We start from the raw sequence: 56860 nt of genomic DNA, 5'->3' as shown, positions 1-56860 counted from the left end.
CACCAGCAGCCACGCCTCGTCATCGGACGGCCCCTCGGCCAGCGCCACCCGCAGCAGCGGACCGGCCGCCAGGTCGAACGGCTCGTGCGCCAGCTCCCGGGCGAGCGCGTACGCCGCCTTCGCGTCCGCGCACGAGGTGCGCAGCAACCGGGGCGGCAACTCCTCGTGCACCACCGGCCGGACAGCGTCGTCGGTCTCCTCGAAGGTGGTGCGCAGCGCCTCGTGGCGCCGGACGAACCCCTCGATCCGCTCCGCCGTCAGATCCGGATCGACCCGCGCCCCGGTCAGCCGGACGGCCTGGCACACCACGTCCACCGGGCGGCCGCCGGTGGCCCGGTGGGCCTCCCACAGCCTGCGCTGGCCAGGTGTCAGGGCCCGCTGCCGGGGGCGTCGTTCACGGCGCACCCGGTCCCGCAGCCGGGCACGCTGCTCCGGGGTGAGGGCCGCCAGCCGGGCGGCCAGATCCGCCGGTACGGACGGGCCTGTCATGCGTACCGCCTCCTCAGTTCGTCCAGCTGGCTGAGGCTGCGGACCACCAGCTCCTCGTCGACGCCGAAGTCGATGAGACAGGCGATCTCGGTGACCCCCATGCCCTTGAACCGGTCGACCACGGCCACACACGAGTCCGGGGTGCCCAGCAGCGCGCCCTTCTCGAAGTACTTGTCGAAGGCGAACTTGATCAGCTGATCGGTGTCCCCCTCGGACATGTCGCGCACCCCCGCGCCCGGCGCGAGGTTCTTCTTCTGCGAGTCGATGACGGTGAGGAAGGACCGCAGATACTCGGTGAACGGCGGCCACACCGTCTCCCGCACCTCCTCCAGATCGGTGCCGATGAAGGTGTGCAGCATCAGCGTGACCGTGACGTCCTCGCGATCGTGACCGTGCTCGTCCAGCGCCTTGAAGTAGATCTCGAGCTTCTCCTCGAGCTCCTCGTTGGTCATGTCGATCAGCGCGGTCAGGACGTTGCAGCCCAGCCGCCCGGCCGTCTCGAAGGTCTCCGGGCTCTTGGTGCAGGTGAGCCAGATCGGCAGCTCGGGCTGGACGGGCTGTGGGTGCAGCTCCACTTCGACGTGGTTGCCGAGGCCGTCCCGCACGAACACCGGTGCGCCCTCCCACAGTTCGCGGATCTGGGTCACCGCGTCGAAGGTGCGCGCACGGCGGTCCTCCCAGCCGGAGGGCATGATGGCGAAGTCCACCGGGCTGAATCCGGTGGCCAGCGCGATCCCGGCGCGGCCCTGGGAGAGGTTGTCCACCACCGCCCACTCCTCGGCCACCCGGATCGGGCTGTGCAGCGGCAGGATGACGCTGCCCGCGCGGATCTGGAGCCGCTGGGTGGCGTTCGCCAGCGCGGCGCCGAGGACCGACGGGTTGGGGTAGAGCCCGCCGAAGCGGTGGAAGTGGCGCTCCGGGGTCCAGATGGCGGTGAAGCCGTTCTCGTCGGCGAACCGGGCGGCGTCGAAGACGAAGCGGTACTTGTTCTTCTCGTCGCCGGAGAAGAAGATCAGGCTGAAGTCCACAGGTCAGCTCTCCTTGGGCTGTTCTTCCAGGGCCGCCTCGGACAGCAGCCGTTCGGTGACGTCGGGGTCGAGCGCGGCCAACTCGGCGGCGAGTGCGCCGAGTTCATCGCTCTCGCCGCCCCCGCCGGACCGTTCGTCCTCGTCACGGGCGTCCAGCCGCCGCTGGATGAGCGCCGCCAGCGCGGCCGGGGTCGGTTCGGCGAGCACATCGGCCAGCGGCACCTCGACGGAGAAGAACTCCCGCACGTCCGACAGCAGCCGGACGATCAGCAGCGAGTCCCCGCCGAACTCGAAGATGTCCCCGTCCACGGGCATGTCCTCAGCTCCCAGCGCGTCCCGCACCAGCCGGGCCACCTGCTCGGTGAGCCCACCGGACTCCGGGTCCACCGCCTCCTCGCCGAGCGCCGCGGCCCCCGCGCTCGGGCGGACGATCCGCTCGTCGCGCACCCACTGGTCAAGACGGTGGGCGATGTCCCAGGTGGAGACCGCCACATGGGAGACATCGCGCAGCGACAGCAGTCTGCGGATGGCCTCCAAGCCCTCCTCGGGCTGGATCGCCTTGTCGTCCATGCTGCGGCCGATCGCCGAGATGGCTCGCTTCTCGTCCTGGTGGTGCTGCCACACGTCCCAGGCCGCGCTGATCCACACGGTGCGGTCCAGGCCCCGGTTGGCCCGTTCGGCGGCGGCGTCCATGAAGTGGTTGGCCGCGCCGTACGCCAGCAGCCGCAAGCCCCCCAGCACCCCGGCCAGCGAGGAGAGCATCAGACAGAAGTCCACCGGGTGGTCGGCGAGCACCTCCTCCAGCGCGATCTGGCCATGGGCCTTGGGCACGTAGTGCCACTGGCACTGCTCCACACTGGCGCTGGTCAGCGCGCGGTCCCACTGCTCGCTGGGCAGACCCGCGGCATGGACCACGCCGTGCAGCGCACCGTAGTGCTCCGCGACCCGCTCCACCGCCGCCCGCAGCCCGGCCGCGTCGGCCACATCGGTGTGCACCAGGAGGGTTTCGGCGCCCGCCGCCTCCAGCTCCCGCAACCTCGTGATGCGCAGCGAGGTCTCGTCGTCGTCCTCGTGGCTCTCCAGCCAGGCGTCCCACTCCTCGCGACCGGGCAGCGCCTCACGGGTCAGCAGCGCCAGCCGGGCCCGGGTCTGGCCGTGCAGCCAGCGCGCGATCAGCGAACCGATCTCGCCGAGGCCACCGGTGATGAGGTAGACGCCCTCCTCGCGCAGCCGGGAGCGGGCCTCGGCGGTCCAGTCGGCGCGTACCGGCTCCAGGTCGGCGACCCACCGGCCGCCGCCGCGCAGGGTGACGGCCAGCTCCGGCGGCCGGGCGGAGGTCAGTTCGGCCGCCAGGGTGCGCAGCGAGCGCTCGTCCACGGCCGCGGGCAGATCGATGTGGCGGGCGCCGATGTTGCCGTGCTCCTGGCCGATGACGCGCGCGGCCACCGCCAACGTCACCAGTTCGGCGGCCGGTTCGGGTTCGGCCGGGCTGATGGCGTACGCCCCGGCGCTGATCAGGTCCAGCTGGAGCGATCGGGTCACATCGTGTTTGCTCAACGCCTTGACCAGGGCGATCAGACTGTAGACACCGCGGCGCTGGGCCACTTCGAAGCGTTCGGTGCCACGCTCGGCAGGAAGCGGATCGGTGGACCAGGCGTGCAGTATCCGGCCCGGCAGCCGGTTCTCCGCGAGCAGTTCGCCGATCAGCCGGCTGTGGTCCTCCTCGGAGTCGGGACGCAGGGTGAAGGTGTCCCCCTCCCGTCCGTACGCCTCGCCCGCGACCACGGTCAGCACCTCGCCGGCGACGGTGTGTCCGGCGATCCGGGCGGCGGTGCCCCCGGCGTCGGCGAACAGCAGCACCGGTTCGGCGATCCGGGTCACCTCGGTGTCGAGCGTGCCCACCGCGGGCCGCCACGCCGGTACCGAGAACCACGCGTCCAGCGGCAGTTTGCCCACCCCGCCGGAGCCGGTACCGCCGCCCGCCCCGGTCAGCGTCCCCGATCCGGGCTCGACCCAGTAGCGGGTGGCCTCGAAGGGATAGGTGGGCAGCGGTGCCTTGCGGCGTCCGCGGCCCGCGTAGTAGCCCGCCCAGTCGGGGGTGAGCCCCATCGCCCACAGCCGGCCGAGCGCGGCGGTCAGCGCGGTGAGGTCGGCAGCCGGGTCCTTGGTGCGCGCGGTGGAGGTGACCACCGGGACACCGGTCTGCCGGTCCTGGTGGCGCCGGGTGAAGGTGGCCAGCGTGTGGCCGGGGCCGACCTCGATGAACACCTGGTCGCCCTGGGCCAGCGCGGTGGCCACGTCGTCGGCGAACCGCACGGTGTCCCGCAGATGGGCGCCCCAGTACGCGGGGTCGACGGCCTCCTCGTCGCGGATCCAGGTGCCGGTGCGGTTGGACAGGAACGGGATCCGCGGACGGCTCAGTTCGACCCCGCGCACCACCTCGGTCAGCGGCTCCACGGCCGGGTCCATCATCGCCGAGTGGAAGGCGTGCGAGGTGGACACCTTGCGATGCGGCACACCGTCGGCGGTCAGCCGGTCCGTCAGCTTCCGGACGGCCTCGCGCGGGCCGGCGACGGTGCACACCGCGGGCTCGTTCACCGCGGCCAGCTCCACGCCCTCGCCCAGATACGGCGCCAGCTCCTCGGGGGTGGTCATCACGGACCGCATCACCCCGGCGGGCAGCCCGTCCACCAGCCGTCCGCGCTCGGCGATCACCCGGAGCGCGTCGGGCAGCCGGAACACCCCGGCCAAGGTTGCCGCCACGTACTCGCCGACGCTGTGGCCGATGAGCGCGGCCGGGTGGATGCCCCAGGCCATCCACTGCTGTGCGAGCGCGAACTCCACCGTGAACAGGGCGGGCTGGGTGAGCCGGGTACGGCCCAGGTCATGACGTTCGCCTTGGTAGCCGCGGAGCGCGGGGTAGAGGGCGTCCCGCAGATCGAGGCCGAGATGGGGTTCGAGCAGTGCGGCGCACTCGTCCACCGTGTCGCGGAAGACCGGCAGATGTGCGTACCAGTCCTGGCCCATGGCGGGGTACTGGGCGCCCTGGCCGGGGAGGAGGAAGGTGACCGGGCGGTCGGCGGGGTGGCCGGAATCCTGGAAGACGAACCGCGGATCGGCGGTGCGCAGCGCCTGGACGGCACTCGCCCGGTCCGGCGCGGTGACGACGGCCCGGTAGTCGAAGGTGTGGCGGGTGGTGGCCTGGGTGTAGGCAACGTCGTCCAGCCGGAGGTCGCCGAGTGCGTGACCGGTGTCCTCGGGGGCGGTCTCCTCCAGGGCATCGGCGAGTGCCAGTCGCGCGGTCTCCAGCGCCGCTGGCGACTTGGCGGACACCGGGAGCAGCACCACCGGCGGTGCGGGAGCGGCCCCGTCCGTCGACGCGGCCGCTTCCGGCGCCTCCTCCAGGACGACATGGGCGGTGGTGCCGCCCATCCCGGTGGAGGTGACGGCGCACCGCAACGGACCGTCCCCGCGCCGCCACGGCTCCACCGCCGTGCCCATCCGGAAACGGGTCTCCTCGACCCGGCACTCCGGGTTCCACTCGGTGAAGTGCGGGGTCGGCACCAGCGTCCGGTGGTGCAGCATCAGCACACACTTGATCAGCCCGGCGACACCGGCGGCCGTGCTCAGATGCCCGATGTTGGCCTTGACCGAGCCCAGGGTGAGCGGGGGAGCGCCGTCCACTTGGTAGACCTGCGCGGCGGCGGCGAGTTCGATCGGGTCGCCGATCCGGGTCCCGGTGCCATGCGCCTCCAGATAGCTGACCGAGGCCGGGTCCACCCCGGCCACCCCGAGCGCCTCGCCGAGCACGGCGGCCTGGCCGGAGACACCGGGCGCGGTGAACCCGGCGCGGTCGTTGCCGTCGTTGCCGACCGCCGAACCGCGCAGCACCGCCCAGACGGTGTCCCCGTCGGCGAGCGCGTCCTCCAGCCGCTTGAGCACCACCACCCCGACGCCGTTGCCGAACACGGTGCCGTCCGCGCCCGCGTCGAACGGCCGGACGGTGCCCTGCGCCGAGGCGATGCCGTCGGTCTCGTGGACGTACCCGGCCTCCTGCGGGAAGCGCAGCGCCACCCCGCCGGCCAGCGCCACATCGCACTCCTCCGCCAGCAGGCTCTGTGCCGCCACATGCACCGCCACCAGCGAGGTGGAACAGGCCGTCTGCACCGAGAAGCTGGGGCCGGTGACCTTCAGGTGGTACGAGGCACGGGTGGTGAGGTAGTTGGGGTCGTTGCCCATCAGCGTGGCCATGTCCTGCTGCAACCGGGGCAGCGAACCATTGAAGCCGCGCTCCCCGGTCAGGACGTTGTTCAGCAGGTAGGTGCTGGTCAGCGAACCGGCGAAGATACCGATCCGCCCCGGGTAGACCTCCGAGTCATGGCCGCTGTGCTCCAGCGCCGCCCAGGAAGTCTGGAGGAACAGCCGCAGCTGCGGGTCCATCCGCTCGGCCTCGCGGGAGCTGAGGAAGAAGAAGGACGCGTCGAAGGTGTCCGCGTCCTCCACCAGCGCGGCCCGGCGCACATAGCGGTCACCGGTGAACGTCTGCTCCGCTACCCCGGCGCGGCGCAGTTGCTCCTCGTCGAGGTCGGTGAGGTGGTCGGTGCCCGCGAGGAGGTTGCGCCAGTACTCGGTGTGGTTGCGGGCGCCGGGGAACCGGCAGTCCATGCCGACGACGGCGATCCGCCCGGACAGGGGGGAATCCTCCAGTTGCTCAGTCACGTATGCCTCCTGGGGCAGGGTCGCGGGTCTCACCGAGGTCGCGGGTCCCGCCGTACGGCGGGTGGGGGGAGGGCGGGGCGATCCGGGCACGGACCTCCGAACGGCGGGCGGAGCGTGCGCCGCGGCGGCGCTCACCGCGGTCCCGCCCCGGCGCGGCAGCGCCGGTCGGGGGCGCCGGGGCCGTCCCCGGGCGGGCCGTGGCCCGGTCGATCAGCCGGGCCAGGGCCCGGACGGTCGGCGCCCGGTACAGATCGGTCATGCGCAGCGCGGGAGCCACGGTGCGGGTCAGCCGCTCGTGCACGGCGGCCATCCGCAGCGAGGTGCCGCCCAGATCGAAGAAGTTGTCGTCCGGGCCGGGCCGGGCCACCCCCAGCACCTCCCGCCACGCTGCGCGCACCGCCCGTTCGGCGGGGCTGCCGACGGGCGGTTCGCCGGCTCCGGTGTCCGCCGAGGCGGGCGGGAGCGGAGGGGGGAGCGCCGCCCGGTCGATCTTGTGATTGGCGGTCAGCGGCAGCTCGTCCAAGGGGACGTAGACGGTGGGCACCGCATGGTCGGGCAGAGTGGTCCGCAGGGCCGCGCGCAACGCGGCGGGCTCGGCCCGTGCCCCGTCGGCCGCCACCACGTACGCGGCGAGCTGCCGTTCGCCCAGACCGTCGGTGAAGGGCATCACCACCGCCTCGCGGATCTGCGGCAGTTGCTTGAGCGCGCTCTCCACCTCACCGGTCTCCACCCGGATGCCCGAGATCTTGACCTGGAAGTCACGGCGCCCGATGAGCAGCAGGGTGCCGTCGTCCAGCCGCCGGGCGAGATCGCCGGTGCGGAAGGTCCGCCCGTCCGGCGCCGAACCCGGTGCGAGATACCGGCTGACCACCACGATCTCGCCCTCGCCCGGCCCCTCGACGGTACGGCCCTGGGCGTCCTCCAGCCGCACCTCGGTCTCCGGCACCGGGTCGCCCAGCGGGAACACCCCGGTCGGAGGCCGGTATCCGGGCCCCGCGACCCGCAGCAGCGCACAGGAGCACTCGGTGGACCCGTACGCCCCGGCCACCTGGCACCGCGGCTCGAAGTGGCGCCGGGCGGCGTCCAGATCGGCCAGATGCAGGGTGTCCCCGCCCAGCGCCAGCATCCGCATCGCGGGCAGCCGCACACCACGTCCCGCCATCGCCCGGACCAGCGCCCGGAACACCGGCAGCGTGGAGTGGTAGACCGTCAGCTCCTCGGCGGCCATCCACTCCAGCAGCCCGGTCACCCCGAGCGCCTTGAGGTCCACCGGATACAGGGCCGCGCCGGTCAGCAGGGCGGAGAAGGTGTCCTGGACGGCCGAGTCCCAGCTGTACGCGGACTGGAGCGTCAGCCGGTCCCGGGGGCCGATGGCCAGCCCGTCGGCCCAGGCGCGGGTGTGGTGCAGCACATTGCGGTGCACCTGTGACACCGGCTTGGGGCGCCCGGTGGAGCCGGAGGTGTAGAGGACGTACGCCTCCGCGTCCGGCGCCGCGTGGACCTCCGCCCCCGCCGCCGCGTCACCGCGTGCCACGTCCTCGTACGCCAGTACCGGGTACGCCCCGCTCACCAGCCGTTCCGCGAGCGCGGTGTGCGCGGCGCCGGTGACCAGAGCGCGGACCCCCGCGTCGGACGCCATGAAGCCGAGCCGCTCCCGCGGATACGCGCCGTCCAGCGGGACGTACGACAGCCCGGCGCGCAGGGCGCCCAGCAGCGCCGCGATCATCTCCGCGCCGTGCGAGAACAGCAGGCCGACGCGGTCCCCGGGGCGCAGCCCGGCGGCGCGGAGCGCTCCGCACACCCGGGCGGACCGCTCCTCCGTCTGCCGGTAGGTCCAGCGGACCTCGGGGGTGACCACGGCCGCGCGGCCGGGGTGGGTTCGGGCGACCTCCAGGAAGCGGTGGATCAGGGTCCCGGCGGCCTCGGCGGTGGGGAAGGGGCGGTGGCCGGTGTCCGCGCGGGGCGCGGCGGACGGGCTCGTCATACCGGGCTCCCCTCGTCTGTGCCGTCGTCTCCGTAGGTGAAGATCACGGCGGGGTGGGCGGGGCGCCCGTGCAGATCGGCGTAGACCTCCGCGGCCCGCTCCAGCGGCACCCGGGGCAGTCCCATCCGGGCCGGGCGGATGGCGCCGTCCTCGATCAGGTCCAGGGCGCGCTGGAGGTTCTCGGTGACGGTGCCCTCGCCTTCCGGCGCACCGGCCTCGGTCAGCCCGCGGGCGTAGGAAGGATCGCGGTAACCGGCGCCGCAGCGGGCGGCGTAGCGGATGTCCAGGTTGCCCAGCTCCACACTGAAGTCGATCCGCGCCGAGAAGCGGCCCACCCCCACCAGGCGGGGTCGGCCCGGTGCCCGGCCCGCCCAGCGGGCCGCGGCGGCGAGGGTTTCGCCGGCCTCCCCGGTGCCGCACAGGAACACGCAGCGGCCGCCCTCGGGCAGCTCCCCGGCCTGCTCGTCGCCGTCGAAGAAGTCGCGGCGGGAGTGGGCGGGGAGTCCCAACCCGGCCGCCGCGCGCGCCCGTTCCGGACGCAGGTCCAGCACGGTGGTGCGATGGCCCTGGGCGGCGGCGATCTGGGCCACCAGCAGTCCCACCATCCCCGCGCCGACCACCGCGGTCTCGTCGCCGGGGCGCAGCCCCGCCCGGTCCATGGCGTGCACGGCGGTGGCGGCCAGATTGGCCACCACCGCGTCGGCCAGGTCCATTCCGTCCGCGACCCGGCGGCACAGCCGGTAGGGCACCGTGACCACATCGCCGTGCACGGCCTCGCCCCAGCCCATCGCGGTCACCCGGTCCCCGACGGAGAACCCCGGCGCCCCCGGCCCGACGGCGTCCACCACACCGGCCGAGCAGTAGCCGAGCGGCAGCCCCTCTCCGGTGCCCGACCAGCGCTCCAGATAGTGCAGTTCGGTACCGGGGCTGACCAGGCTGTACCTGGCCCGGATGCGCAGCTCGCCGCGGCCGGGCGGACCGCTGCGCACCGTGACGGTGTCCGGCAGCGCCCGCTCTCCGGCCACCAGCCGCCGGGAGGTCAGCACCGGTACCGCGGTCGTGGGCGTCATCGGCCCTCACCCCGCTCCGCGGTGTCCCGCGCGGGCTGGTCCGGGGCGGCGATCCACCGCTCGTCGGGGATGATCTCCAGCTCCTCCCGGTGGTGCGGAATGGGCCCGGCCGGTATGGGCGCGCCGGAACGCTCGTACGACGCCCGCCGATTGCGCTTGCGCTCCAGCCCGAGGTTGAGCCCGCGCAGCTCCACCGGCCGGAACGAGAGCAACCCGTGGGAGTCGGCCGCGGCCACCGCCCTCGCGCCGCTCGTGGTGCGGACGAACACCCGCCCGTGTTTGGGCTGTTGGACGCCGTTGACACTGGCGGCGAAGATATTGGGGTCGCCGTCGCTGACACTCACATCCGCCAGCCCCGACATCCAGTCGCCGCAGGCCAGACAGCGGTGTGTCTTGTTGCCCGCGAAGTCGCGCACCGCCTGCCAGAACGGCACCTGGTGCGTCTCGCCGTCATCGGTGCGGATGGCGATCTCGCCGGGGTAGTCGCCCTCGCGGTAGCGCAGCCGGACCACCGAATCCACCGGAACGTGGGCGCGTTGCTCGATCACCGAGGCGGTGCCCTCGGGGCGGGTGTTGGAGGAGCAGGCGGGCTCCATCATCAGCACCACGTGGTCGCGGGCCCAGCGCCCCGCCGCGGTGTCCATCGCCTGGAGCTTGCGCATCGCCTGGATGTGACAGGCCACTCCGGTGAGCGCCACCATGGCGTCCGGCTCGGACTCCATGACCGTACGTAACGCCCCTAAATACGGCGCCAGTTGATAGGTCGACTGGGCGGTCTCGGTCAGCTCGGCGGGGTCCCGGACCAGCCGGGGGGCGGCCCGCCACGGCTGCTCCGGGTCACGTCCCATCGACAGCGCCACATCCGCGCCCAGCGCCACCAGCGCCGTCTGGAGCAGTGCGCTCAGGCTGCCGCCGCTCGCGGACGCCTCATACAGATCGGCGGAGAGCGCGTGTCCGGCCAGCACCTCCGAGAAGACGCCGGTCCAGCGCTCCTCGGGGGTACGGGTCCGGCCGAACAGCCGCTCCTCGGAAGGCGGGGTGGCCGGGTCGGCCCCGGGGCATACGGTGAGGCAGTCGTTGCAGGTGCCGCAGTCGGACGCGGTCCAGGCCGGTTCGGTGAGCACCGGCTCGAGACCGTCGAAGCCGATCACCCCAGGCGGACAGGCGAGTTGGCACGCCCCGCAGACGGTGCACAGGTCGGACTCGAGAACGTCCTTCGACAGCTGCGCGAAGGTCATGGCCGGTCCCCCTCCCCCTCGTCGGCCGCGGCGACCGCCGCCGCCAGCCCCTCGGCCAGGAACCGGTACTCGTGTTCCGCCAGCAGCACCGGGGGGACGATCTTGATGGTGGCGCCTTCGGGGCCACCGCCGAACAGCAGCAGCCGCCCGCGCAGCGCCGCGTCTCTGACGGCCTGCGCGAGCGCCGGATCAGGGCGGCCGTCCGGCACACAGTCGAAGGCCGCGAGTGCCCCGGCCGTGCGCACCGCGGCCATCCAGGGGAAGCGCACGGCCAGCTTCGCCAGGTCGGTGGCGAGCCGGTCACCCAACTCCCGTGCCCGGCTGGGTACGTCCTCCGTGATCACGGTCTCCAGCACCGCTTCGGCCGCGGCACAGCTGAGCGGTGAGCCGGAGAACGTGGAGGTCTGCACCCCGGCCGGAAGCGCGTCCAGCACCGCGCGCTCACCCACCACGGCGCCGATGGGGAACCCGTTGCCCAGCGTCTTGCCCACGAGGGTCAGATCGGGGGTCTCGGCCATCAGCTCGGCGGTGAACATCCGCCCCGCCCGGCCGAGTCCGGTGTAGATCTCGTCCAGCACCAGCAGAGCGCCCCGGGAGTGCGCGGCTCGGGCGATCTCGTCCAGCAGCGCCGGCGGAACGCTCAGCAGCCCCTCGGTGACCTGGATCGGCTCCAGGACCACGGCGGCGGTGCCGCCGAGGCGGTCCGTGGTGTCCAGCGCCTCGTCCAGGCTCGTCCGCAGGGCGGCCACCGCCTCGGGGCCGTCGGGCCGGGGGGCGCGCATATCGGGCAGGGTGGCGGTGACCACCGTGTTCGACGGCAGTGCGCTGTACTCCTTGAACTCCGCGCGCCAGGTGAGCCCGAGGGCCCCGGCGGTCTTGCCGTGGTAGCCGTGGGTGAAGCCGACCACCGCGCGATGGCCGGTGGCCGCGCGGGCGATCTTCAGGGCGCTCTCGACCGCCTCCGCTCCGGTCACCGTGGGCAGGACGGCCGGGGCCCGGTACGGGCTGAGCCCGCCCAGCCGCCGTACCATCCGGGTGCGTACGTCCGAGCCCAGCTTGCAGCCGGTGTGCACCAGCCGGTTCAGCTGGGCGGTGGTGGCCGCGACCACCGCGGGGTGCTGATGGCCGAGGGTGGCCGCGCCGCTTCCCGATGTGGCGTCGAACCACCGGGTGCTGTCCTCGGCGGTCAGCCAGGGTCCCTGGCCGGAGTGGAAGGCCGGGCCCAGGGTGGTGCCGGTCGACCGGGCCTCTTCCGCCGGTGTGTGCTGCGAGCTGTTCATACCGTGGCGACCTCGGTGATATCCGCGCCGACGGCGCGTTGCACCGCGGCGAAGTCGGGGAAGGACGTGCGGTGGCAGCCACCGCCGAGCACGGTGGTGCGCCCGGGGAGGCTCATGGCCAGGGTGGCGGCAGCCATGGCGATGCGGTGGTCCTCGAAGCCGGGGACCGCTCCCGCGCTCAGTGGCGCGCCGCCGGTCACCCGCAGTCCGTCGTCCGCCACCTCCACGCGGGCGTCGAACGCGGAGGCCATCCGCGCGGTGGTGGCCAGCCGGTCGGTCTCCTTGAACCGCAGTTCCTCGGCGCAGCCGATCCAGGAGGTGCCGGGCAGCCGGGCGGCCACCACGGCGAGCAGCGGGACCTCGTCGATCAGCGCGTGCAGGGTGGCGGGGTCCTCGACCCGTACCGCGGTGACCCCGTCGAGACCGCCGCGGGCCACGATGGTGCCGACCGTCTCCCCGCTGGAGCCGGGGCGGGTGTCCTCATAGGCGAGGTCCGCGCCCGCGCGGCGCAGCACCTCGAAGAAGCCGAGACGGGTGGGGTTGAGACAGACGCCCGGTATCCGCAGCTCACCGCCGCCGTGGCCGAGCAGGTGCGCGGCCACCGGATAGGCGGCCAGGGAGGGATCGGCGGGGATGTCCAGGACCGGCGGCACGGTGTACCCGTCGCCGTCGTAGCGCACCGCTCCGGGGGCTTCCGTCAGCCGGGCGCCGAAGGCGGTGAGCATCCGCTCGGTGTGGTCCCGGGAGCGCACCGGATGGCGGATCTCCACCGCGAGCCGCGCCGCCACCGCGGCCAGCAGAACACCGGAGCGGGCCTGTGCGCTGCCCACCGCGAGGTCCACCGCACCCGGACGCCGGACCGGTGCGCGGACGAGCACCGGAAGCTGCCCGGTCGCCGCCAAGTACCGTATGTCCGCGCCCAGTTGCACCAGGGGGGTGACCAGCCAGTCCATCGGCCGGTGGCGCAGCGTCCCGTCCCCGTCCACCACGGCGGTCCGCCCCGTTCCGGCGAGCAGTCCGATGAGCAGCCGGGCCGCCGCGCTGGAACCCCCGGTCTCCAGATACGGCACCTCCCGCGGCCAGATGGCCACCTCGGGGTGGGGGCGGACCGGCTGCGGCACGGGGGAGGCGCCGTGTTCCACGGTGAGGGTGTCGCCGTCGGTGTGTGTCCGCAGCCCCAGGGCCCGCAGCGCGGGGAGCAGGGCGCGGACGGCACCGCCGAGGTTGGCCCCGCGCAGGGCGAGCCGGGACGGGGCTCCGGGGAGCAGCGCGGCCAGCAGGGCGCGATGGCTCACCGACTTGTCGCCCGGCACTTCGACGGTGAGCGCGGCCGGGTGGGGGGAGGTCCGCGTCCCGTCCACGACGAGGTCCGCCGACAACGTTGTGGGCTGGTCGAAATCCTGCACCTCAGGCACCAAAGGACTCCAGCTCGCAGGGGGAAAGAGGGAAGCACTCTCGAAGGCTTGCGGAGTTACCCGCGCACAGCGGCACCAAACCGGTGGGCGGGACAGGTGAATTGGGGGGTATGTAGCCGGACGGTGAACCGGCTCTTGACGCACGACCTGCGTGCCAAAAATTTCTCTCATACGTTCTTGCGCCCGTCAACATCATTGGCCGGAAGCGCCCCGTTGTGTGGCAGGCTCACGCTATGCATGCAAAAGGGCGAGGTCAGGGCGCGAAAGACGGCTCCGGTGCGGCAACTCGGCGCTCTGGGTGCAGCGATCAAGGGTATGGCCATGTACCTCGTCCAGCGGGCCTGACTGGCCGAAATGCATAACCGTCGTGGCCCGTGGCAATAGCGGAATCCCTCATTACAGAAAACCGGAACTCTGGTGTGCATGCACCACGAACTGATCGCCAACCGGCCGGGTCACCAGACAGAATGAGCCATACATGTGAAGCGCCCAGAGACTCTTTCGCCGCTTCCGCTATGGAGCGGGTACTGTCGCCCCCATGGCTGATCCGGTCTCTGGCCCCATCCATGCCCTCTGCGACCGCTATGTCGACGACTACGCCGCGCTCGACCCCAATGCCGCGACCCACCTGGGCGTCCCCGGTCATGACGACCGGCTCACCGACTACTCACCCGAAGGCCACCGGGCGCGTGCCGAGCTCCATGCCGCGACCCTCCGCGCCATCCGGGCCGCCACGCCGCGGGACGACTCCGACGGCCGGGCCGTGGCGGGCAGGGCGCACGCGCCCGCGGCGATCCGAGTGGCCGAGCCGACCCGGGTGACGAGATAGCCGGCCCGCCCGGTCTCCACCGTTCCGGTATGACCTCATCGACGGACCCGCAGACCCCCGACACCGGCACCGCCGCCGTCGCCCGGCCGCGGCTGGTGACCCGGGCGCTGCTGCTGCGCTTTGTGACGGTGATCGGCGCCTCGGCGAGCTTCTTCCTGCTGCTGTCGGTCGTCCCGCTGTACGCCAAGGAGTCGTCCGGCGGCGGCAGCAACGCAGCGGGCCTGGCCACCGGCGCGCTGATGCTGGCCACGGTGGCCGGGGAGCTGATCACCCCGCGGTTCGTCACCCGCTACGGCTATCGCGTCTCGCTGGCGGTGGGTCTGGTGCTGCTCGGCGCGCCCGCGCTGGTGCTGACCGCGTTCGACAGCATCGGGTGGATCGTGGCGGTCTGTCTGCTGCGCGGATTCGGTTTCGCCCTGACGGTGGTGGCCGGCGGCGCGCTGACGGTGTCTCTGATCCCGCCCGAGCGGCGCGGCGAGGGGATGGCGCTGGCCGGCCTCGTGGCGGGGGTGCCCTCGCTGGTGGGGCTGCCCGCGGGGGTGTGGCTGGCCACTCACGTCGGCTACACCACGGTGGCCGTGACGGGGGCGGTGGTGGCGCTGGCCGCGATCGTCGTGGTGCCGGGGCTGCCCGCCCGGGAGCCGACGCCGGACCGTCCGCTGGGCATCGTCGCAGGGTTCCGTACGCCCGGACTGCTGCGGCCCACCCTGGTGTTCGCGACCACCGCGCTGGGCGCCGGGATCGTGGTCACCTTCCTGCCGCTGGCCGTTCCGTCGACGTACACCGGGCTGGTCGCGGTGGCGCTGTTCGTCCAGCCCGCGGCGTCGACCGCCGCCCGCTGGGCCGCGGGGCGCCACGGCGACCGGCACGGGCCCGCTGGACTGGTGGTGCCCGGTCTGCTCGCGTCGGCCGCCGGAATCCTCGTCACCGCGCTCACCGGCAACCCGGTGGCCGTGGTGGCCGGGGTGGCGCTGTTCGGCATCGGCTTCGGAGTCGCCCAGAACGCCACCATCACCCTGATGTACGCCCGGGTCACGGCCTCCGGGTACGGCACGGTCAGCGCCCTGTGGAACTTCGCCTACGACGCGGGGATGGGCGTGGGCGCCGTGGGCTTCGGGGCGCTGGCCGCTCCGGTCGGCTATCCGCGGGCCTTCGCCCTGACCGCGCTGCTGATGCTCATCGCCTTCCTGCCCGCGTGGCGGGACCGGGCGGTCGACCGCGCGGCCGGATGAGACCGCCCAACAGGGGTGATACGGCCCCGCCGCGGTGCGGCGGCCCGGTCCCGCCCCGGCCTCAGTCGAAGAGATCGGGCTCGCTTCTGACGATCTGGTCGCGCAGTGGCTGGAAGTTGGTCCACGCCATGTCGTCGGTGCCGATGTCCTTCTGGGTCATCAGGGCGGTGTCGTGGTCGATGTGCACGACCTCGCCCGCCGCCTTGGCGAGCAACTGCGCCTGACAGGACCGCTCCATGGTGATGAACCACCAGGCGGCGGCCTCCACATACCGCCCGACGGTGAGCAGTCCGTGGTTGCGCAGGATCACCGCCTTGTGCGGACCGAGGGCACGGGCGATGCGCCGCCCCTCCTCGAGGTCGTCCACCACGCCGTTGTACTCCTCGTAGAGCGCGTGGTCCTCGTAGAAGGCGCAGACGTCCTGGGTGATGGGCTCCAGACGCGCGCCGAGGGCGGAGAACGCCTTGCCGTGGAGGGAGTGGCTGTGGGCAGCGGCCACGACGTCGGGGCGGGCCGCGTGGATCCGGGAATGAATCGCGAACGCCGCCTCGTTGATGTCGTAGCGGCCGTGAACCACCTCGCCGCGGTGGTTCACCAGGCACAGATCGCTGACCCGGATGTGCTTGAAGGACATGCCGTACGGATTGACCCAGAAGTGGTCGGTGTGCTCCGGGTCGCGCGCTGTGATGTGACCGGCGATTCCCTCTTCGAAGCCGAACCGGCCGAACAAGCGGAATGCGATTACCAGGCTCTCCTGGCGGTGGCGCCGCTCTTCCTCGATGTCATCGAATACCTGCGGCAGCCGTAAGCTGAGCCGGTCCCTCGGTATGGGTTTGAGATCGGAAAGACTCACGCAATACTCCACTTCGAATCAAGCTGACGAGTGATGGAGACTCACGATTTTCTCGCACCCGCCGCCGTTCATGTCAAGCAACCCCCGTGACCAGCGGATATCACAGCGCGCCACCAGGACTGATCCCCCGTCGGGAGACCCGGGAGGGTATTGACTTCGATCAGTTCTGAGTTAGGATTCCTGTGACATTCCGTAACTTGGCGTGGAATTGATCCAACGGCACCTCTGAGAAGAGAGTGCCGCCTTGTGCGTGCACGTGTCCAAAAAATGAGGGGATAGTGCGTGTTACCGTCGTCCAAACCGCACCTCGTTCTGGTGGATGCGCCTCCCGGGCCCGGATTGCCGGATATCGTGTCCTCCTTGCGTGGTATGGCCACGTACACCGTTGTCACCCTGCGCTGGGGATCGGCGGCGGAGCAGGCGTTCCGTAATGAACGGCTCGGCGAGCTGGGCCCGGTGGAGACTGTCGACCGCCCCGACCAAGTGATCGACGAGGTGCTTCGGACGGCCGCCGGCGGGACACCGGTGGACGGTGTGCTGGCGCTCAGCGAGATGGTGAGTTATCACGCCTCGGTCGCCGCCGCCGCGCTCGGACTGCCGGGCAACTCCCCGCAGGCCGCGATCCGGCTGCGGCGCAAGGACCTCCAGCGGTCGGCCCTGAGCGCCGCGGGCGTCGGCTGCCCCGCGTTCGCCGTGGTGTCCGACGAGAGCGAGCTGAGGCGGGCCGCCGAGGAGCTGACGTTCCCGCTGATGCTCAAACCGGCCGTGGGCATGGGCAGTCTGTGTGTCACCCGCACCGAGAGCCCGGACGCCCTGGCGGCCGCGTACACGGGTGCCCTGGAGCGTTACGCCACCGATCGACGAGTGGTCGGATCCCGGCCGGTCTTCGTGGTCGAAGAGGTCATCGCCGGTCAGAACTGGCATGACGACGAGCGCATGGGCACTCGGGTCAGCGTCGAGTCCCTCGTGGCCGACGGTGTGATCCACCATCTCGCGGTCACCGACAAGCTGCCGCTGGCTCCCCCGTTCCGCGAGGTGGGGGATGTGATGCCGTCCGGGCTGCCGCAGCGGCGCGTGGACCGGATCCGCGAGGTCACCACGGACGCTCTGCGCGCGCTCGGCGTCACCTGGGGAGCGACCCACACCGAGCTGATGCTCACCCCTTCCGGCCCAGTGGTGATCGAGGTCAACGGCCGGATCGGCGGCGGAGTCGCCGAACTGCTGCGGGCGGCGGCCGGTTACGACGTGCTCCGGCAGCTGGGGCACGCGGCGCTCGGTCGGCGGATCGAGGAGTTCCCGGAGTTCACCGGCCACGCCTTCTACTACACCCCGCAGGCCCCGGAGGGCGAGTTCGAGATCACCAACATCGGGGGTGAGGAGGAACTCGCCGCGCTCCCGGGGGTGCTGGAGGTGGTCCGGGCCAAGTCGCGCGGCGACCGGATGGCGGCGGACGACGGAACGATCGCCCATCCGTTCCGGGTACTGGCCACCAGCCGGGACTTCGCCGATTTCTTCGCCCAGCTCAAGGCGATCGAGGACACCATCACCCTGGAGCTCGCCCCGGTTTCCCCCCACCGGGCCGCGTAGCCGGCGGAGTTCGCGGTGAGGCAGTATGCGGAACTCTTCCGCGTTCCCGGGGCGAAACCGGCCGAACTCTTCGCGCTGATCGGACGGTTCGGCTATGTCGCATGCGGGCTGAGCGTGCTCTTTCTGGGCACCGCGCGGCTGGGCATCGGCGTCGGCGGACTGGGCGCCAGCGGGCTCACCATCGGGGTGGCGCTGGGCAGCCCCGTCGCCGGGCGGCTCAGCTCGCGGTTCGGCACCTCCCTGGTGTACGCGGTGGGGGCGACCACCGGGGTGGCCGGCGCGGCGCTGGCGCTGTCCGGCGCCGAGGCCCGCTCCGTACCGGGGTTCCTCACCGGCGCGTGCGTCCTCGGCTTCACCACACCTCCGATCGGCGCGGCCATGCGGGCGCTGTGGCCGAGGACGGAGCTGCCGGAGCGGCTCCACGTCCCGGCCAACTCCTTCGAGTCCGTGGTCACCGAGCTGCTCTTCATCGCCGCACCGCCCGTGACCGGCGCCCTGGCCGCGCTCGACCCGCGGCTGGGCCTGGTGGTCGCGGACGGCTGTGTGGTGGTGGGCGGGGTGGGGTTCGCCTCGACCCGGCTCGTCCGCCGTCATCTGGGCGCGTCCGGCACGGCCGTACGCAGACGGGCGGCGCGCACGCTGTCACCGCCGGTGGTCTGGCTGCTGTGCGTGGCCGCGACCACCGCCGCGGTGGCGGGCGCGATGGATGTGGCCGTGGTGTCGGTGCTCGACGAGTCGGGCGCCGCGGAGTCCGCGGGCTACGTCCTGCTGGCGCCCGCCCTGGGGAGTGTGCTGGGTGGCGCCGTGTACGGACTGCTGCCCGCGGAGCGGATTCCCGGGCGCCGCTTCGGGCTGCTGCTGGCCGCCTGGCTGGTCCTGTTCACCCTGGTGTCCACCCAGTCCGGGCCCTGGGCGCTGGCGGGAGCGCTGTTCTTCGCGGGCATTCCCATGGCGGCCATCGGTATCGAGGAATTCACCTTGCTCGGCCGGGTGTGTGACGGGGAGGACCGGCTCCAGGAAGTGTTCACCTGGGCCGGTTCCAGCGCCAATGTCGGAGTGGCCGCCGGCAGCGCCGTGTGCGGATATGTGGCGGAGCATCAGGGCGGTTCTTCGGGCGGATGGATGCCCACGGCAGCGGTCGCCGTGGCAGGCGTCCTGTATTTCACCGGTTTCTCGCGCTTCAGACCCGCATCGGCTCCCGGGATCACCGGCCGGGCCGAAGCCCATCGTTGATGACTGTCTTTGGGGTAGACATGGCAATGCCGCACATCCTTGTCCTCGGCGGAATTCCCCGCATTCTCCAGAAGGCGTCCGCCCTGGGGCTGAGGATCACCAACTACGAGAAGCCCGGGGTTTTCGACCCGGCCATCATGGAGTACTGCGAGCGGGTCCATCTCTTCGACTACCAGGACATCGGACTGGTGACGGAGCTCACTCGGACCCTCCACGCCCATGACCCGTTCTCCCGGATCATCACCCAGAGTGAGATCGGCCAGGTGATCGCCGGGCATCTGAACACCGCCCTCGGTCTCCCCGGAAACAGCGCCGAGGTCACGGCCACCCTCCACGACAAGATGGCGCTGCGGGAACTGCTCAACGCCAAGGGCATCGGTCCTGTCCCGGCCGCCCGCAAAACCACCCACCAGGAGTTGCGCACCTTCGCCGCCGAACACGGCGGCGCGGTGGTGAAACCCGTCATGGGCTCCGGGAGTCTGGGCGTCCGCACCGTGCGTTCTCCCGAGGAGGTGGACGGGGCGTGGGAGTGGATCGACACCTATGGCGACGGTGACTTCATGGTCGAGGCGCTGCTCGAGGGCGAGGAGATCAGCGTCGAGACCTTCACCCTCGACGGTCGGCACACCGTGCTCGCGATCACCGGCAAGGAGACCGACGGCGGGGTGATCGAGCGCGGCCATGTCATACCGGCGGCGCTGTCCGCGCCGGACGCCGAGGCGGTCGCCGCGTTCACCCGGGAGGTGCTGGACGCGGTGGGCCTGGTGGACGGGGTGGCCCACACCGAGATCATGCTGACGGCCGCCGGGCCGCGGGTGGTGGAGTCCCACAGCCGCTGCGGCGGTGACCGGATCAGCAAACTGGTCGAGCTGGCCACCGGTGTCGATCTGGAGGACCTGCCCTTCCAACGCGAGGCTCGCGAGGACTTCACCGTGCCGCCCCCCGAGTCGCGGGGCGCGGCCGCGATCCGCTTCCTGAGGGTGGCGCCGGGGCGGGTCACCGAGGTGAGCGGGGTCGAGGAGGCGCGGGCCGCCGTGGGCGTGGCCGAGCTGAAGGTGTACGTGGACGTCGGGGACACGGTGCGGCCGGAGCAGTGGTCGGACGACCGGCGCGGCTATGTGCTGGTCCACGCGGCCACCCGGGAAGAGGCCGTGCGCCGGAGCCGGGAGCTGGCCGAGTCGATCGTCATCCGGACCGAGCCCGTCGAGGAGGCGCCCGCGGTGTCGATGCGGGATGTGCTCGCCCAGGCCCATGAAGTACTGGACCCGTTCGCATGAACTCCACCGACACCTCCGTGCTGGAGGAACAGCAGGCCATCGTCGACGAACTGGACCGCGCCATCGCCGCGCTGGTCCGGCAGCGCAGCGCGGCGGCGCGGCAGCTCGGCACGTTGCGCGGCGCCATGGGCGTACCCCGGTCCGAACTGGCCCGGGAGAACGGGCTCCTGCGCCACTACCACACCGAACTGGGGCCGCTGGGAAACCGGTTGGGGCTGCTGCTCCTGGAGATGGCACGGGACGTCTCGCGTGAGTGAGGCGCTGCCACCCGTCCGGCGTGACCGTCGCCGGGCGGCCCCGGTCACCTGCGAACCTCTCGTACGAAAAGTGTCAAACTACGATGGATCTCGTACGATGGGGCTGAACAGCCCAGGTGACGAGGAGCAGCAGTCGTGCAGACGCAGACCACGCCCCAGGCCCAGGTGACCGGCCGCTCGCTGGAGCACCCGCGGCGTGCGGAGATCCGTCTCGAGGACGTGCTGCACGCGCTGGCCGACCCGATGCGGATGCGGGTGGTGCGGACGCTGGCGGAGGAACCGGGCGAGGTGTCGTGCTCGGTCCTCGACCTGCCCGTCAGCAAGTCCACCACCACCCACCACTGCCGGGTGCTCCGCGAGGCCGGGGTGATCCACCAGATCTACCGGGGCACCGCCAAGATGAACGCCCTGCGCCGCGAGGACCTAGACGCGCTGTTCCCCGGCCTGCTCGACAGTGTGCTGGGCGCCGCCGCCCTTCAGGACGGACGCGTCGGCGGCGACCGGGGCTGAGTCGACGACCGGGGCTGAGCCGGAGGCCGGGGCTGAGTCGGCGGCCGGAGCCGGGCCCGTGGCCGCGGTCCGTCCGCCCGGCAGGTGGTTGAAGAGCATATTGAGCACGATGGCCGTCACACAGCCCGCGCTGATCCCGCTGTCCATCACCGTCTGGAACCAGTCGGGGAACTCCCGGTAGATCCCCGGCACTCCGACCGGCAGCAGCCCGATCCCGACCGACACCGCCACCACCGTGAGGTTGTGGTTGTCCCGGAAGTCGACGCCCGCCAGCGTCCGCAGCCCGCTCGCGGCGACCGTACCGAACATCACCAGCCCCGCCCCGCCCAGCACCGGGGCGGGGATCGCCGCCACGATCGCGCCCAGCTTCGGCACGAGCCCGAGCAGCACCAGAATTCCGCCCGCGGCGGCCACCACCCACCGGCTGCGTACCCGGGTCATCCCCACCAGGCCCACGTTCTGCGCGAAGGCGGTGTACGGGAAGGTGTTGAAGACACCGCCGAGCATCGTCGCCACGCCGTCCGCGCGGAGTCCGTCCGCCAGCCGCCGCCCGTCCACGGGGCGGTCGGTCATCTCGCCCACCGCGATGAAGTCACCCGTGGTCTCGGTCATCGTCACCACGGCGACGATCAGCATGGACACCACGGCCGCCGCCTCGAAGGTCGGCGTACCGAAGTGGAACGGGGTGGAGATGCCCACCCAGTGGGCGTCGCCCGCCCCGGAGAAGTCGGTGAACCCCAGTGGTACGGCGGCCGCGGTCCCGGCCACGATGCCGATCAGGACCGCGACCCGGCTGAGGAAACCGGGCCCGAAGCGCTGGATGGCGATCACGAGCACCAGTACCGCGGCGGCCAGCCCGATGTTCTTCGGCGCCCCGAAGTCCGGCGCGCCCTGGCCGCCCGCCGCCCAGTTGCCCGCGACCGGCAGCAGCGACAGCCCGATGACCAGGATCACCGTGCCGGTCACCAGCGGTGGGAAGAACCTCAGCAACCGTCCGAAGACCGGTGCCAGCAGCATCATCGCCAGTCCGGACACGATCACCGAACCGTAGATCGCGGGCAGCCCGCCGCCCTCGGTGCCGATGAGCACCATCGGGGTGACCGCGGCGAAGGTACAGCCCTGCATGATCGGCAGCCGGACACCGAACCGCCACAGCCCCACGCACTGGAGCACGGTCGCGATACCGCACAGCAGCAGATCGGCGTTGATGAGATAGGCCAGATCGGTGGGGGAGAGCTTCATCGCGCCACCGACGATCAGGGGCACGGCCACCGCCCCCGCGTACATGGCCAGCACATGCTGGAGGCCCAGGGCCGCGAGCCGGCCGGCCGGCGGTATCTCGTCCACGGGATGGCGTGCGGGGCGTTCGGCTGTCATGGCTGCTCCTTGCGCGGTACGGCGGGGGAGAGGGGGCCGGAAATCCCGGTCGCTGGGGTGGGGAGTGGCGGACTCGACGCAAAAGGATTCAACAATCTGTTGATTTCAGGGCCGTTGGCGACCGGTGTCAACCCCTGGGACCGGATCCGTGGCAGTGAACGCGGGATCCGCGACAGCCGGAAGTGGGGTTTGGGAGCGGTGAGTGCGCCGGGTCCGTGGCGGTGGGTGCGCTTGATTCATGGCAGGCGGAAGCCGGGTTTCGGAGCGGCGTGCATGCCAGGTCCGTGGCGGCGGGTGCGCCTGATTCGTGGCAGCCGGGAACCGGTTTCGGCGTGGCGGGTGCGTCCGATTCGTGGCAGCCAGGAGTCGGGTTTCGGAGCAGCGGGTGCGTCCGAGTCATGGCAGTGGGCGCGGCCCGATCCATGGCCGCGGGCGCGCCCGATCCGTGGTGACGGTCAGTCCCGTCCGTGCGCCGCGCCGAGGAGTCCCGTCCAGTCCGGGATCTTCACCGTCGGGCGCCCCAGCGTCTCCCCGAGCGCCGCCTCCGCCGCCTCGATCCGCAGCCACCCCGGCCACTGCACCGGCTCCAGCCCGGCCGCGCGCAGCTCCCGCAGCGGATCCTCGGCCACCGGGCGGGCCGCCAGCGTCTCCGCGTCGGCCAGCAGCGAGGCCACGGTCTCCTTGGCGCAGGGGCGGTTGGTGCCGATCACGCCGGTCGGTCCGCGCTTGATCCACCCCGCCACGTACTCACCGGTCGAGGGCGCCCCGTCGCGCAGCACCCGCCCCGCCGCGTTGGGCACCGTGCCGCGGTCGGCGTCGAACGGCAGTCCCGGCAGCGCCACGCCCCGGTAGCCCACCGACCGCAGTACCAGTTGGGCCTCGATCTCCTCGAACACCCCGGTGCCCGCCACCCCGCCCCCGGCGTCCGGGGCGGTCCGCTCGAAGCGCACGGCATGCACCGCGTGTTCGCCCAACAACTCCACCGGGCGCAGGAAGAAGCGCAGATGGATCCGGCGCGGACGGCCCAGCGGCTCCCGCTGTGCCCAAGCGCGCAGCACCTCGACATTGCGCCGGCTGTGCCCCGGGAGCCCCGACGGATCGCCGTACGCCGGGTCGAGCGCCAGCTCCTCGGGGCGCACCAGCACCTCCGCACCGGTCAGCGCGCCCAGCTCACGCAGTTCCTTGGTGGTGAACTTCGCCTGTGAGGGACCGCGTCTGCCGACCATGTGGACATCGGTCACCCGGCTGTCGGCGAGCGCCCCGAGCGCGGCGTGCGGTACATCGGTGGGGCGCAGCTCCTCCGCTCCCCGGGCCAGGATCCGCGCGACGTCCACCGCCACATTGCCGACCCCGATCACCACGGCGGAGCGGGCGCCGAGTGCGAAGGCGTCGCCCGGTCCGAAGGCGTCGCCGGGCGCGTCCGGGTGGGCGCTGTACCAGGAGACGAACTCGGTGGCCGAGGCGCTGCCCGCCAGATCCTCGCCGGGGACGCCGAGCCGGCGGTCGGTCGCCGCCCCGACGCAGTAGACCACCGCGTGGTAGAGCCCCAGCAGCCGCTCGGGCGTCAGCGGCGGCGGCCCCACCAGCACATGGCCGAGGAAGCGCACCCGGGGGTGTTCCAGCACGGCGCGCAGGGTGTTCTGGAGCGACTTGATCTTCTCGTGGTCCGGGGCGACGCCGTAGCGCACCAGTCCGTAGGGGCAGGGCAGCCGGTCCAGCACATCCACCGTCACCTCGGGGACAGATTCCCGCTGGACCAGCGACTGGGCCGTGTACACCCCGCTCGGCCCGGATCCGACGACCGCGACACGCAGCACGGAGGAGCTCCTTCCGGAGGATGTCTCCAGCATCCCACCGGGAGGGGGCCGCTGGGAGTTGCCTGTGCGCCGTTATGACCGGCACGGGTGACGGGGCACCGCCGGGCGGGCGCCCTCGGCTGACGGCCGGTGAGACGGCTCCGGCCCCCGGCGCCGCCCACCGGAGCGTCCGCCCGGAACGTCCGCCGCGAACTGGAACGTCCGCGGCCCACCCGAGCCATGCCCCCGCGGCCCCGGCCCCGGCCCCGGCCGCGCCGCGCCAGGCCGCCCGCCTCCGCGCTACGTCAGCCCCCGCATCCGCAGGATCTCGCTGCTCTGCTGCGCGATGACATCGCCCGCCATCTCCTCCACCCGGACGTTGTTGCCCGTGCCGAGTACATCGGTGGCCATGCTGACCGCGCCCCGGTGATGGGCGATCATCAGCTTCAGGAAGAGCCGGTCGAAATCGGCGCCCTTGGCGGCGCGCAGCGCGTCCAGCTGCTCCGGCGTGGCCATCCCGGGCATCGCGCCATGCTCTTCGTGTCCGCCCGTCCGGCCGCCCCCGTTGGTCTTCAGCCAGCCCTCCATCGCGTCGATCTCCGGCTGCTGACCGGAGGCGATACGCTCCGCGAACCGTCTGAGCTTGCCCGATCCGGCCCGGTCGGGCACCAGAGCGGTCATCACCAGGGCCTGCCGGTGGTGCTCGATCATCATGCGGACGTAGGCCCGGTCCGCCGAGTTGGGGGAGTCGTCGTCCCCCGCCTTCGCCGCCTCGTCGGCCGACAGGGTCCGGGCCGGTTCACCGGGTGCGCCCGGTGCGATGACCGCCGGGCCACCGTCCTTCCTCTTGCCCGTATCGGCCCTGTCCCCGCCCTGTCCGTCGCACCCCGCGAGGGCGAGTGTCAGGGCGGCGGTGACCGCCGCGAGCGTGAGGGACGCGGTGTGGAGCGACGTACGGCGGTGCGACACGTTGCCTCCCGGGGCGGTGGGCAATTCTTCTGACGATTATGGCCCTCACTATTGTTATGTACATGGAAGGCGCGATACTTCCCTCGTCCCCGAACCGTTCAACCCCGAACGGAGCCAGAGGACATGGGAGGCGCAGTGAAGCCCTGGGACAGATCCCCGCACCGGCGCAGATACCTCGGAGCGGCCTTCGCAGCCATCGGCCTGGTGGCCTCGTTGCTGGCGGCCGGACCGGCGGCCGCGACCCCCGACCCCGGTGACGCCCCGCGCAGCGAGCGGGTGACGAAGGGTCAGGCGAACGACACCCGGTCCGCCATCGAGAACGGCGGGATCCCCGGGGTGGACGAGATCGTCCACAGCGACAACGTCAGCCACCTCGCCAACATCCCCAAACAGGACCTCAAGGGAACCAACTCCGACCTGGCCTTCCAGGGCCGCTATGCCTTCGCGGGCAACTACGACGGCTTTGTCATCTACGACATCAGCCGGCCGAAGAGCCCGAAGGTCGTCAGCCAGGTGCTCTGCCCCGGTGCGCAGAACGACGTCTCGGTCTCCGGCGATCTGCTCTTCCTGTCGACCGACTCCTCGCGCAACGACAACTCCTGCGCCAGCACCACCCAGCCCGCGACCGAGAAGTCCTCCTGGGAGGGCATGAAGGTCTTCGACATCAGCGACATACGGAACCCCAAGTACGTCGCCGCGGTCGAGACCTCCTGCGGTTCACACACCCACACCCTGGTGCCCGAGCGCAGCAACGTCTACATCTACGTCTCCTCCTACTCGCCCAGCGAGACCTTCCCGGACTGCCGGCCGCCGCATGACGGCATCTCCGTGATCAAGGTGCCGCGCCAGGCCCCCGAGAAGGCCGCGGTGGTGGACTTCCCCGTGCTCTTCCCGGACGGCGGCAACCCCGGCGGCCCCACCAACCCCGGTGTCTCCCAGACCACCGGCTGCCATGACCTCACCACCTTCCCCGACCTGGAGCTGGCCGCGGGCGCGTGCATGGGCGACGGCATCCTCCTGGACATCGCCGACCCCGCCAAGCCCCGGGTGATCGACCGCGTCGAGGACAACGTCAACTTCGCCTTCTGGCACTCGGCGACCTTCAACGAACGCGGCACCAAGGTCGTGTTCACCGATGAGCTGGGCGGCGGCGGTGCCGCCACCTGCAACGACCGGATCGGTCCGAACCGCGGCGCCGACGGCATCTACGACATCACCGGCAAGGGCGACAAGCGCAAGCTGGTCTTCCGCGGCTACTACAAGATCCCGCGCCACCAGGCCGACACCGAGAACTGCGTCGCCCACAACGGCTCGCTGATTCCGGCCAAGGGTCGCGACATCATGGTCCAGGCGTGGTACCAGGGCGGCGTGTCCATCTGGGACTTCACCGACTCCAGCCACCCCGAGGAGATCGGCTACTTCGAGCGCGGCCCGCTCTCCGCCGACACCCTCATCGGCGGCGGCGCCTGGTCCGCGTACTACTACAACGGCCATATCTACTCCAACGACATCGTCAAGGGCCTCGATGTCCTGAAGATCGACGACAAGCGCACGGACAGCGCCCGGAGTGTCCGGCTGCCCCAGCTCAATGTGCAGACCCAGCCCGACTACCGCTGACGGTCGGCCCCGGAGGTCAGACCTGCCCGCCGGGCGGCTCCTCGCCCGGCGGGTCGCCGAGCTCCCAGTCCAGGCCGTAGCGGTGGAACAGCTCCGCCCGCAGCCGCCCCGGAGCCATCGGCGCGCCCGGCAGCAGCACGGCCACCACCGCGCCCATCAGCAGCGCGCGCAGCAGCCGGTAGTCCTCGTCGGGGTCCTCGGAGCCGTAGCGGACCACCACCTCCCGCAACAGCCCCGCCAGCCGCTGCTGTTCGGCGCACTGGATGAACCCTTCGGCCGCGAGGATCCCCGCCATATGCGTCCGCATCAGCCGTGGCCGGTCCCGGGCCAGGCCCAGGATCGCGTCGATCGCCCGCGCCATCAGCTCCCGGCCGGACCCCTCGCCCTCCGGGACCGGCTCCCGCTCCAGCGCCCCGGCCAGCTCCGTGTGCATCAGCCGGTGTACGGCGGTCTGGAACAGCTGCCGCTTGCCCGGGAAGTAGTACGACACGAGCCCCCGGGCCGCCCCGGCCCGGTCGGCGATGTCACCGAGCGTCGTCGCCTCGTACCCGCGCTCGCCGACCAGCTCGACCGTCGCCTCCAGCAGACGGGCCTGGGAACGGCGGCGCAACTCCTCATTGACCGATGCGCTGCGGGGGGACATGCTTACTCCTGCGTTGGCTGGCTCAGAGCCAATATACTCAGACCGGCATCCGGCTGTCCGGCGATCACTCGAGGATGGCTTGTTGCCTCCGTCGGTTCGGGCGACGCGGGGGATCGTCCGAACCGGCGGCTTCGCACCACGGCGCGACGCACTGCTCAGGGGGGTGTGGTGCGGTCCGGGAACAGCTCCAGGACCGCGCGCAAAGCGTCCGGCCGCCGGTCCACCGGCAGATGGTCGACCAGGTACACCCGGCACCCCACAGCCGCCGCACCGCCGTCGGCGCGCCGGTCGTCGCCCACCATCAGGGCCTCGTGCGGGGCCAGCGACAGCGCGTCGCAGGCCGCCCGGAACAGGCGGGGGTCGGGCTTCTGCGCCCTGTGCTCGTACGAGAGCGCATACGCGTCCACCAGGGGATCCAGGCCGTGGGCCCGGAAGACCGGGCGCAGATCCCAGCCGATGTTGCTGACCACCGCGATCCGTACCCCGCGCCGCCGCAGCTCACCGAGGACCCCGGCGGCATCGGGGTACGGCCGCCAGGCGGCGGGCTGCCGGTGGCGTGCGTACAGGGCGTCGTACAACTCGGAGTGGGGAAGCGGTACTTGGCGGGCCAGCCCCGTGAAGGCGGCGCGGTGCGACTCGGCCGTACGGTCCCGGGCGCTCCACACCTCCGCCAGCTCCAGCGGGACCGTGGCCGGCGGCGCGCCGCCCGGGAGCGCACCGGCCTCCTCCAGGGCGCGGGCGTACCGCGCCAACTGCTCCTCGGGCAGGACCGTCCCGGTCTCCTCCAGCGCCGCCCGCAGCCAGGACTCGGCGGACTCGATCCGGAACAGCGTCCCGGAGAAGTCGAACAGCACACCCCCGAGCGGCCCACTCCGCCCGTCGGCGCTCAGCGGTTCCATCACAACCACCCCTTGATCAACTATGCCATGGGGAAACGGAGTTGCGCGTCGGCGCCGTTCGCGGGCCGTAAGCCGTTTTGCCTGGATCAACCCGAAAAGGCCCTGCCGGGTCAGAGGCGCACCGGTCCCGGTTCAGACGCGGTCGCCGGTGACCGGCCACTGGACGGCGACGGTCTTGCCCTGCGCGGTGAGCGTGACCTCCATCCGCCGGGCCAGCCGGCTGATGATGTGCATCCCCCAGCCGCCGCTGCCGTCCGACACACCGGGACGCGGAACGGGCGGACTGCTGCTGCTGTCGTGGACGCCGACGACGAAGACGCCGTCGGCCAGCGTCGCGGTCAGCGACCAGGAGCCGGAGGTGTGCCGGATCGCGTTGGTGATCAGCTCGCTGATGACGGTCTTCACCACCGACGCGTCCACGGCCGGGCAGTGTTCGGCGAGGAACGCGCCGACGAGATCCCGGGCATCGGCAAGGGACACCTCGTCGGATCGCAGCGTCAGCATCGTGCCTCCCTGCCCTGCTCGTACAACCCTTGCTCGTACAACGTGCCGCCCACCGGACCGCGGTGGGGCCCGGGTCATCCGCCGCCGATCGCGGCCTGGGCGGTGCCGGGGCCGGACAGTGCGGCAGATACCTCTCGGTGCCCGTGACGGCGGGTAGTGGTGGGGCCCGCGCCGGCGCGGGGGCCCGTCAAGAATACGGGCGGGCCAGGGAGCGGCCTCCGGCCTCCCCGGTCACCGTTCGTCTCCTTCGGACCTGCCGCCGCGCACCGTGTACGGATACGCGGCGGCCGCGGCATACACCAGCGCGGCCCCCAGCAACCAGCCGCCCAGCACATCGCTGGGCCAATGCACCCCGAGATACAGCCGGGTGAAGCCCACGCCGCATACCGACACCGCACCGGCCACCGCCACGAGCCGCAGCCACCGGTCCCGCGCTCCGTGCAGCGTCATCACCCACAGCAGCAGACCGCAGGCCACGGTAGCGGTGAGCGCGTGGCCGGACGGGAAGGCGGCGTAGTGCGCGGAGTCCACCGGATCGGGCCAGTGCGGACGCTCCCGGCCGACGGCCGCCTTGATCCCTTGCTGGAGCAGGGTGCCCAGCGCCGCCGTGGCCGCGACCCATACGGCGAGCCGCCACTCCCGGCGCCACAGCAGCCACCCCACCACCAGCGCCAGCAGCGCACGCATCGTCCAGGGGTCCCAGACCCAGTCCGACAGCACCCGGGTGGTCTCGGTCCAGCCGTGGTGCGTCACGGCGGAGTGGTGCAGGGACACCGCGATGTCCCGGTCGGCGCGGTCCAGTGGCCCCCAGGAGGCGGCCACTGGCGCGAGCAGGAGCAGGAAGAGCGCGAGGAGCACGGCCGAGGTGCGACCGGGGTGGCGGAACGGCGGCTGCATGTCTCCGATGATCGCCGACGGGCCGGGCCGGGTGCCAGGAGGGTGGTGGCAGGCGGGCCGCGGCGGGGGAGTACGACCGGGCGGGCTCCCTCAGCCCAGCACCCGCAGCTCAGCCCAGCAGCGGGCTCTCTCAGCCCAGCACCCGCAGTGCCGGGACCAGCGTCACCAGCAGCGGTACGACCGGTACGAGCACCGCCGCTGCCGTCAGCCGCCAGCGGCGCCCCACCGGGAGGCGTGAGGCGGGCGCCAGCAGCCGGTCCACCCGCTGCGGCACCTGGGCGAGACCGCTGGGGCAGGGGCCGAACACCCCGCGGTCCTCATTGAGTTCGACCAGCGCCAGCGCGGTGGTGGTCCGCCCGAAGCGGCGCGAGGCGGAGTCGTCGGCGGCCAGCTCCACCAGCCGGTGCACCTCGTCACGGAACGCCGCGAAGACCGGCACCTGCGGAAAGCCGCCGGCCAGCGCTCCCGAGCAGTGCTGGAGCCAGTGGTGCCGGGCGCGCGCGTGGCCCTGCTCATGGGCGATGACGGCATCGAGCCGACGGCCTTCGAGGCGGCGCAGCGCGGCGGTGGTGATGACCAGTTGAGGAGTGGGGCCCGGCAGCAGCCAGGCGTCGGGCCGGTCGCTCTCGAGTACGACAAGACGGTCCCCGGAGGGCTCCTCACCGGGCAACACCGGTGAGCGGACGAGGAGTTCGGCCCGGTGCCGCTTGCGCGAGGCACGGGCGCGGCGGATCTCGCGGGTGAGCATCACCGCGCTCCACACCGCTCCGGAGGCGAGCGCGAGGGCCACCGGCGCGGCCCACGGCCCGTAGCCGCCGAGTGCGTATGCCTCCACCACGCCGTGGGGCGCGGCCGCGAAAACGTTCCCGCGTACGGCCTCCGAGGCGGCCGCGGCGGTGAGCGCCATGGTGAGCGCACAGCACAGCAGCACGGCGACGACGACGCACTGCCACACCCAGAGGGCGAGTATGGGTTCGCGGTCGACCCAGTCGGAGCGGGACATCAGGCGTGGCGCCATTGCCGCCGCCAGTGCGCCCAGGCCCATCAGTACGAGCGGGACCATCATGGCCGTCACCCTATGGGCGCGGGGTCGGGCCGGGGTACGGTCCCGCGGGCGAAGTGACGCACACCACGGCGCGTCCGCGCATGGTTCAGAGCGTGAGGAGCATGGCGAACATCCCGATCGCCATCGAGAGCCTGCACGCATGCCCCAGCTCGGGCCGCCGCGACCAGGCGACGGGGCGGGTGCCGCGGTGCGTCCCGCCGTCCGCGCCGCCGCCCGCGCCGCCGCCCGCGCCGCTGTCCGTGAGCGGTACCAGCCGCAGCCCGCAGCGCACCACATAGACGGCGAAGTAGGCGAGCAGCGCTCCGGTGAGCAGCGGTACGCCCGCCGCCATCCGCCCCTGCGCCAGGGCGCCGGAGTGCTCATGGCCGCCGGTGGTGCCCGGTGTCATGGCGAGCGCCGTATAGACCATCGCCAACGCCCCTATGGCGTGGTGCAGATGGTGTCCGCACCACCCCGCGCCCCCGCGCACCGGCAGCAGCACCCGCACCGCCGCGACACCGAAGACCACGGCGAAGGCGGGCGGCCCCCAGGGCCGCGGATCCAGCACGGCGGACGGCACCGCCATCACCGCCATCCCCCAGCCCATCAGCGCCTCGGCCCCCGCGGCTCGTCGCCTCGCGCCCGGTGGCTCGCCCCGCATCCGCACCAGGCAGTACGCACCGCTCGCCGCGCACAGCACGACCAACAGCCAGCCGACGAGCGGCGGTCCGTGCACGGCACACCTCCCGGGACGGATGTGTACCGGCAGGATTCCCCGGTCCACCCCGGACTACGGGAGCGCACAGGCGCAGTGGGGGAGCGCACCGAGGGTGTCCGGGCCACGCGCTACGGTGCGGCGGATGGAGAGGAGCCGCCGGGTGAGCCACCCCGTCCACCCCGACCACGACGTCCACCCCGTCCCCGACAACCACGACAACCACGACATCCACGACATCCACGACGAGATCGAGGCCCGTCTCGTCGCCCTGGTCGAGGGGCGGCTGAGCCGGGACGCCGCCGACCGGTGGGCCGCCCAGTGGCTCACCGATGACACGCTCGCCCTGGACGAGCCGAGCCGCTGGGCGCTGGAGCTGCTGTACGGGGTCGACCTTCCCGGGCCGGACGGCTGCCCGCTCCATGACGACGCGCAGATCCGGGGCTGGCTCGAGGAGTTCCGGCGGCGCCGGGGTGTGGCACGGTGAACACGCCGCCCATGGATCACCGAAGGAGAGCCCGTGTCGAACCCCCCGCTTCCCGAGGCCGCCGTCGCCATGCTGAAGAAGGTCAACAGCGCCGTCATCGCCACGCTGCGGCCCGACGGCCAGCCGGTGTCCACGGCCACCTGGTACCTGTGGGACGACGGCCGGATCCTGGTCAACATGGACGAGGGGCGCAAGCGGCTCCAGCACATCCGCGACGACCCCCGGGTGACCCTCACCGTGCTGGACGAGCACAACTGGTACACCCACATCAGCGTCATCGGTCGCGTTGTCGAGCTGCGCGAGGACACGGACCTGGCCGATATCGACCGGCTGGCCCGGCACTACATCGGCCAGGACTACCCGCAGCGGGACCGGGCCCGGGTCAGCGCCTGGATCGGCATCGACCGCTGGCACGGCTGGGGCGAGATGAAGGACAGCGGCCAGCCCGGCTGACCCGTACCCGTATCCGTACGCCCTGTCGCGGGCGCGGGCCCTCCCCTGCTGGGCGTCAGGGCCGGTAGCGCAGCGGATGGTCCTCCGGGACCTCCACGACCGCGATCCGCACGCCGTCCGGGTCCGCGATCCACATCTCGACCAGCCCCCACGGCTCCTGGACCGGCGGCCGCAGCACCTCCACGCCCCGCGCGGTCAGCTCCTCGTACGCCGCCGCCGCGTCCGCGACCTGGAGCCACAGCTGGAGGCCCGGCGCGGGCGGGGTGTCGGAGCGGCCGGAGAGCTCGAGGAAGCCGCCGCCGAGGAAGTAGACCGTGCCGCGCTCAGGTCCGGTCCCGAACTCGCGGTAGACCGCGAGCCCGAGCGCCTCGCCGTAGAACGCCCGGGAGCGCTCGGGGTCCGTCGGCCGCAGCAGTGTGCGGCTGCTCAGTACGTGCACCATGTCCGCGACCCTACGCACCCGATGCGGCGGTTCCGCGGGCCCGCGGCTCGTTTCACGCCGTGTAGCGCGCCGCCCGCCGGATCTCCGGGAAGTCGGTGGTGCCGCCGTCCAGGCCGAGCCCGCGGGCCAGCTTCAGATGGTCGGGGGTGTTCACCGTCCAGCCGATGACCTTGAGGTCGGCGGCATGGGCCCGCTCCACCAGCTCCAGGGTCAGCCTGCGGATGTTGAGCACCAGCATTCCGGCGCTCACCGTGCGTGCCCGGTCGATCACGTCCAGGCCGTAGCGGCTGGCGACGAGCGCGGTGCGCACCTCCGGCAGCAGGGTGCGGATCTCGGCGAGCGCCTCGTCGTGGAAGGAGATGACGTCCACCCGGTCCAGCAGATTGCGCCGGGTCAGGACCTCCGCCAGCGCCCGCGCGGCCGCCACGTCCTTGATCTCGGCCTGGAGGGGTGCCCGCACCGCGTCCACGACCTCCTCGAAGACCGGGATTCGCTCGCCCTGCCCGGCGTCCAGCTCGCGCAGCTCGGCGAGGGTGCGGTCGCTGATCGGCCCGGTGCCGTCGGTCGTCCGGTCCACCTCGGCGTCATGCATCACCACCAGCGCGCCGTCCTTGCTGAGGTGCAGGTCCAGCTCGATGACGTCCAGACCCTCGTGCTCGGCGCGAACGAACGAGCGCAGGGTGTTCTCCGGCTCGACGCCCATCACTCCACGGTGTCCGATGGTGAGAAAAGACAAGGCTGTCTCGCTGTTCTGTCGGCCGCCGACGGGGGTGGTGGCGGCGGGCTGCCCGGACGGGCGCACAGCCTAACGGCCGACCGTGACAGGAAGGCTGAAGCACGGCCGGGGCATGGGTTGGCCCGTATGGGGCAGGAAAAACAGCGGTACCGCGGGTGTGAGGCAGGACAATTTCCGGTAACGCCTCTTGAGCGAAAGAAGCGTCCATGGATACCGTGGGATCACGATAGTTTCTTCGGCGAAGGAGAGGTCATGACGGAAATCCTTTCGTCCGCCATAGCGGACGGTGGCGTTCTGCCTGCGGAGCGTGTTGTCGAGCGCCCGGCATGGCTGGCTCTGAAGGATGCTGTCGAAACGATTCGCCCGTGGCAGTCCAAGGACGGTTCGATCGACTTCGACGCCGAGGGCGCGCCCTCCCGTGCCACCGCGGCGGCTGCCGCCGATCGGGTGATCAAGGCGATCGAGGAGCTGGCTCCGCTGCTCCCGCACAACGCCGAGTACCACCGTGCGCTGGTCGCCGATCTGCGCCGCTGGGCCGACGGCGGTTTCGAGGTGCCCGACTTCCTGGACTCGCTGCTGGCCTTCCAGCCCGCCCAGGGGCGGACCGACGGCCGCCAGCACCTGGTCGTCTTCCCCATGTACACGCAGAACGGCAATCCGAACCGCAATCTGGAAGCCGTCGTGCTGCGCATGGTCTGGCCGGACTGGCTGGCCGAGCTGGAGCGCACCCGCTACGACAACCCGCTCTACCTCGGCCTCGCCTTCGAGGACTTCACCGCCGGGTACGACACCAACTCCGCGGTGCTCTTCCCGGAGACCATCGCCGTCCGTGAGGCCCCCGAGCGGTTCAGCTGGGGCGGGATCTTCTGCGACCGCGAGGCCGCCCGCTTCCGCCGGGTCAGCGAGGCCGCCGTCCGCGCCCTGGGCATCGAACTCCCCGAGGACATCGCGGAGATGCTGGCCGACCAGCACCGCTGCCAGGAGGCGTTCGCCCTGTGGGACATGGTCCACGACCGCACCCACAGCCACGGTGACCTGCCCTTCGACCCCTTCATGATCAAGCAGCGGCAGCCGTTCTGGATGTACGGCCTGGAGGAGCTGCGCTGTGACCTCACCGCCTTCAAGGAGGCCGTGAAGCTGGAGGCCGAGGGCGTCGCCCAGGCCCGCGACGTGCAGTACGCCGTGATCTTCGACCGGATGTTCCGCTTCCCGGTCACCGGCGACCGCGTCCGCAACTACGACGGCCTCGGCGGCCAGTTGCTCTTCGCCTACCTCCACCAGCACGACGTCGTACGCTGGACGGACAACACCCTGCACATCGACTGGTCCCGCGCCTCGCAGGTCACCAATCAGCTGTGCGGCGAGATCGAGAAGCTCTACCGCGACGGTATCGACCGCCCCAAGCTGGTCCACTGGTTCAAGGCGTACGAGCTGGTGTCCACCTATCTGGCACCGCACCCCGGCTCGGTGTGGGCCAAGGGCCCCGACGCCCTGGACCTGACCCAGCCGCCGCGCAAGCTCGTCGACGACGTGCTTCCCGACGAGTTTCCGCTGAGCATGTTCTACGAGGCCCTCGCCAAGAAGCTGCGTGACGTGGTTGCCTCCACCAAGGGGATCACGGCCGACGACGATGTGCGGGCGGCCGCATGAGCCCCGTCGACGGACAGACGGACGGACATGCGGCAGGGAACACCGAGGAGGCAACGAACATGACCACACCGACGTCGAGCCCGAGCCCCAACGAGCCGGGCGGCAAGGGCCCCCTCGAGGGCGCGGTCGTGGCGGTGGCGGGGGCGGCCGGCCCCGCGGGCCGCGCCACACTGCTCCGGCTCGCCGAGGCCGGAGCCACCGTCGTGGCCTCCGACGCCGACCCGGCCCGGCTGGCCGAGGCGGTGGACGCCGCGCGTTACGCCCATGGCGGCGCCACCGTCACCGGCGACACCGTGGACCTGCTGGACCTGGGGGCGACCCGGGAGTGGGCCGACCGCACCGAGAAGGAGTTCGGCCGGGTCGACGGCCTGGTGCACCTGGTCGGCGGCTGGCGCGGCAGCAAGACCTTCGCCGACGCCCCGCTCGCCGACTGGGACACCTTGCACAATCTGCTGATCCGCACCGCCCAGCACACCTCGCTCGCCTTCCACGACGCCCTCCAGCGCAGCGGCAAGGGCCGCTATGTGCTGGTCAGCGCGGCGGGCGCGTCCCAGCCCACCGCGGGCAACGCCGCGTACGCCGCGGCCAAGGCCGCCGCCGAGGCATGGACGCTCGCGCTCGGCGACTCCTTCCGCAAACTGGGGGGCGAGGGCGGGCCGTCGGCCGCCGCTGTCATCCTGGTGATCAAGGCGCTGGTGCACGACGCCATGCGCGCGGAACGCCCCAACGCGAAGTTCGCGGGCTTCACGGACGCCAAGGAGCTGGCCGAGGCCATCACCGGGGTCTGGGACCGGCCCGCCCAGGAAGTGAACGGAACCCGCCTGTGGCTGACCCCCAAGCCGTGAGGACCGACGCCCGTCGCCATCACGACCCCGAGATACGCGGATTCGCCAGCGACAACTACGCGGGGGCGCATCCGGAGATCCTCGCCGCGCTCGCCCTCGCCAACGAAGGCCACCAGGTCGCCTACGGTGAGGACGACTACACCGCGCACCTCCAGTTCATCATGCGCAGCCACTTCGGCCCCGACGCCCAGGCGTTCCCGGTCTTCAACGGCACCGGCTCCAATGTCGTCGCCCTTCAGGCCCTCACCGACCGCTGGGGCGCCGTCGTCTGCGCCGAGACCGCGCATATCAACGTCGACGAATGCGGCGCCCCCGAGCGCGTCGGCGGGCTCAAGCTGCTCACCGTGCCCACCGAGGACGGCAAGCTCACCCCCGACCTCATCGACCGCCAGGCGTGGGGCTGGGACGACGAGCACCGGGCGATGCCACAGGTCGTCTCGATCGCCCAGAACACCGAGCTGGGCACGGTCTACACGGTGGACGAGATCCGGGCCATCTGCGACCACGCCCATGAGCGGGGGATGAAGGTCCATCTGGACGGGGCCCGGATAGCCAACGCGGCCGCGTCCCTGGATGTGCCGATGCGGTCGTTCACCAATGTGGCGGGCGTGGACATCGTGTCGTTCGGCGGCACCAAGAACGGCATGCTGTTCGGCGAGGCCGTCGTGGTGCTCAACCCGGACGTCGGGCACGCCATGAAGCATCTGCGCAAGCTGTCCATGCAGCTCGCCTCCAAGATGCGGTTCGTCTCCGTCCAGCTCGAGGCGCTGCTCGCACGCGATCTGTGGCTGCGCAACGCCCGCCAGGCCAACGCCATGGCCCGGCGTCTTGCCGAGGGCGTGCGCGAGGTGGACGGGGTGAAGATCCTCTACCCGGTCCAGGCCAACGCGGTCTTCGCCCGGCTGCCGCACGATGTGAGCGAACGCCTCCAGAAGCGGTACCGCTTCTACTTCTGGGACGAGGCGGTCGGCGATGTGCGCTGGATGTGCTCCTACGACACCACCGAGGAGGACGTCGACGGCTTTGTCGCGGCGCTGAAGGAAGAGATGGGCAAGGCGTAGCGCCGGGCGATCGACGCGATCGACGCATGAGGGGCGGACCGCACAAGCGGCCCGCCCCTCATGTCGTGTCCGCGTCTCCGAGCGGACCCGCTGACGTCCGGTGCGGTTCGGTTGCGCCCCGAAGGGGCGCGGGGCTGTGCCGATGTGCGGCTCCGCCGCGTGGGCGCGACCAGCCACGAGGCAGCCGCGGACGAACGACGGCACCTCGCGGCACTTCCGGCGGAGCGCTCAGCGGCCGCGGTCCAGGGCCAGCGCCTCGGCCGGGGTGGGCGCCGTACCGCCGAGGTGGGCCGGGACCCACCAGGTGTCGTCCGGGTCCTTCGGCCGTACCGGATACGCCCGCTGCGCCGCCTCCAGCAGCTCCTGGACCCGGCCCCGCAGCCGCTCGGTCAGGGTGCCCGACGGCTCGCTGGGATCGGCCTCCATCGGCTCCCCGATCCGCATGGTGATCGGGAAGTGGTTGCGGCCCAGCGCCCGCTTGTGGCCCTTGGTCCACAGCCGCTGGGTGCCCCACAGCGCCATCGGCAGCAGCGGAACGCCCGCCTCCTGGGCCAGTCGTGCCGCGCCGGTCTTGAAGTTCTTCAGGGTGAACGAGCGCGAGATGGTCGCCTCCGGGAAGACCCCGATGATCTCGCCCGAGCGCAGCGCCTTCAGGGCGTGCTTGTACGCCTCCATACCCGCCGCCCGGTCCACCGGGATGTGCTTCATGGCGCGCATCAGCGGTCCGGACACCTTGTGCCGGAAGACCGACTCCTTCGCCATGAACCGCACCAGCCGCTTCGACGGACGGGCGGTCAGCCCGCAGAAGACGAAGTCGAGATAGCCGATGTGGTTGCTGACCAGAACCGCGCCGCCCCGCTGCGGGACATTCTCGGTGCCCTTGATGTCGAAGCGCAGATCCATCGCCTTGAACATCGTGTGGGCGACGCCGACGACCGGCGGGTAGACGAGCTCTGCCATAGAGGGACCCTTCGTCGATGTTCCGGGGAGGGCTCTCCCGGCGGAAGTTACGCGGCCGTAGGTTTGCGGCTTCTGCCAGATGCTGCCCGATGTCGGGTTCTGGGGCTACCGCACGGCACGGCCCTGCCGGGAGATCCTCATCACGTCCGGGAATCTCCACGGGCGCGGAAACGCTGCATGAGGGACGGCCCAAGGGTGGCCGACGAACGGGTGAAGGAAGGACGGCGAGGTGCGCGACGGGGACCGGAGCGGGCGGCTGAGCGCCGCCGAGCTGGGCGGAGAACTGGGACGGCGGGCGACGCTCGTCCAGTTCTCCAGCGCCTTCTGCCAGCCCTGCCGGGCCACCCGGCGGACGCTGGGCGAGGTCGCCGCGATGGTGGACGGCGTGGTCCACCTCGAGATCGACGCCGAGGCGCGGCTGGAGCTGGTGCGGGCACTGGACGTGGTCCGGACCCCCACCGTGCTGGTGCTGGACGCCTCCGGCCGGATCGTCCGCCGCGCCGCCGGACAGCCCCGCCGGGCCGATGTCATCGCCGCCTTGGGTGATGCGGTGTGACGACCCCCATCCCGGCCCGCACTTGACGGTGTGCTCCGGGCGTCGTCAGGGTGAACGTCATGCGGCCTGGACTCCTTCTCTACGGACGCGTGCACGTGGATCTGCTGCGGACCGCGAGCGCACGCTTTCCGGGCGGGTGAGCGACGACGAATCAACGGCTCCCCCCGCTCGTACTCTCCCGCAGAAGGGCACCTTCATGACGGCAACGCCCGAACTGGGCACGCCCCGGCTCGCCGCGTCCGAACCCACCTCCCACTTCTCCGCTGCCGTCGACCCCTCCACGCTGCTCCGCTCGGTCTTCCGGCGGCATGCGGCCGGGGTGGCCGTGATCACCGCGCGCGGCGAGAAGCCCGTGGGGTTCACCGCGACCTCGCTCGCCTCCGTGGCCGCTGAGCCCCCGCTGCTCTCCTTCGGCGTGGGCACCGCCTCCTCGAGCTGGCCGGTGATCGCCGAGGCCGGGCATGTCGGCGTGCACATCCTGGGGGAGCACCAGCGGGAGCTGGCCGAGACGTTCGCCCGCAGTGGTGCGGACCGCTTCGGGCCGGGCACCGGCTGGCGCCCGGGGCCGGAGGGGGTACCACTGCTGGACGGGGTACTGGGGTGGCTGGTGTGCCGGGTGGCGGCCCGGATACCCGCCGGTGACCACCATCTGGTCATCGGCGAGGTGACCGCCGGGGATCCGGCGGGGGCGGGCCGTCCGCTGCTGTACCACCAGGGTCGCTTCAACGCACTTCGGGACTGAGAAGTCCCGCTGATCGTCCGTTGGCAACGTCACAGTTCATACGGCTTGCGAACAGGGAATGAGCTGGCTGTACTGACGAGTAATATTTCGTTCGGTACGGGGGCCGCTTCGGCCGGGAACCGAACGGATACCGCCCCCGAAGGCGCCTATGCTGCCAGCACAAGGCAGCTCGGAAGAGACGATGCAGTAGGAGAGCCGGCGTGAGCTTGAGGATCGTTGTCTGTGTGAAGTACGTGCCCGACGCCACCGGCGACCGGCACTTCGCCGAAGACCTGACTGTCGACCGCGACGATGTGGACGGCCTGCTCTCGGAGCTGGATGAGTACGCGGTCGAGCAGGCGCTCCAGATCGCCGACGAGGCGGACGACGCGGAGATCACGGTGCTGACCGTGGGTCCGGAGGACGCCAAGGACGCGCTGCGCAAGGCGCTGTCCATGGGGGCGGACAAGGCCGTCCACGTCGAGGACGACGATCTGCACGGCACCGATGTGCTGGGCACCTCGCTGGTGCTGGCCAAGGCCGTCGAGAAGACCGGTTACGACCTGGTGATCTGCGGTATGGCGTCCACCGACGGCTCCATGGGTGTCCTTCCGGCGCTGCTGGCCGAGCGCCTGGGCGTTCCCCAGGTCACCCTGCTGTCGGAGGTCTCGGTCGAGGACGGCACCGTCAAGGGCCGCCGCGACGGCGACACGGCCACCGAGCAGCTCGAGGCGTCGCTCCCGGCCGTGGTGTCGGTGACCGACCAGTCGGGCGAGGCCCGCTACCCGTCCTTCAAGGGCATCATGGCCGCCAAGAAGAAGCCGGTGACCTCCTGGGACCTGGACGACCTGGAGATCGACGGGGACGAGGTCGGTCTGGACGGTGCCTGGACCGCGGTCGACTCCGCCACGGAGCGCCCGGCCCGCACCGCGGGCACGATCGTCAAGGACGAGGGCGAGGGCGGTAAGCAGCTCGCCGAGTTCCTGGCCGGCCAGAAGTTCATCTGAGCCGCGCCGTCCCACCGCCCCCGACATCTCGCATTTCGCAGGAGAGCGATTCCCATGGCTGAAGTCCTCGTCTATGTCGACCATGTGGACGGTGCCGTCCGCAAGCCCACCCTGGAGCTGCTGACCCTGGCCCGCCGTATCGGCGAGCCGGTGGCCGTGGCCCTCGGCGCCGGTGCCGAGGCCACCGCCGCCACCGCCGCCGAGTACGGCGCGGTCAAGGTCCTCACCGCCGACGCGCCCGAGTTCGCCGACTACCTGGTGGTCCCGAAGGTGGACGCGCTGGAGGCGGCGTACCAGGCTGTCTCCCCGGCCGCCGTGCTGGTGCCGTCCTCCGCGGAGGGCAAGGAGATCGCGGCCCGGCTCGCGCTCCGCATCGGCTCCGGCATCATCACCGACGCCGTCGACCTGGAGGCCGGTGACGAGGGCCCGGTGGCGAGCCAGTCGGTCTTCGCCGCCGCGTTCACCACCAAGTCCCGGGTCTCCAAGGGCACGCCGGTCATCACTGTCAAGCCCAACTCGGCCGCCCCGGAGGCCGCTCCGGCCGCGGGCACCGTGGAGCCGCTGAGCGTCTCCTTCGGTGACCAGGCCACCGGCACCAAGGTCGTCTCCCGCACCCCGCGCGAGTCGACCGGCCGTCCGGAGCTGACCGAGGCCGCGATCGTGGTCTCCGGTGGCCGTGGTGTGGGCGGCGCGGAGAACTTCCCCGTCGTCGAGGCGCTCGCCGACTCGCTGGGCGCCGCCGTGGGCGCCTCGCGCGCCGCGGTGGACGCGGGCTGGTACCCGCACACCAGCCAGGTGGGCCAGACCGGCAAGTCGGTCTCGCCACAGCTGTACATCGCGGCGGGCATCTCCGGCGCGATCCAGCACCGCGCCGGTATGCAGACCTCGAAGACCATCGTGGCCATCAACAAGGACGCCGAGGCCCCGATCTTCGACCTGGTCGACTACGGCGTGGTCGGTGACCTCTTCGAGGTCGTCCCGCAGCTCACCGAAGAGGTCAAGTCCCGCAAGGGCTGATCTCCGCCGAGCCCGCCCGTGGGGCCCCGTACGTCGCACACCGCGTACGGGGCCCCACGGCCGTCGTCGCGCGTTCCCGCCCGCCGGGCGCGGGTGTTGACCCGCTCCTGCCGCCCGGATACGTTCATTCAACGAATTGTTGAAAGCGTGGATCCGTGCGGTCGAGGCGTGGAGGTGCGGGAATGGTCCGGCGCGAAACGGTGGAGACCAGCCTTCCGGGTGCGGTACGCGAGGGCATCGCCGCCTCCCTCGCCGCCGTCGACGCCGAACTCGCCCGCCGCTACCCCGGCGATCCCGGCACCCGCCAGCCCGTCCACACCGTCTACGTCCCCGCCGACGCCTTCGCGGCCGACACCATCCGCTCCTGGGGCGACCAGGCGCTGGCCGCCCTCGACGAACACGCCCCCGACGCCGCCTCCCTCGCCGCCGTCCTCGGCATCCCCGGTGAACTCGCCGAGCCCGTGCACCGCCGGGTGCGCGCCAAGCTGGAGCGCGAACCGGTCGAGGATCTGCGCATCGACTTCGAGGACGGCTACGGCCCGCGCCCCGACGCCGAGGAGGACGCCGCGGCCGCCCGCGCCGCCTCCCTGGTCGCCGCCGCCCACGCCGACGGCACCGCGCCGCCGTACCTCGGTATCCGGATGAAGTGCCTGGAGGCCGCCGTCCGCGACCGTGGCATCCGCACCCTGGACATCTTCCTCACCGGGCTGATGAACTCCGGCGGGCTCCCCGACGGTCTGGTGCTCACCCTGCCCAAGGTCACCTATCCCGAGCAGATCACCGCGATGGCGCGGCTGTGCGAGGAGTTCGAGCGGGCCCGCGGACTGACCCCGGGCCGGATCGGCTTCGAGATCCAGATCGAGACCACCCAGGCCGTCCTCGGCCCCGACGGCCGCGCCACCGTCGCCAGGATGATCGACGCCGCCCAGGGGCGCGCCACCGGACTGCACTACGGCACCTTCGACTACAGCGCCGCCTGCGGGGTCAGCCCCGCCCACCAGTCCCTGGACCACCCCGTCGCCGACCACGCCAAGGCCGTGATGCAGGTGGCCGCCGCGGGCACCGGTGTCCGGCTCTCCGACGGCTCGACCAACGTCCTGCCCATCGGCCCGGCCGAGCGCGTCCACGACGCCTGGCGGCTCCACCACCGCCTCGTCCGGCGCTCCTTGGCCCGTGCGTACTACCAGGGCTGGGACATGCACCCCGGCCATCTCCCCACCCGCTACGCCGCCGTCTACGGCTTCTACCGCGAGGGCCTGGAGGCCGCCGCGGAGCGGCTGTCCGCCTATGTACGGCGCGCGGGCGGTGCCGTGATGGACGAACCCGCCACCGCCCGCGCGCTCAGCGGCCATCTGCTGCGCGGCCTGGACTGCGGGGCGCTGGACGCCGCCGAGGTCGAGCGGCTGACCGGACTGGCCCGCGCCGAGCTCGACGCGCTCGCCGGTCGCGCCCCGGGGACGTCCGCGGGCTGATCCCGGAACACCGCCGGCCACCCCTGGGCCCTGTCCGGCGGATCTTCGCGGGCCCGCGATGCCTGGCACGGCACCTCGCTGCGTTGTCGGGATCGTCCGAGTACGACCCGGTACGAGGACGACCCTCCGCCTTGCGATCCTCCCCCGGCTAACGCTGGGAGGTGCCCCCCTGCACCAGACGCCGCGGGCTGATCCGCGAAGATCCACCGGACAGGACCTGGCCCGTACCCCGTTCGCCCGTCATCCGGACGCATGACCCGCCCGGCCACATTTGCTCACCCGGACGTGTCACCCGGGATGCGGCACCGCCGGGGAGGGCCGGAGATGGTGGCATGGCGAGCGCCCATGACGACCCGCCGGGTACGCCCCCGCCGGAGCCGTCCGCCCCGGCCGGGCGGGACGGCGCCGGGGCGTGGCAGCGGGGGCCCGGACAGCTCGTCAGCAGGGCCGTCTCGGCCCTGCTGATCCTGCTGGCCTGTCTGCTCGTCCCGGCGTCGGTGCTGACCGTATGGGTCCACGACAACGTCCTGAACACCGACCGCTTCGTGGCGACCGTCGCCCCGCTCGCCACCGATCCGGCCATCCAGGACACCGCCGTGCGGCGGGTCGGCGAGGCAGTCGACATGCGCCGCGACAGCCAGGAGTTCACCGAGGACATCGCCGACTGGATGCGCGCCCAGGGCCTTCCGCCGAAGGCCGCCGACACCGTCGAGGGGCTGGCCCCGCAACTGGACTTCGCCCTCGACCAGGCGGTGCGGAGGGTCGCCGCGCACATCGTGCACAGCGAGCAGTTCGCCGCGGTGTGGACCGGTGCCAACCGGGCCGCCCACACCGCCGTCGTGGACGCCCTGACCGGCAAGCGCCACGGGCCGGTCGGCGTCGAGGGCGACACCGTCGTGCTCAACGTGGGCCCCGCCGTGGACCGGGTCAGACATCAACTGATGTCCGCCGGGTTCCCGTCCGCCGCGGGCATCCCCGACATCAACCAGAAGCTGATCCTCTTCCACTCCGACCAACTGGACACCATCAGACGTTCGGCCCGGCTGCTCGACCTGGCCGGGAACTGGCTCCCGCTGCTGACCTTCGCCCTCGGCGGCACCGGCGTACTGCTCGCCCACCGGCGCCGCCGCGCCCTGGCCCGCGCCGCCCTGGGCGCCGCGGCCGCCTCGCTCCTGCTGGTACTCGCCCTGGCCGTGGGCCGCCGCTACTACCTGGACCATGTACCGCCGAGCGTGCTCTCCCGGGCCGCCGCCTCGGCCATCTTCGACACCGTGGTGCACTTCCTGCGGGTCACCGTGGTCACCGTGCTGGTGCTCTGCCTCGTGGTCGCCCTCGGCGCGTATCTCGCCGGGCCCGGACGGCTGCCGCGCGCGGTGCGCGGCACCGCCGAGCATGCCGCCGACACCGCCGCGCGCTGGGGCGCCGCCCACGGGATGCGCACCGGACGGGCCGGGACCTGGACGGCGGACCACCGGCGGGGGCTGACCACCGGGGCCCTGCTGGGGCCGGTCGGGGTGTTCGCCCTGTGGAACCACCCCACCGTGCTCACCGTGGTGTTCCTGGTGCTGATCCTGCTGGCCGCGCTCGCGGTGATCGCCCTGCTGGCCGCGACCGGCCGCACCGGCGGTGCCGACCGCGGCCGTCTCAAGGGCTGAGGCGCTTAAGGCCCCACGAGGTCGGCTTCAGATGAGGATCAACACGATCCTCAGGTGAGGATCAGCACGATGAAGATCAGGCAGGCCGCGATATTGACCACCCAGCTGTGGCTGCTCAGCCGCTCCCGTAGCCGGGGCATGGCCTCCCGCGCCCGGTTGCCGAAGAGCAGATAGACCAGCAGCGGCTGCGCGGCGATCAGCACGGTGAGCCCGATGAACGGCAGCGCCTCCACCAGACCCGCGCCATACTGCTCCAGCGAGGCCCCCACGGTCAGCATGACCGCGATGTCGGACGGCATACAGAGGATGATCAGGAGCCCGGTGACAAACGCCTTGCCGGGATCCGCCTCCATCAGAGAGCCCAGCCACTTCGGCGGTTCCACGGTCTCGCGCTTCACGTAGTTCTTCACCGCGGCCGCCATCAGTAGCCCGACCAGCACCAGTTGGAGCACGGTGGCGGCCGACCCGGGCTGCTCGGGGCTGCCCGGGGACACCGCGTTGCCCAGCAGCGCGAAGATCCCCCGGGTGAGGGCGACTCCGGCCGTCGTCGCGATCGCCACGCCCAGCAGGAACGCCAGCGAGACACGTACCGGCCGCCGCGTGGTCACGAGGATCACAGCGGCCACGATCTGCGGACCCGCCATCATGGTGACGGCGAGCGGAAGGATCTGGAGGTCCATTGGCCGCCCTTCGTCTCTCCACTCCCATTCCCCCGCACCCGCGCCCGTCCGGCATCCGGGCTTGCGCCGACCGGGGCGGTCCGGTCAACGGACGTAGCCTGGAGATGTGGGCCCGGGTGGGGTCCTTGCGATCCCGCCGGGCGTGTCCGACGGGAGGCAGACGATGGACTACCCACTGCTGAATGTGTTCTGGACCACGATGTGGATCTTCCTTTGGGTCCTGTGGCTGATACTGCTGTTCCACGTCTTCGGCGACATCTTCCGTGATGACTCGCTGAGTGGCTGGGCCAAGGCCGGCTGGACGGTCTTCGTGGTGATCCTGCCCTTCCTCGGTGTCTTCGTGTATCTCATGGCCCGCGGCAAGGGCATGGGCGAGCGCCAGATGGCGCGGGCGGAGAAGGCCGACGAGGACTTCCGGGAGTTCGTGCGCACGACCGCCGGAACCGGCCGCGCCGCGGAGTTGTCACGGCTGGTGGAGCTGAAGGACCACGGTGACATCACCGCCGAGGAGTACGAGCGGGCCAAGGCCAAGGTGCTCGCCGCCTGAGCCGGGCAACGCTCGAGGAGCCGGGGGACGAGACGACGAGGAGCAGCGCAGCGAGGGGCGGTTCGATAAGGAGCCGCCCCGAACACCGGTACCGGCGCCGCGGCGCTCAGTAGCGCACCGCGGTGCCGACCTGTGCGGTGATCTTTCCGGAGAGCTTGCGGTGGCTGCGCGCGGTGACCTTCACGGGGGTGTGCGGCGCGGCCGAGGAGACGGTCACCACCACGGCGTCGACCAGGTCCTTGTCCGCGTTGCGGAAGTTGACCAGGACCGCGTAGGAGGCCGTCTGCTTCCCCGAGTTGGTGACGGTCAGCCGGGTCATCGCCCGCCCCTGTCCGTTGAACGACACCGGGGCCGCCCGCACATCGCGGGTGGCCTCGTGCCCGCCCTTGATCTTGTCCAGTTCGGCCTTGGCCGACGCGGTCGCCGACGCCACGGCGGCGGAGGCCCGGGACACCGCGGACGACGGGGTGCCACCCTCGTCCGAGCAGCCGACGGCGGCCGCCGCCAGCACGGCCATGAGGCTCACCGCGCAGATCGTCCGCGTTGGGCGCCCGCTCATCGTGTCTCCCTCGTCCCGGCGGCCGGGGGTCCCGGTCCTCCGCTCCCACCCTGCGGGCGGCCGGGGGACGGAGCAACCGGGGCGGGTCCGTTCAGGAGCGGGTCCGTTCAGGACGCGGACGGGGGCAGCTCGCCGGAGCCGCGGGGGATCAGCCGGGTCGGCAGGACGACCCGGCGGGGTTCGCCACCCGCGCCGTCCAGACGGCGGAAGAGCAGATCGGCGGCGGTACGGCCGAGCTGGGCGGCGTCCTGGGCGACCACGGTGACGGCGGGGGAGAGCAGATCGGCCAGCTCGAAGTCGTCGAAGCCGACGAGGGCCACCGGGGGCGCGGGCGCGGGCCGTTCGGCGAGCACCCGGACGACGGTGACCGTCACCCGGTTGTTGCCCGCGAAGAGCGCGGTGACCGGCTCGGCGCCCTCCAGCGCGGCGGTGGCCGCCGCCCGTACCCGCGCCGGATCGGTCGGGCCGAGGGAGACCCACGCGTCATGGACCGGCAGCCCGGCCTCGGCCATCGCGGCGCGATAGCCGCGCAGCCGCTCGGCGACGGTGTGGATGCCCGGCTGGTCGCCGAGGAAACCGATCCTGCGGTGGCCGTGGGCGATCAAGTGGGCGACGGCCTCCCGTGCCCCGCCGAAGCTGTCGGAGACCACCGCGTCGGCGTCGATGTGGCCCGCCGGGCGGTCGACGAAGACCGTGGCCACCCCCGCCGCTATCTCCGGGGCCAGATAACGGTGGTCGTGTCCGGCCGGGATGACCACCAGACCGTCCACCCGGCGGGCGCACAGGGCGAGCACCAACTCCTGCTCCCGCTCAGGGTCCTCGGCGCTGGAGCCGTTGATCAGCAGCGCGCCATGGGCACGGGCGACCTCCTCCACGGCGCGGCTGAGCGGACCGTAGAAGGGGTCGGCCAGATCCTCCAGGACCAGGCCGACGCTGGCGGTACGGCCCTTGCGCAGGATGCGCGCGCTGTCGTTGCGGCGGAAGCCGAGCGCGGTGATGGCCTCCTGGACCCGCCGCTCGGTGTCCGGGGTGACCCCCGGTTCGCCGTTGACCACGCGCGATACGGTTTTCAGCCCGACGCCGGCGCGGGCGGCGACGTCCTTCATCGTGGGCCGGGTGCCGTAGCGGTGGGGGGTGGTGCGGCCGGCGGAGCCCGGGGCGGTGTCGGTCACGGTGCGCTCGTCCCGTCGCGGTCGTGGTGGCGGAGGGTGTCGAGCATAGCCTCTGGACAACGTTGTCAGCGGCAGGGAAAACTGGTCCCGCACACCCTTGGCGCCGGGCCCACCAGGAGAGTCGACATCCATGCCACGTGACCTCATCGCCGCACTGGACATCGGTGGGACCAAGATCGCGGGCGCTCTGGTGGACGGAACCGGCACCCCGGTCGTACGGGCCCGCCGCGCCACCCCCGCGCGGGAGGACGGCGCCACGGTGATGCGGGAGGTCTCCGCGGTCCTGCGGGAGATGACGGCCACCGAGCACTGGGCGCGGGTGGCCGCCGTCGGGATCGGCAGCGCGGGCCCGCTGGACGCCTCCGTGGGCACCGTCAGCCCGGTCAACATCCCTGGCTGGCGTGACTTCCCGCTGGTCGCCGGGGTCCGGGAGATCAGCGGCGAACTGCCGGTCACCCTCGTCGGCGACGGGGTGGCGATGACCGCCGCCGAACACTGGCAGGGCGCGGCCCGCGGCCGGACCGGCGCGCTGTGCATGGTGGTGTCCACCGGTGTCGGAGGCGGACTGGTGCTGGGCGGCCGGGTACACCCCGGCCCCACCGGCAACGCTGGACACATCGGCCACATCAGCGTGGACCTCGACGGGGACCCGTGCCCCTGCGGGTCGCGCGGCTGTGTCGAGCGCATCGCCAGTGGCCCCAACATCGCCCGCCGGGCCCTGGACGGCGGCTGGCGACCGGGCCCGGACGGGGACACCACCGCCGAGGCCGTCGCGGTCGCCGCGCGGGCCGGGGACCCGGTCGCGCAGGGCTCGTTCGCCCGTGCGGCACAGGCGCTGGCCGCCGGGATCGCCGCGACCGCCGCACTGGTCGAGATCGAGGTCGCGGTGGTCGGCGGCGGGGTGGCGGGCGCGGGCGAGGTGCTCTTCGCGCCCCTGCGGCTCGCCCTGCGTTCCTACGCGACCCTGTCGTACGTCCAAGGGCTGGAGGTGGTTCCGGCGCAAATGGGCACCGACGCGGGACTGGTCGGCGCGGCCGCCGCGGCGGCGCAGGAACGGGGGCTGGACCGGTTCCGCGCCACGAGCACGCCCACGACCGGCGGCTGACCCCGGCTGTCCCCCGCTGCCCGTAGGCCCGGTCCGACGGATCTCATCGGGCCCGCGCGCCGCGGGCTGCTCCTCCGGCAGGTTGCGCCAGGGAGTGAACTCCTTCTGCGTCAAGGGCGGTGAGAAAGACGGGCCCCTTCCCGGGCTGCCCGTGTGCTGAGGCGGGGCAGGGGCGGGAAGGAGCCCGTCTCGGTGGGGGGTGACGTCAGCAGCTGAAGGTCGCGTCGGCCCAGTCGGCGTGGTCGCTGTCGTTGCCGTCACCGGCGTCGGTCGCCACAAGCCGTACGGTCTCGGCGCCGTCGACCGCGGCGGAGATCGCCTTGGCGGAGTCGGCGGTGGTCAGGGTGCCGGTCGAGGCCACCTTCTTGCCGTCGGCCCACACCTCGAAGGTGACGGTGCCATTCTGGATCTTCTCGTCGTCCACGCCCACCTGCGCGGAGAACGTCGAGCACCGGCCGCCGGTGTAGTACGTGATCTCGCTCGGCGCATGGGCGCCCAGGCCCTTGGCGTAGGTGGCGCCGCCGATGGTCAGCGGATGGCCGTCGCCCGCCTCGCTCTCACCGACACTGGTGTTCCGCTCCACCGGACCCCAGCCGTTGGCGGCGCTCACCCACGGCAGATCGCCCGCGGAGGAGCTCCCGGAGGGCGGTGCCACCACCACATGGGCCGTCGAGGACAGCTCCGTACGGCCCCGCGCGCCGGTCGGCGAGCGGTAGTCGGCCCGCACCTTCAGGTCGTACGCCCCGGGCTTGGCGCCGGCGGGCGGGGTGAGCCGCCAGTGCGTGGTCAGCGTCTTGCCGGAACCCAGCGAGCCGGCGCCGGACGGTGAGGTGGCCTTGGCGCTCCAGCCCTCCGGACCGGTGACTTTGACCGCGACCGAACGGGCGGCGGCCCGGCCGAGGTTGGTGAAGGTGGTGTCCAGCTTGGCCGGGGTCCCCGCCTCGGCCAGTGCGGTGCCCTTGAGGCCGAGGTCGGCGGCGGGCGGGTACGAGGCCCAGTTCTTGTCGGCGGAGACGCGGTAGAGCACGGTGCCATGGGCCGGGACGGTGGCCGACACGGTACCGGCGGTCTGGTAGGTCCGGTGCTGCCACAGATCGCGCAGCTTGTACGCGGGAGCCTGGGGCAGTCCGGCCTCGGCCGCCGTGGTGGCGATGTGCTGCGGCTGGTCGGTCTCGTTGAACAGGGCGATGGCGCGGCTGCCGTCTTTCATCTCCTTGGTGATGACCCAGCGCCCGTCCTGGGAGGAGAGCACCTTCCCCTGCTTGCCCAGCTGGTCCTGGTCGACGGCGATGACCTCGCTGTTGCCGAGGATCTCGTAGGTCTCGGGGGTGGCCTTGCGCAGATCGGTGCCGATCAGCAGCGGCGCGGCCATGATCGACCAGAGGGAGAAGTGGCTGCGGTACTCGGTGTCCGTCATCCCGCCGTTGCCGACCTCGAGCATGTCCGGGTCGTTCCAGTGGCCGGGGCCCGCGTACTCCGCGAGGGGCAGGTTCTGCTTGGCGATGCTCAGCATGCTGCCCCAGTTGTCACTGATGTCGCCGGTGGTGCGCCAGAGTTGGCCGACGTCCTTGGCCCACTCCCAGGGCTTGTTCTCGCCCCATTCGCAGATGCTGTAGACGATCTTGCGGCCGGTGGCCTCGGATGCCTTCTTCAGCGCTTCGCGCATGGCGCGGTAGCGCTGCTTGGCGTCGATGCCCCAGTTGTTGCAGTTGTCGTACTTGAGGTAGTCGACGCCCCAGTCGGCGAACTGCCGGGCGTCGGACTCCTCATGGCCGAGGCCGCCGGGGAAGCCGTGCTCGTTGCAGGTCTTGGTGCCCGCGCTGGTGTAGATGCCGAGCTTCAGCCCCTTTGAATGGACATAGTCGGCCACGCCCTTGATGCCGCTCGGGAAGCGCTTGGGGTCCGGCACCAGCTTGCCGTTGGCGTCGCGGTCGGGCAGTGCCCAGCAGTCGTCGAGGTTGACGTACTCATAACCGGCCTTTTTCAGTCCCTTGGAGACGAAGAGGTCGGCGATCCCCTTGATCATCTCCTCGTTGAACTCATCGCGGCAGTGGGTGGAGTTCCAGTTGTTGAAACCCATCGGAGGGGTGAGGGCGAGTCCGTCCTCGGCTGCTGCGGACGATGAGGTTTCCGAGGCGGACGTTGCCGCCGTGGCCTTGGTGGCAGGCGATGGATGGGCGGCGGCGGGGACGGACAGGCCCACCACGGCAAGGGTGGCTGCTCCTAGACATCCTATGAATCTTGAACGGATCGTAGAACGAGGCGAATGGCGCACCGTACGGCTCCTCTGCTCTCGGTGCCCGCTACGGCCTGTCATGGCCGCAACAGCTACGAGCGTTTACGGTAGAGCATGTTGGAGTCTGTTGGAAGCGAACTGATAACAGTTGCCCGATAGCTCGCCATACCCCTTGACGAGGGGGCTGTGGAGGGGTGTGATCCATTCACTCACGTTCGTTTGTGTTGGATTTAACCTCCGTGGAGGGGGACATGGCACAGTCATCGTCAGAACATCGGATCTCCCGCCGTGCGTTGCTTCGGGGTACCGCGGCTGGAGCCGGGGCGGTCGCCCTCCCGACGCTGCTCACCGCCTGCGGCGGTCCGAGCAAGGAAGTCAAGATCGGCTCCAACGCCTCGGACGCCGTTCCGCGCAAGGCGTTCGCCGAGGTGTTCAAGGCCTACGAGAAGAAGTCCGGCAAGAACGTCAAGGTCAACACCGTTGACCACGAGTCGTTCCAGGAGAACATCAACCGCTATCTCAAGGGCACACCGGACGACGTCTTCATGTGGTTCGCCGGATACCGCATGCAGTTCTTCGCCCAGCAGGGGCTGCTCGCAGACATCAGCGACCTCTGGGAGGACTTCGACGGATTCTCCGGAGCGCTCAAGGCGCAGTCCACGGGCAAGGACGGCAAGCAGTACTTCGTGCCGTACTACTACTACCCGTGGGCGGTCTTCTACCGGAAGAGCGTCTTCGAGCAGCACGGCTACGAGATACCCAAGACCTTCGACGAGTACCGGGCACTCGCCAAGCGCATGGACAAGGACGGCCTCGACGCCTTCGCCTTCGGCGACAAGGACGGCTGGCCGGCCATGGGAACCTTCGACTACCTCAACATGCGCGCCAATGGCTACGACTTCCATATCTCGCTGATGAGCGGAAAGGAGTCGTGGACCGATCCCAAGGTCAAAAACGTCTTCGACCTGTGGCGCGGTCTCATGCCGTACCACCAGAAGGGCGCCAACGGACGGACTTGGCAGGAGGCGGCGCAGAGCCTGGCGCAGAAGAAGTCCGGAATGGCGGTCTTCGGGCTGCCCCACCCGGGCCAGCAGTTCTCCGACGCCGACCGGTCCGACCTCGACTTCTTCCCCTTCCCGGAGATCGACTCCGCCTACGGCCAGGACGCGGTCGAGGCCCCCATCGACGGCTTCCTGCTGTCGAAGAAGTCCAAGCGGCAGAAGGAGGCCAAGGAGCTGCTGAAGTATCTCGCGACTCCGGCCGCCGAGGAGAAGTACCTGATGCGGGACCCGAACAATGTCGCGGTCCACAAGGAGGCGTCCACCTCCTCCTACAACGCGCTCCAGAAGAAGGCCGCCGAACTGGTCTCCGGCGCCAAGCAGATATCCCAGTTCATGGACCGTGACACCCGCCCCGACTTCGCCTCACAGGTCATGATCCGGGCCATCCAGCAGTTCATCAACAAGCCCGACGACATCGATGGTCTCACCAAGGACATCGAGTCCCAGAAGAAGACCATCTTCGCCGCCAGCTAGGAGAATCACGCAGTGCCGCTCAAGACCGCGCGGCGTGCCGGAGGACGGACGGGGCCGCGGAAGTTCACAGGCCGCGACCTCGCCGTCATCGGTGTGCTGCTGGGCATACCCGTCCTGATCGATCTGGTCCTCATCTGGGGCCCGACCCTGGCCTCCATCGGCCTGTCCTTCACCAGTTGGGACGGAATCGGCGACATCAAGTGGGTGGGCACGGACAATTACCAGGCCCTCTTCAACGACTATCCGCCGTTCTGGCCCGCCGTTCGTAACAATCTCCTCTGGCTGGCCTTCCTCGGTCTCGTCGCCACGCCCTTCGGGTTGCTGCTCGCGGTGCTCATCGACCGGGGCGTCCGCTTCAGCCGGTTCTACCAGTCCACCATCTATATGCCGGTGGTGCTCTCACTCGCCATCGTGGGCTTTATGGCGCAACTGGTCTTCTCCCGGGACCAGGGTGCGCTCAACGCCGTCCTCGGCAACAAGGACAATCCCGTGGACTGGCTCGGCGACCCCGACCTCAATATCTGGATGGTGCTGATCGCCGCGGCCTGGCGGCACACCGGGTATGTGATGATCCTCTATCTGGCCGGGCTGAAATCCGTGGATGCCTCACTCAAGGAAGCCGCGGCGATCGACGGGGCCGGCGAGGTGCAGACGTTCTTCCGGATCGTGCTGCCCACCCTGCGGCCGGTCAATGTGATCGTCCTGGTCATCACCGTCATCGAGGCGCTGCGCGCCTTCGACATCGTTTACGCCATCAATCACGGCCGCAATGGACTCGAACTCCTCTCCGTCCTGGTCACCGACAACATCATCGGTGAGGCCAGCAGAATCGGATTCGGATCCGCCGTCGCCGTCGTCCTGCTCACCGTGTCCCTGGGATTCATCGTGACCTATCTGGTCCAGGAACTGCGAGGGGAGAAGAAGGGATGACCGTCACCACGCCCACGGCCCCCGTGCGGGCCACCGCCCCCGCGGAACCGGCCAAGCGCAAGCGCCCCCGGGTGCGTCCCGGCAGGCTCGGCGTACACGCCTTCCTGATGACCGTCTCGCTGGCCTTCCTCGCCCCGCTGCTGCTCGCCGTCTACGCCTCGCTGCGCCCGTACGAGGAGACCGCCGAACACGGCTACTTCTCGCTGCCGCGCCATCTGTCGTTCGACTACTACAAGCAGGCGTTCAGCGACTCCGGTATGGGCAAGTACTTCGTCAACTCGCTCATCATCGCGGTGCCCGGGGTGCTGTTGACGCTGTTCCTGGCCTCGTTCGTGGCCTTCGCGGTCACCCGGCTCCAGATGCGCGGCGGACTGGTACTGCTGATGGTGTTCACGGCGGGCAATCTGCTGCCGCAGCAGGTGATCGTCACCCCGCTCTATGTGCTCTTCAACAAGATCGACCTGCCGTACTGGATGTCGGACTCGATGACGATGTACGACTCCTATTGGGCGGTGCTCGCCGTCCAGGTGGCCTTCCAGGTCGGCTTCTGCGTCTTTGTCCTCGCCAACTTCATGCGGACGCTGCCGATGGAGATCGTCGAGGCGGCCCGGGTGGACGGCGCGGGGGTGTGGACGCAGTACTGGCGGATCACCCTCCCGCTGTGCCGCCCGGCCCTGGCGGCCCTGGGGACGTTGCAGTTCACCTGGATGTACAACGACTTCCTGTGGGCGCTGGTCTTCATCTCCAACGGGGACAAACTCCCGGTCACCTCCGCCCTGAACAACCTGCGCGGGCAGTTCTTCACGGACTACAACCTGCTGGCGGCGGGTTCGGTGATCGTGGCGCTGCCGACGGTGCTGGTCTTCCTGGTTCTCCAGCGCCATTTCATCGCCGGACTCACCCTCGGGGCCAGCAAGGGCTGAGCGGGCCCCCTTCATCTCTTCACCTCCTTCGCCGCCTTCCCTTCTCGCCTGTTTGCGTCGCCTCGGTCACCGAGGCGACGCAAACGGGCGCGATCCGGCGCGATCCGGCGGGATCCGGCGGGATCCGGCACTCCGGTGCGATCGCGCGTTTCCGTGACAGGGTGATGCGGGCAACTGTCAGGGGGCGATGGATTAGGGGGAAATGTGATCGTCTGGCTGAACGGTGCGTTCGGCGCGGGCAAGACCGCAGCGGCCCGCGAGTTGGTGGACTTCATGCCCGGCAGCACGTTCTACGACCCGGAACTGGTCGGCAACGGTCTGCGGATGCTGCTGCCCCGCAAGCGCCTGGAGGAGGTGTCCGACTACCAGGACCTGCCCTCCTGGCGGCGGCTGGTCGTGGACACCGGAGCGGCCCTGATCGCGGAGGTCGGGGGTCCGCTTGTGGTCCCGATGACGGTCCTCAGACAGGAGTACCGGGATGAGATCTTCGGTGGCTTCGCCGCCCGTCGGATACCGGTCCGGCATGTCCTGCTGCACACCGATGAAACGATCCTTCGCGAGCGAATAGCCGAGCGCGAGGAGATCCCGGGCGACGCGGACGCCAGCGAGTCCGTCCGCCGCTGGTGTCTGGATCACCTCGCGCCCTACCGCGCGGCCCTGGGCTGGCTGACCACCGACGCCCATGTCGTGGACACCACCGGGCTCACCCCGCGTCAGACGGCCGCGCATATCGCGGACGCCGTGCGCGACGGCGCCGGGAACTGCGACATCGTGCAGACCCCCGAGCCGACGGCCGCCACCCTGGCGGCCGGGGTGCTGCTCTTCGACGAGGACGACCGGGTGCTGCTCGTCGACCCCACCTACAAGCCCGGATGGGAGTTCCCCGGCGGAGTGGTCGAGCCGGGCGAGCCCCCGATGTGCGCCGGGGTGCGCGAGGTCACCGAGGAACTCGGGGTCCGGCTCGACGCCCCGCTGCGGCTGCTGGTCGCCGACTGGGAGCGGCCCCAGCCGCCCGGCTTCGGCGGTCTGCGGCTGCTCTTCGACGGCGGCCGCCTCACCACGGAGGCCGCGCGCGAACTGCTGCTGCCCGGCGCGGAGTTGCGCGGCTGGCGCTTCGTGACCGAGAGCGAGGCCGCCGGGCTGCTGCCCCCGGTACGGCTGCACCGCCTGCGCTGGGCGCTGCGCGCCCGCGAACAGGGCCGCCCCCTCTACCTCGAGGCGGGCGTCCCCGCAGGCCGCCCCCTGGACGCGGCGGCCCTGGAAGCGACCTTGGCCGACTCGTCGGCCCATCCGCCGATCCACCCGTCGGCTGGTGCGCCGACCGGTCCGCCGACCGACCCGGTCGGAGTGCCGCGCCCGGCGGGTTGAGGGGTGGGGGGCTTGGACGGGCGGGCCGAAGGTGCCCCGGGCCGGACGGGGTTCGGCCGTGAGAGGCGAGATCTACTGAGTGCCCGCGAAGATCGGCCGACGGCACCAGGGGACGGGCTGACTGCGGCTGGCTGGGTGCCCGAGGGTGGGCGTGAGGTGGCCGGGCCGTGTGGGTGACCGGCGTGCCGCAAGTCTGCGCTCGCCCGGCGGACTCGACGGCGTACCCGGTGCACCCTCGCCGGTGAGCTGGGCCGCCACTCCGGCGGCCGGAGTGACGACCCGGCGCTGATGACCACTCCGCAGCCGAGCAGCTCGCCGCAGGCTCCCGCCCTCAAGTGGCCTGATACAGAGCCGGGTTGTGTCGTGGTGGCCGAATCGGGCCCGGCCTGGGCGTGGTTCCGGCCACCACGGCGGGCCGGCTCACGCCGTCCGGCCGGGCGGGTGGCCGGAACCGCCTGAGGTGGCCCGGGGCGGGCCAGCCGCCTGTGGGCCCAGGCCCTGTCCGGTGGGTCTTTGAGGAGCAGCCCGCGGCGTCTGGTGCAGCGGGTACCTCCCAGCGGTAGCTGGGGGAGGATCGCAAGGCGGAGGATCGTCCTCGTACTGGGCGTACTCGGGCGCCTTTCGACAACGCGGCCGGGGGCACTTCCCAGCGTTAGCTGGGGGCGCGGTGCCAGGTGTCGCGGGCCCCATAAGACCCCCGGACAGGGCCTAGCGCTTACCCGCCGCGTACGCCGTCAGGAACAGCGCTTCCGTGAGCGAGAGTTTCTCCAACTCCTCCGGCGACACGCTCTCGTTGACCGCGTGGATCTGCGCCTCGGGCTCGCTCAGCCCGATCAGCAGAATCTCCGCCTCCGGATAGAGCGAGGAGAGCGTGTTGCACAGCGGAATCGAGCCACCCTGACCCGCCGTCGCCATCTCCTGGCCGTCGTACGCCACACGCATCGCCGCCCGCATGGCCTCGTACGCCGGGCTGCTGGTGTCCGCGCGGAACGGCTGGCCCTCGCCGATCTGTTCCACCGAGACCCTGGCCCCCCACGGCGCCGCGGCCCGGAGGTGCTCGGACAGCAGTCGGCTCGCCTCGCCCGCTGCCACCCCCGGCGGCACCCGCAGGCTCACCAGCGCCCGCGCGCTCGCCTGCACCGAGGGGGTCGCGCCGATCACGGGCGGGCAGTCGATGCCCAGCACCGTGACGGCCGGGCGCACCCAGATGCGGTCGGCGACCGTGCCCGAGCCGATCAGCTCGACCCCGTCCAGCACCTTGGCGTCCCTGCGGAAGTCCT

52 protein-coding genes (2 of these 52 cut by a window edge) are annotated in these 56860 nt (G+C 71.5%); 26 read left to right on the top strand and 26 right to left on the bottom strand.

Annotated elements, in window-relative coordinates; all coding sequences use genetic code 11:
• The 8 genes in view from AC4BEG_RS04420 to AC4BEG_RS04385 are tightly spaced (at most 3 nt apart) and all read right to left on the bottom strand, a layout consistent with a single transcriptional unit that may run on beyond the window.
• Positions 1-489 carry the start of a condensation domain-containing protein gene (locus AC4BEG_RS04420; protein ID WP_490704600.1) on the bottom strand. The gene continues 858 nt to the left of window position 1, outside the view, so the window shows 489 of its 1347 coding nt (coding positions 1-489); its start codon is at positions 487-489; its stop codon lies off the left edge, out of view.
• Complete coding sequence (locus tag AC4BEG_RS04415; RefSeq protein ID WP_490704599.1) at positions 486-1517, bottom strand: MupA/Atu3671 family FMN-dependent luciferase-like monooxygenase; 1032 nt, start codon at positions 1515-1517, stop codon at positions 486-488. The genes AC4BEG_RS04420 and AC4BEG_RS04415 overlap by 4 nt, the downstream gene beginning before the upstream one ends.
• Positions 1518-1520: 3 nt before the next feature.
• Positions 1521-6236: an SDR family NAD(P)-dependent oxidoreductase gene (locus AC4BEG_RS04410; RefSeq protein WP_490704598.1), complete on the bottom strand. Its 4716-nt coding sequence runs from the start codon at positions 6234-6236 to the stop codon at positions 1521-1523.
• Positions 6229-8220 carry a non-ribosomal peptide synthetase gene (locus AC4BEG_RS04405; protein ID WP_490704597.1) on the bottom strand — a complete coding sequence of 664 codons (1992 nt, stop codon included), beginning with the start codon at positions 8218-8220 and terminating at the stop codon, positions 6229-6231. Before AC4BEG_RS04405 ends, AC4BEG_RS04410 begins: the two co-directional genes overlap by 8 nt.
• Positions 8217-9290, bottom strand: coding sequence for an MDR/zinc-dependent alcohol dehydrogenase-like family protein (locus tag AC4BEG_RS04400; RefSeq protein ID WP_490704596.1), 1074 nt, complete (start codon positions 9288-9290; stop codon positions 8217-8219). Before AC4BEG_RS04400 ends, AC4BEG_RS04405 begins: the two co-directional genes overlap by 4 nt.
• Complete coding sequence (locus tag AC4BEG_RS04395) at positions 9287-10528, bottom strand: Coenzyme F420 hydrogenase/dehydrogenase, beta subunit C-terminal domain (protein ID WP_490704595.1); 1242 nt, start codon at positions 10526-10528, stop codon at positions 9287-9289. The genes AC4BEG_RS04400 and AC4BEG_RS04395 overlap by 4 nt, the downstream gene beginning before the upstream one ends.
• Positions 10525-11808, bottom strand: a complete 1284-nt coding sequence (locus AC4BEG_RS04390; protein WP_490704594.1) for an aspartate aminotransferase family protein — start codon at positions 11806-11808, stop codon at positions 10525-10527. Before AC4BEG_RS04390 ends, AC4BEG_RS04395 begins: the two co-directional genes overlap by 4 nt.
• A complete protein-coding gene (locus AC4BEG_RS04385) occupies positions 11805-13223 on the bottom strand; it encodes a 3-phosphoshikimate 1-carboxyvinyltransferase (protein WP_490704593.1) in 1419 nt (472 codons plus the stop codon). The genes AC4BEG_RS04390 and AC4BEG_RS04385 overlap by 4 nt, the downstream gene beginning before the upstream one ends.
• A gap of 538 nt (positions 13224-13761) precedes the next feature.
• Between AC4BEG_RS04385 and AC4BEG_RS04380 the strand changes: the two genes are divergently transcribed.
• Together AC4BEG_RS04380 and AC4BEG_RS04375 are read left to right on the top strand one after the other, a co-directional pair.
• Positions 13762-14052 carry a hypothetical protein gene (locus AC4BEG_RS04380; RefSeq protein WP_490704592.1) on the top strand — a complete coding sequence of 97 codons (291 nt, stop codon included), beginning with the start codon at positions 13762-13764 and terminating at the stop codon, positions 14050-14052.
• A gap of 29 nt (positions 14053-14081) precedes the next feature.
• Positions 14082-15284 carry an MFS transporter gene (locus tag AC4BEG_RS04375; RefSeq protein ID WP_490704591.1) on the top strand — a complete coding sequence of 401 codons (1203 nt, stop codon included), beginning with the start codon at positions 14082-14084 and terminating at the stop codon, positions 15282-15284.
• A 61-nt stretch (positions 15285-15345) separates the two neighbouring features.
• Here the strand turns inward: AC4BEG_RS04375 and AC4BEG_RS04370 are convergent, their stop codons facing one another.
• Positions 15346-16137: a class II aldolase/adducin family protein gene (locus AC4BEG_RS04370; protein WP_490704590.1), complete on the bottom strand. Its 792-nt coding sequence runs from the start codon at positions 16135-16137 to the stop codon at positions 15346-15348.
• A gap of 369 nt (positions 16138-16506) precedes the next feature.
• Between AC4BEG_RS04370 and AC4BEG_RS04365 the strand changes: the two genes are divergently transcribed.
• The 5 genes from AC4BEG_RS04365 to AC4BEG_RS04345 all read left to right on the top strand — a co-directional run bounded on the left by AC4BEG_RS04365 (position 16507) and on the right by AC4BEG_RS04345 (position 21001).
• Positions 16507-17724, top strand: coding sequence for an ATP-grasp domain-containing protein (locus AC4BEG_RS04365; protein WP_490704589.1), 1218 nt, complete (start codon positions 16507-16509; stop codon positions 17722-17724).
• A 15-nt stretch (positions 17725-17739) separates the two neighbouring features.
• Complete coding sequence (locus AC4BEG_RS04360) at positions 17740-18957, top strand: MFS transporter (RefSeq protein ID WP_490704588.1); 1218 nt, start codon at positions 17740-17742, stop codon at positions 18955-18957.
• 20 nt (positions 18958-18977) lie between these two features.
• Positions 18978-20234, top strand: coding sequence for an ATP-grasp domain-containing protein (locus AC4BEG_RS04355; protein WP_490704587.1), 1257 nt, complete (start codon positions 18978-18980; stop codon positions 20232-20234).
• Positions 20231-20491 (top strand): chorismate mutase family protein, encoded by a 261-nt coding sequence (locus AC4BEG_RS04350; RefSeq protein WP_490704586.1) that lies wholly within the window; start codon positions 20231-20233, stop codon positions 20489-20491. The genes AC4BEG_RS04355 and AC4BEG_RS04350 overlap by 4 nt, the downstream gene beginning before the upstream one ends.
• A gap of 135 nt (positions 20492-20626) precedes the next feature.
• Complete coding sequence (locus AC4BEG_RS04345) at positions 20627-21001, top strand: ArsR/SmtB family transcription factor (RefSeq protein ID WP_490704585.1); 375 nt, start codon at positions 20627-20629, stop codon at positions 20999-21001.
• Here the strand turns inward: AC4BEG_RS04345 and AC4BEG_RS04340 are convergent.
• From AC4BEG_RS04340 to AC4BEG_RS04330, 3 genes are all read right to left on the bottom strand, one after another.
• The gene (locus AC4BEG_RS04340) at positions 20915-22378 is read right to left on the bottom strand and encodes a nucleobase:cation symporter-2 family protein (RefSeq protein ID WP_490704584.1); all 1464 of its coding nucleotides are present in this window, start codon (positions 22376-22378) and stop codon (positions 20915-20917) included. The two genes, AC4BEG_RS04345 and AC4BEG_RS04340, sit on opposite strands and share 87 nt — an antisense overlap.
• Before the next feature lie 455 nt (positions 22379-22833).
• Positions 22834-24195, bottom strand: a complete 1362-nt coding sequence (locus AC4BEG_RS04335) for an FAD-dependent oxidoreductase (RefSeq protein WP_490704583.1) — start codon at positions 24193-24195, stop codon at positions 22834-22836.
• Positions 24196-24474: 279 nt separating this feature from the next.
• A complete protein-coding gene (locus AC4BEG_RS04330; RefSeq protein ID WP_490704582.1) occupies positions 24475-25143 on the bottom strand; it encodes a DUF305 domain-containing protein in 669 nt (222 codons plus the stop codon).
• 123 nt (positions 25144-25266) lie between these two features.
• Here AC4BEG_RS04330 and AC4BEG_RS04325 point away from each other — a divergent pair, with 123 nt between their 5' ends.
• Positions 25267-26760, top strand: coding sequence for an LVIVD repeat-containing protein (locus AC4BEG_RS04325; protein ID WP_490704581.1), 1494 nt, complete (start codon positions 25267-25269; stop codon positions 26758-26760).
• Positions 26761-26776: 16 nt separating this feature from the next.
• Here AC4BEG_RS04325 and AC4BEG_RS04320 read toward each other — a convergent pair whose 3' ends face one another.
• The 6 genes from AC4BEG_RS04320 to AC4BEG_RS04295 all read right to left on the bottom strand — a co-directional run bounded on the left by AC4BEG_RS04320 (position 26777) and on the right by AC4BEG_RS04295 (position 31484).
• On the bottom strand, positions 26777-27403 hold the full coding sequence (locus tag AC4BEG_RS04320) for a TetR/AcrR family transcriptional regulator (RefSeq protein WP_490704580.1): 627 nt from the start codon (positions 27401-27403) through the stop codon (positions 26777-26779).
• 155 nt (positions 27404-27558) lie between these two features.
• Entirely contained in the window at positions 27559-28302 is a 744-nt protein-coding gene (locus AC4BEG_RS04315) for an HAD family hydrolase (protein ID WP_490704579.1), read from the bottom strand.
• A gap of 132 nt (positions 28303-28434) precedes the next feature.
• A complete protein-coding gene (locus AC4BEG_RS04310; RefSeq protein ID WP_490704578.1) occupies positions 28435-28806 on the bottom strand; it encodes an ATP-binding protein in 372 nt (123 codons plus the stop codon).
• A gap of 231 nt (positions 28807-29037) precedes the next feature.
• Positions 29038-29703 carry a phosphatase PAP2 family protein gene (locus tag AC4BEG_RS04305; protein WP_490704577.1) on the bottom strand — a complete coding sequence of 222 codons (666 nt, stop codon included), beginning with the start codon at positions 29701-29703 and terminating at the stop codon, positions 29038-29040.
• Positions 29704-29833: 130 nt separating this feature from the next.
• The gene (locus AC4BEG_RS04300) at positions 29834-30769 is read right to left on the bottom strand and encodes a M56 family metallopeptidase (protein WP_490704576.1); all 936 of its coding nucleotides are present in this window, start codon (positions 30767-30769) and stop codon (positions 29834-29836) included.
• 85 nt (positions 30770-30854) lie between these two features.
• Positions 30855-31484: a DUF5134 domain-containing protein gene (locus AC4BEG_RS04295; RefSeq protein WP_490704575.1), complete on the bottom strand. Its 630-nt coding sequence runs from the start codon at positions 31482-31484 to the stop codon at positions 30855-30857.
• Positions 31485-31608: 124 nt separating this feature from the next.
• Between AC4BEG_RS04295 and AC4BEG_RS04290 the strand changes: the two genes are divergently transcribed.
• A complete protein-coding gene (locus tag AC4BEG_RS04290) occupies positions 31609-31950 on the top strand; it encodes a hypothetical protein (protein WP_490704574.1) in 342 nt (113 codons plus the stop codon).
• Positions 31951-31983: 33 nt separating this feature from the next.
• On the top strand, positions 31984-32403 hold the full coding sequence (locus AC4BEG_RS04285; RefSeq protein ID WP_490704573.1) for a PPOX class F420-dependent oxidoreductase: 420 nt from the start codon (positions 31984-31986) through the stop codon (positions 32401-32403).
• A 55-nt stretch (positions 32404-32458) separates the two neighbouring features.
• On the opposite strand, the gene AC4BEG_RS04280 is transcribed toward AC4BEG_RS04285, so the two are convergent.
• Together AC4BEG_RS04280 and AC4BEG_RS04275 are read right to left on the bottom strand one after the other, a co-directional pair.
• Positions 32459-32845 carry a VOC family protein gene (locus AC4BEG_RS04280; protein WP_490704572.1) on the bottom strand — a complete coding sequence of 129 codons (387 nt, stop codon included), beginning with the start codon at positions 32843-32845 and terminating at the stop codon, positions 32459-32461.
• Between the two features lie 52 nt (positions 32846-32897).
• A complete protein-coding gene (locus AC4BEG_RS04275; protein ID WP_490704571.1) occupies positions 32898-33581 on the bottom strand; it encodes a glycerophosphodiester phosphodiesterase in 684 nt (227 codons plus the stop codon).
• A gap of 252 nt (positions 33582-33833) precedes the next feature.
• Between AC4BEG_RS04275 and AC4BEG_RS04270 the strand changes: the two genes are divergently transcribed.
• Genes AC4BEG_RS04270 through AC4BEG_RS04260 form a run of 3 tightly spaced genes read left to right on the top strand, consistent with a single transcriptional unit; the run spans position 33834 to position 37137 of the window.
• Positions 33834-35231 carry a DUF6421 family protein gene (locus AC4BEG_RS04270; RefSeq protein WP_490704570.1) on the top strand — a complete coding sequence of 466 codons (1398 nt, stop codon included), beginning with the start codon at positions 33834-33836 and terminating at the stop codon, positions 35229-35231.
• 59 nt (positions 35232-35290) lie between these two features.
• Complete coding sequence (locus AC4BEG_RS04265) at positions 35291-36076, top strand: SDR family NAD(P)-dependent oxidoreductase (protein ID WP_490704569.1); 786 nt, start codon at positions 35291-35293, stop codon at positions 36074-36076.
• The gene (locus AC4BEG_RS04260; protein ID WP_490704568.1) at positions 36073-37137 is read left to right on the top strand and encodes a threonine aldolase family protein; all 1065 of its coding nucleotides are present in this window, start codon (positions 36073-36075) and stop codon (positions 37135-37137) included. The genes AC4BEG_RS04265 and AC4BEG_RS04260 overlap by 4 nt, the downstream gene beginning before the upstream one ends.
• A gap of 228 nt (positions 37138-37365) precedes the next feature.
• Here AC4BEG_RS04260 and AC4BEG_RS04255 read toward each other — a convergent pair whose 3' ends face one another.
• The gene (locus AC4BEG_RS04255; RefSeq protein WP_490704567.1) at positions 37366-38097 is read right to left on the bottom strand and encodes a lysophospholipid acyltransferase family protein; all 732 of its coding nucleotides are present in this window, start codon (positions 38095-38097) and stop codon (positions 37366-37368) included.
• 229 nt (positions 38098-38326) lie between these two features.
• Here AC4BEG_RS04255 and AC4BEG_RS04250 point away from each other — a divergent pair, with 229 nt between their 5' ends.
• The 7 genes from AC4BEG_RS04250 (at position 38327) to AC4BEG_RS04220 (ending at position 44525) form a co-directional block, all read left to right on the top strand.
• Positions 38327-38653 carry a TlpA family protein disulfide reductase gene (locus AC4BEG_RS04250; protein WP_490704566.1) on the top strand — a complete coding sequence of 109 codons (327 nt, stop codon included), beginning with the start codon at positions 38327-38329 and terminating at the stop codon, positions 38651-38653.
• Positions 38654-38712: 59 nt separating this feature from the next.
• Entirely contained in the window at positions 38713-38793 is an 81-nt protein-coding gene (locus AC4BEG_RS04245) for a putative leader peptide (protein ID WP_490706978.1), read from the top strand.
• A 56-nt stretch (positions 38794-38849) separates the two neighbouring features.
• Complete coding sequence (locus tag AC4BEG_RS04240) at positions 38850-39395, top strand: flavin reductase family protein (protein WP_490704565.1); 546 nt, start codon at positions 38850-38852, stop codon at positions 39393-39395.
• A gap of 200 nt (positions 39396-39595) precedes the next feature.
• The gene (locus tag AC4BEG_RS04235; protein WP_201873406.1) at positions 39596-40381 is read left to right on the top strand and encodes an electron transfer flavoprotein subunit beta/FixA family protein; all 786 of its coding nucleotides are present in this window, start codon (positions 39596-39598) and stop codon (positions 40379-40381) included.
• Positions 40382-40435: 54 nt separating this feature from the next.
• On the top strand, positions 40436-41398 hold the full coding sequence (locus AC4BEG_RS04230; protein ID WP_201873407.1) for an electron transfer flavoprotein subunit alpha/FixB family protein: 963 nt from the start codon (positions 40436-40438) through the stop codon (positions 41396-41398).
• A gap of 182 nt (positions 41399-41580) precedes the next feature.
• Positions 41581-42870, top strand: coding sequence for a DUF6986 family protein (locus AC4BEG_RS04225; RefSeq protein ID WP_490704564.1), 1290 nt, complete (start codon positions 41581-41583; stop codon positions 42868-42870).
• A gap of 332 nt (positions 42871-43202) precedes the next feature.
• Complete coding sequence (locus AC4BEG_RS04220; protein ID WP_490704563.1) at positions 43203-44525, top strand: hypothetical protein; 1323 nt, start codon at positions 43203-43205, stop codon at positions 44523-44525.
• Between the two features lie 50 nt (positions 44526-44575).
• Here the strand turns inward: AC4BEG_RS04220 and AC4BEG_RS04215 are convergent, their stop codons facing one another.
• Entirely contained in the window at positions 44576-45205 is a 630-nt protein-coding gene (locus AC4BEG_RS04215; RefSeq protein WP_490704562.1) for a GAP family protein, read from the bottom strand.
• Positions 45206-45368: 163 nt separating this feature from the next.
• Here AC4BEG_RS04215 and AC4BEG_RS04210 point away from each other — a divergent pair, with 163 nt between their 5' ends.
• Entirely contained in the window at positions 45369-45752 is a 384-nt protein-coding gene (locus tag AC4BEG_RS04210; RefSeq protein WP_490704561.1) for an SHOCT domain-containing protein, read from the top strand.
• Positions 45753-45858: 106 nt separating this feature from the next.
• Here the strand turns inward: AC4BEG_RS04210 and AC4BEG_RS04205 are convergent, their stop codons facing one another.
• A complete protein-coding gene (locus tag AC4BEG_RS04205; protein ID WP_490704560.1) occupies positions 45859-46311 on the bottom strand; it encodes a hypothetical protein in 453 nt (150 codons plus the stop codon).
• A 107-nt stretch (positions 46312-46418) separates the two neighbouring features.
• Positions 46419-47483 (bottom strand): LacI family DNA-binding transcriptional regulator, encoded by a 1065-nt coding sequence (locus AC4BEG_RS04200; RefSeq protein ID WP_490704559.1) that lies wholly within the window; start codon positions 47481-47483, stop codon positions 46419-46421.
• Positions 47484-47613: 130 nt separating this feature from the next.
• On the opposite strand from AC4BEG_RS04200, the gene AC4BEG_RS04195 reads away from it, so the two are divergent.
• Complete coding sequence (locus AC4BEG_RS04195; RefSeq protein ID WP_490704558.1) at positions 47614-48588, top strand: ROK family protein; 975 nt, start codon at positions 47614-47616, stop codon at positions 48586-48588.
• Between the two features lie 205 nt (positions 48589-48793).
• Here the strand turns inward: AC4BEG_RS04195 and AC4BEG_RS04190 are convergent, their stop codons facing one another.
• On the bottom strand, positions 48794-50863 hold the full coding sequence (locus tag AC4BEG_RS04190; RefSeq protein ID WP_490704557.1) for an NPCBM/NEW2 domain-containing protein: 2070 nt from the start codon (positions 50861-50863) through the stop codon (positions 48794-48796).
• Positions 50864-51075: 212 nt separating this feature from the next.
• Between AC4BEG_RS04190 and AC4BEG_RS04185 the strand changes: the two genes are divergently transcribed.
• From AC4BEG_RS04185 to AC4BEG_RS04170, 4 genes are all read left to right on the top strand, one after another.
• Positions 51076-52359 carry an ABC transporter substrate-binding protein gene (locus AC4BEG_RS04185; RefSeq protein ID WP_490704556.1) on the top strand — a complete coding sequence of 428 codons (1284 nt, stop codon included), beginning with the start codon at positions 51076-51078 and terminating at the stop codon, positions 52357-52359.
• A gap of 12 nt (positions 52360-52371) precedes the next feature.
• Positions 52372-53289 (top strand): carbohydrate ABC transporter permease, encoded by a 918-nt coding sequence (locus AC4BEG_RS04180; protein ID WP_490704555.1) that lies wholly within the window; start codon positions 52372-52374, stop codon positions 53287-53289.
• A complete protein-coding gene (locus AC4BEG_RS04175; RefSeq protein ID WP_490704554.1) occupies positions 53286-54212 on the top strand; it encodes a carbohydrate ABC transporter permease in 927 nt (308 codons plus the stop codon). The genes AC4BEG_RS04180 and AC4BEG_RS04175 overlap by 4 nt, the downstream gene beginning before the upstream one ends.
• Positions 54213-54416: 204 nt before the next feature.
• Positions 54417-55580, top strand: a complete 1164-nt coding sequence (locus AC4BEG_RS04170) for an NUDIX hydrolase (protein WP_490704553.1) — start codon at positions 54417-54419, stop codon at positions 55578-55580.
• Positions 55581-56288: 708 nt separating this feature from the next.
• Here the strand turns inward: AC4BEG_RS04170 and AC4BEG_RS04165 are convergent.
• Positions 56289-56860, bottom strand: partial view of a dipeptidase gene (locus tag AC4BEG_RS04165; protein WP_490704552.1) — the final stretch only. 835 nt of this gene lie beyond the right edge of the window; the window shows 572 of its 1407 coding nt (coding positions 836-1407); its start codon lies off the right edge, out of view; it ends in the stop codon at positions 56289-56291.

The organism is Streptomyces sp. JLBJ103 (assembly GCF_058215575.1).
Note: the sequence above shows the minus strand (reverse complement) of the source record. Positions and strands in the feature narration are given on the sequence as shown.

Coding starts and splice junctions, on each gene's coding strand:
- AC4BEG_RS04405 (WP_490704597.1), bottom strand. CDS start 8,220: ATGACGAGCCCGTCCGCCGCGCCCCGCGCGGACACCGGCCACCGCCCC.
- AC4BEG_RS04400 (WP_490704596.1), bottom strand. CDS start 9,290: ATGACGCCCACGACCGCGGTACCGGTGCTGACCTCCCGGCGGCTGGTG.
- AC4BEG_RS04395 (WP_490704595.1), bottom strand. CDS start 10,528: ATGACCTTCGCGCAGCTGTCGAAGGACGTTCTCGAGTCCGACCTGTGC.
- AC4BEG_RS04390 (WP_490704594.1), bottom strand. CDS start 11,808: ATGAACAGCTCGCAGCACACACCGGCGGAAGAGGCCCGGTCGACCGGC.
- AC4BEG_RS04380 (WP_490704592.1), top strand. CDS start 13,762: ATGGCTGATCCGGTCTCTGGCCCCATCCATGCCCTCTGCGACCGCTAT.
- AC4BEG_RS04375 (WP_490704591.1), top strand. CDS start 14,082: ATGACCTCATCGACGGACCCGCAGACCCCCGACACCGGCACCGCCGCC.
- AC4BEG_RS04365 (WP_490704589.1), top strand. CDS start 16,507: ATGGCCACGTACACCGTTGTCACCCTGCGCTGGGGATCGGCGGCGGAG.
- AC4BEG_RS04355 (WP_490704587.1), top strand. CDS start 18,978: ATGGCAATGCCGCACATCCTTGTCCTCGGCGGAATTCCCCGCATTCTC.
- AC4BEG_RS04350 (WP_490704586.1), top strand. CDS start 20,231: ATGAACTCCACCGACACCTCCGTGCTGGAGGAACAGCAGGCCATCGTC.
- AC4BEG_RS04340 (WP_490704584.1), bottom strand. CDS start 22,378: ATGACAGCCGAACGCCCCGCACGCCATCCCGTGGACGAGATACCGCCG.
- AC4BEG_RS04325 (WP_490704581.1), top strand. CDS start 25,267: ATGGGAGGCGCAGTGAAGCCCTGGGACAGATCCCCGCACCGGCGCAGA.
- AC4BEG_RS04320 (WP_490704580.1), bottom strand. CDS start 27,403: ATGTCCCCCCGCAGCGCATCGGTCAATGAGGAGTTGCGCCGCCGTTCC.
- AC4BEG_RS04315 (WP_490704579.1), bottom strand. CDS start 28,302: ATGGAACCGCTGAGCGCCGACGGGCGGAGTGGGCCGCTCGGGGGTGTG.
- AC4BEG_RS04310 (WP_490704578.1), bottom strand. CDS start 28,806: ATGCTGACGCTGCGATCCGACGAGGTGTCCCTTGCCGATGCCCGGGAT.
- AC4BEG_RS04305 (WP_490704577.1), bottom strand. CDS start 29,703: ATGCAGCCGCCGTTCCGCCACCCCGGTCGCACCTCGGCCGTGCTCCTC.
- AC4BEG_RS04300 (WP_490704576.1), bottom strand. CDS start 30,769: ATGATGGTCCCGCTCGTACTGATGGGCCTGGGCGCACTGGCGGCGGCA.
- AC4BEG_RS04290 (WP_490704574.1), top strand. CDS start 31,609: ATGGAGAGGAGCCGCCGGGTGAGCCACCCCGTCCACCCCGACCACGAC.
- AC4BEG_RS04280 (WP_490704572.1), bottom strand. CDS start 32,845: ATGGTGCACGTACTGAGCAGCCGCACACTGCTGCGGCCGACGGACCCC.
- AC4BEG_RS04270 (WP_490704570.1), top strand. CDS start 33,834: ATGACGGAAATCCTTTCGTCCGCCATAGCGGACGGTGGCGTTCTGCCT.
- AC4BEG_RS04265 (WP_490704569.1), top strand. CDS start 35,291: ATGACCACACCGACGTCGAGCCCGAGCCCCAACGAGCCGGGCGGCAAG.
- AC4BEG_RS04255 (WP_490704567.1), bottom strand. CDS start 38,097: ATGGCAGAGCTCGTCTACCCGCCGGTCGTCGGCGTCGCCCACACGATG.
- AC4BEG_RS04245 (WP_490706978.1), top strand. CDS start 38,713: ATGCGGCCTGGACTCCTTCTCTACGGACGCGTGCACGTGGATCTGCTG.
- AC4BEG_RS04240 (WP_490704565.1), top strand. CDS start 38,850: ATGACGGCAACGCCCGAACTGGGCACGCCCCGGCTCGCCGCGTCCGAA.
- AC4BEG_RS04230 (WP_201873407.1), top strand. CDS start 40,436: ATGGCTGAAGTCCTCGTCTATGTCGACCATGTGGACGGTGCCGTCCGC.
- AC4BEG_RS04225 (WP_490704564.1), top strand. CDS start 41,581: ATGGTCCGGCGCGAAACGGTGGAGACCAGCCTTCCGGGTGCGGTACGC.
- AC4BEG_RS04220 (WP_490704563.1), top strand. CDS start 43,203: ATGGCGAGCGCCCATGACGACCCGCCGGGTACGCCCCCGCCGGAGCCG.
- AC4BEG_RS04215 (WP_490704562.1), bottom strand. CDS start 45,205: ATGGACCTCCAGATCCTTCCGCTCGCCGTCACCATGATGGCGGGTCCG.
- AC4BEG_RS04210 (WP_490704561.1), top strand. CDS start 45,369: ATGGACTACCCACTGCTGAATGTGTTCTGGACCACGATGTGGATCTTC.
- AC4BEG_RS04205 (WP_490704560.1), bottom strand. CDS start 46,311: ATGAGCGGGCGCCCAACGCGGACGATCTGCGCGGTGAGCCTCATGGCC.
- AC4BEG_RS04195 (WP_490704558.1), top strand. CDS start 47,614: ATGCCACGTGACCTCATCGCCGCACTGGACATCGGTGGGACCAAGATC.
- AC4BEG_RS04185 (WP_490704556.1), top strand. CDS start 51,076: ATGGCACAGTCATCGTCAGAACATCGGATCTCCCGCCGTGCGTTGCTT.
- AC4BEG_RS04175 (WP_490704554.1), top strand. CDS start 53,286: ATGACCGTCACCACGCCCACGGCCCCCGTGCGGGCCACCGCCCCCGCG.